At 67.6% G+C, this 57,671-nt stretch carries 39 protein-coding genes and 2 tRNA genes (1 of these 41 running past the window's edge); 18 read left to right on the top strand and 23 right to left on the bottom strand.

Translation table 11 applies throughout. The features are described 5' to 3' along the window. Nucleotides 1-287, bottom strand: partial view of a hypothetical protein gene (locus GOAMR_RS07380; protein WP_005184894.1) — the 5' portion only. It extends 31 nt beyond the left edge of the window; 287 of the gene's 318 nt are visible here — the first part of the coding sequence; it begins with the start codon at nucleotides 285-287; the stop codon falls past the left edge of the window. Between the two features lie 36 nt (nucleotides 288-323). Beyond that, complete coding sequence (locus GOAMR_RS07375; protein WP_005184892.1) at nucleotides 324-695, bottom strand: helix-turn-helix domain-containing protein; 372 nt, start codon at nucleotides 693-695, stop codon at nucleotides 324-326. 150 nt (nucleotides 696-845) lie between these two features. Here GOAMR_RS07375 and GOAMR_RS07370 point away from each other — a divergent pair, with 150 nt between their 5' ends. Further along, nucleotides 846-1,394, top strand: a complete 549-nt coding sequence (locus GOAMR_RS07370) for a PadR family transcriptional regulator (RefSeq protein ID WP_005184889.1) — start codon at nucleotides 846-848, stop codon at nucleotides 1,392-1,394. Between the two features lie 79 nt (nucleotides 1,395-1,473). Further along, nucleotides 1,474-3,534: an NADPH-dependent 2,4-dienoyl-CoA reductase gene (locus GOAMR_RS07365; RefSeq protein WP_005184886.1), complete on the top strand. Its 2,061-nt coding sequence runs from the start codon at nucleotides 1,474-1,476 to the stop codon at nucleotides 3,532-3,534. 173 nt (nucleotides 3,535-3,707) lie between these two features. Here the strand turns inward: GOAMR_RS07365 and cmrA are convergent, their stop codons facing one another. Next, nucleotides 3,708-4,511, bottom strand: a complete 804-nt coding sequence (gene cmrA, locus GOAMR_RS07360; protein ID WP_005184883.1) for a mycolate reductase — start codon at nucleotides 4,509-4,511, stop codon at nucleotides 3,708-3,710. Between the two features lie 28 nt (nucleotides 4,512-4,539). Further along, on the bottom strand, nucleotides 4,540-6,225 hold the full coding sequence (locus GOAMR_RS07355; RefSeq protein WP_005184881.1) for a helicase HerA-like domain-containing protein: 1,686 nt from the start codon (nucleotides 6,223-6,225) through the stop codon (nucleotides 4,540-4,542). A 141-nt stretch (nucleotides 6,226-6,366) separates the two neighbouring features. Here GOAMR_RS07355 and orn point away from each other — a divergent pair, with 141 nt between their 5' ends. Continuing rightward, nucleotides 6,367-6,963: an oligoribonuclease gene (orn, locus tag GOAMR_RS07350; RefSeq protein WP_005184878.1), complete on the top strand. Its 597-nt coding sequence runs from the start codon at nucleotides 6,367-6,369 to the stop codon at nucleotides 6,961-6,963. Between the two features lie 103 nt (nucleotides 6,964-7,066). Continuing rightward, nucleotides 7,067-7,139 (top strand) — tRNA-His (locus tag GOAMR_RS07345). A gap of 69 nt (nucleotides 7,140-7,208) precedes the next feature. On the opposite strand, the gene GOAMR_RS07340 is transcribed toward GOAMR_RS07345, so the two are convergent. From GOAMR_RS07340 to GOAMR_RS07330, 3 genes are all read right to left on the bottom strand, one after another. Further along, nucleotides 7,209-8,789 (bottom strand): AMP-binding protein, encoded by a 1,581-nt coding sequence (locus GOAMR_RS07340; protein WP_005184875.1) that lies wholly within the window; start codon nucleotides 8,787-8,789, stop codon nucleotides 7,209-7,211. Nucleotides 8,790-8,876: 87 nt separating this feature from the next. Next, a complete protein-coding gene (locus GOAMR_RS07335) occupies nucleotides 8,877-10,940 on the bottom strand; it encodes a tetratricopeptide repeat-containing protein (RefSeq protein ID WP_040514652.1) in 2,064 nt (687 codons plus the stop codon). After that, nucleotides 10,922-11,884 carry an SGNH hydrolase domain-containing protein gene (locus tag GOAMR_RS07330; RefSeq protein WP_138943633.1) on the bottom strand — a complete coding sequence of 321 codons (963 nt, stop codon included), beginning with the start codon at nucleotides 11,882-11,884 and terminating at the stop codon, nucleotides 10,922-10,924. The genes GOAMR_RS07335 and GOAMR_RS07330 overlap by 19 nt, the downstream gene beginning before the upstream one ends. A gap of 359 nt (nucleotides 11,885-12,243) precedes the next feature. Between GOAMR_RS07330 and GOAMR_RS07325 the strand changes: the two genes are divergently transcribed. Beyond that, the gene (locus GOAMR_RS07325) at nucleotides 12,244-12,594 is read left to right on the top strand and encodes a YciI family protein (protein ID WP_005184871.1); all 351 of its coding nucleotides are present in this window, start codon (nucleotides 12,244-12,246) and stop codon (nucleotides 12,592-12,594) included. 5 nt (nucleotides 12,595-12,599) lie between these two features. Continuing rightward, nucleotides 12,600-13,904: an RNA polymerase sigma factor gene (locus GOAMR_RS07320; protein ID WP_005184869.1), complete on the top strand. Its 1,305-nt coding sequence runs from the start codon at nucleotides 12,600-12,602 to the stop codon at nucleotides 13,902-13,904. Nucleotides 13,905-13,968: 64 nt separating this feature from the next. On the opposite strand, the gene GOAMR_RS07315 is transcribed toward GOAMR_RS07320, so the two are convergent. From GOAMR_RS07315 to GOAMR_RS07300, 4 genes are all read right to left on the bottom strand, one after another. Beyond that, nucleotides 13,969-15,423 carry a wax ester/triacylglycerol synthase domain-containing protein gene (locus GOAMR_RS07315; RefSeq protein WP_005184867.1) on the bottom strand — a complete coding sequence of 485 codons (1,455 nt, stop codon included), beginning with the start codon at nucleotides 15,421-15,423 and terminating at the stop codon, nucleotides 13,969-13,971. After that, nucleotides 15,416-16,903 (bottom strand): HAD-IB family hydrolase, encoded by a 1,488-nt coding sequence (locus GOAMR_RS07310; protein ID WP_005184865.1) that lies wholly within the window; start codon nucleotides 16,901-16,903, stop codon nucleotides 15,416-15,418. The genes GOAMR_RS07315 and GOAMR_RS07310 overlap by 8 nt, the downstream gene beginning before the upstream one ends. Further along, nucleotides 16,900-19,152 carry a glycerol-3-phosphate 1-O-acyltransferase gene (locus tag GOAMR_RS07305; protein ID WP_005184858.1) on the bottom strand — a complete coding sequence of 751 codons (2,253 nt, stop codon included), beginning with the start codon at nucleotides 19,150-19,152 and terminating at the stop codon, nucleotides 16,900-16,902. Before GOAMR_RS07305 ends, GOAMR_RS07310 begins: the two co-directional genes overlap by 4 nt. A gap of 119 nt (nucleotides 19,153-19,271) precedes the next feature. Beyond that, nucleotides 19,272-19,664 carry a YchJ family protein gene (locus GOAMR_RS07300; RefSeq protein ID WP_040514648.1) on the bottom strand — a complete coding sequence of 131 codons (393 nt, stop codon included), beginning with the start codon at nucleotides 19,662-19,664 and terminating at the stop codon, nucleotides 19,272-19,274. Between the two features lie 170 nt (nucleotides 19,665-19,834). Between GOAMR_RS07300 and GOAMR_RS07295 the strand changes: the two genes are divergently transcribed. Both GOAMR_RS07295 and GOAMR_RS07290 read left to right on the top strand, forming a co-directional pair. Further along, nucleotides 19,835-21,298, top strand: a complete 1,464-nt coding sequence (locus tag GOAMR_RS07295) for a flavin monoamine oxidase family protein (protein ID WP_040514647.1) — start codon at nucleotides 19,835-19,837, stop codon at nucleotides 21,296-21,298. A 59-nt stretch (nucleotides 21,299-21,357) separates the two neighbouring features. After that, nucleotides 21,358-23,385 carry a neutral/alkaline ceramidase gene (locus tag GOAMR_RS07290; protein WP_005184848.1) on the top strand — a complete coding sequence of 676 codons (2,028 nt, stop codon included), beginning with the start codon at nucleotides 21,358-21,360 and terminating at the stop codon, nucleotides 23,383-23,385. 83 nt (nucleotides 23,386-23,468) lie between these two features. Here GOAMR_RS07290 and GOAMR_RS07285 read toward each other — a convergent pair whose 3' ends face one another. Next, nucleotides 23,469-24,695, bottom strand: coding sequence for a L,D-transpeptidase (locus tag GOAMR_RS07285; RefSeq protein WP_083836881.1), 1,227 nt, complete (start codon nucleotides 24,693-24,695; stop codon nucleotides 23,469-23,471). Between the two features lie 551 nt (nucleotides 24,696-25,246). Then, entirely contained in the window at nucleotides 25,247-26,536 is a 1,290-nt protein-coding gene (locus tag GOAMR_RS07280) for a polysaccharide deacetylase family protein (RefSeq protein WP_005184840.1), read from the bottom strand. Between the two features lie 323 nt (nucleotides 26,537-26,859). On the opposite strand from GOAMR_RS07280, the gene GOAMR_RS07275 reads away from it, so the two are divergent. The 4 genes from GOAMR_RS07275 to GOAMR_RS07260 all read left to right on the top strand — a co-directional run bounded on the left by GOAMR_RS07275 (nucleotide 26,860) and on the right by GOAMR_RS07260 (nucleotide 32,480). Beyond that, entirely contained in the window at nucleotides 26,860-27,096 is a 237-nt protein-coding gene (locus tag GOAMR_RS07275; RefSeq protein WP_005184838.1) for a helix-turn-helix transcriptional regulator, read from the top strand. 34 nt (nucleotides 27,097-27,130) lie between these two features. Further along, nucleotides 27,131-30,208, top strand: coding sequence for a hypothetical protein (locus GOAMR_RS25325; RefSeq protein WP_005184836.1), 3,078 nt, complete (start codon nucleotides 27,131-27,133; stop codon nucleotides 30,206-30,208). 94 nt (nucleotides 30,209-30,302) lie between these two features. Beyond that, a complete protein-coding gene (locus tag GOAMR_RS07265; protein WP_005184833.1) occupies nucleotides 30,303-30,602 on the top strand; it encodes a hypothetical protein in 300 nt (99 codons plus the stop codon). Between the two features lie 318 nt (nucleotides 30,603-30,920). Beyond that, nucleotides 30,921-32,480 carry a plasmid recombination protein gene (locus GOAMR_RS07260; RefSeq protein WP_005184832.1) on the top strand — a complete coding sequence of 520 codons (1,560 nt, stop codon included), beginning with the start codon at nucleotides 30,921-30,923 and terminating at the stop codon, nucleotides 32,478-32,480. Between the two features lie 80 nt (nucleotides 32,481-32,560). Here the strand turns inward: GOAMR_RS07260 and GOAMR_RS07255 are convergent, their stop codons facing one another. The 5 genes from GOAMR_RS07255 to GOAMR_RS07235 form a co-directional block, all read right to left on the bottom strand. After that, nucleotides 32,561-33,451, bottom strand: coding sequence for a restriction system modified-DNA reader domain-containing protein (locus GOAMR_RS07255; RefSeq protein WP_005184829.1), 891 nt, complete (start codon nucleotides 33,449-33,451; stop codon nucleotides 32,561-32,563). After that, nucleotides 33,448-34,587 (bottom strand): GmrSD restriction endonuclease domain-containing protein, encoded by a 1,140-nt coding sequence (locus tag GOAMR_RS07250; protein ID WP_005184826.1) that lies wholly within the window; start codon nucleotides 34,585-34,587, stop codon nucleotides 33,448-33,450. The genes GOAMR_RS07255 and GOAMR_RS07250 overlap by 4 nt, the downstream gene beginning before the upstream one ends. Next, on the bottom strand, nucleotides 34,587-35,696 hold the full coding sequence (locus GOAMR_RS07245; protein WP_005184825.1) for an adenine-specific methyltransferase EcoRI family protein: 1,110 nt from the start codon (nucleotides 35,694-35,696) through the stop codon (nucleotides 34,587-34,589). Before GOAMR_RS07245 ends, GOAMR_RS07250 begins: the two co-directional genes overlap by 1 nt. A 264-nt stretch (nucleotides 35,697-35,960) precedes the next feature. Continuing rightward, nucleotides 35,961-36,033, bottom strand: a tRNA-Lys gene (locus GOAMR_RS07240). Between the two features lie 108 nt (nucleotides 36,034-36,141). After that, a complete protein-coding gene (locus GOAMR_RS07235) occupies nucleotides 36,142-36,360 on the bottom strand; it encodes a DUF3618 domain-containing protein (protein ID WP_005184822.1) in 219 nt (72 codons plus the stop codon). 157 nt (nucleotides 36,361-36,517) lie between these two features. Between GOAMR_RS07235 and bcp the strand changes: the two genes are divergently transcribed. Together bcp and GOAMR_RS07225 are read left to right on the top strand one after the other, a co-directional pair. Continuing rightward, the gene (gene bcp / locus GOAMR_RS07230) at nucleotides 36,518-36,991 is read left to right on the top strand and encodes a thioredoxin-dependent thiol peroxidase (protein WP_040514642.1); all 474 of its coding nucleotides are present in this window, start codon (nucleotides 36,518-36,520) and stop codon (nucleotides 36,989-36,991) included. Between the two features lie 12 nt (nucleotides 36,992-37,003). Further along, nucleotides 37,004-37,633, top strand: a complete 630-nt coding sequence (locus tag GOAMR_RS07225; protein WP_005184810.1) for a TetR/AcrR family transcriptional regulator — start codon at nucleotides 37,004-37,006, stop codon at nucleotides 37,631-37,633. Between the two features lie 114 nt (nucleotides 37,634-37,747). Here GOAMR_RS07225 and acpS read toward each other — a convergent pair whose 3' ends face one another. Then, complete coding sequence (gene acpS, locus GOAMR_RS07220) at nucleotides 37,748-38,155, bottom strand: holo-ACP synthase AcpS (protein ID WP_005184807.1); 408 nt, start codon at nucleotides 38,153-38,155, stop codon at nucleotides 37,748-37,750. Further along, on the bottom strand, nucleotides 38,152-47,379 hold the full coding sequence (locus GOAMR_RS07215; RefSeq protein ID WP_005184805.1) for a type I polyketide synthase: 9,228 nt from the start codon (nucleotides 47,377-47,379) through the stop codon (nucleotides 38,152-38,154). The genes acpS and GOAMR_RS07215 overlap by 4 nt, the downstream gene beginning before the upstream one ends. A 515-nt stretch (nucleotides 47,380-47,894) precedes the next feature. Here GOAMR_RS07215 and GOAMR_RS07210 point away from each other — a divergent pair. Next, nucleotides 47,895-48,683, top strand: coding sequence for an SIR2 family NAD-dependent protein deacylase (locus GOAMR_RS07210; RefSeq protein ID WP_005184803.1), 789 nt, complete (start codon nucleotides 47,895-47,897; stop codon nucleotides 48,681-48,683). A gap of 83 nt (nucleotides 48,684-48,766) precedes the next feature. Here GOAMR_RS07210 and GOAMR_RS07205 read toward each other — a convergent pair whose 3' ends face one another. Both GOAMR_RS07205 and GOAMR_RS07200 read right to left on the bottom strand, forming a co-directional pair. Further along, nucleotides 48,767-49,105, bottom strand: a complete 339-nt coding sequence (locus tag GOAMR_RS07205) for a rhodanese-like domain-containing protein (protein ID WP_040514641.1) — start codon at nucleotides 49,103-49,105, stop codon at nucleotides 48,767-48,769. Nucleotides 49,106-49,296: 191 nt separating this feature from the next. Beyond that, on the bottom strand, nucleotides 49,297-51,132 hold the full coding sequence (locus tag GOAMR_RS07200; protein ID WP_050942620.1) for a DEAD/DEAH box helicase: 1,836 nt from the start codon (nucleotides 51,130-51,132) through the stop codon (nucleotides 49,297-49,299). Between the two features lie 219 nt (nucleotides 51,133-51,351). On the opposite strand from GOAMR_RS07200, the gene GOAMR_RS07195 reads away from it, so the two are divergent. Both GOAMR_RS07195 and GOAMR_RS07190 read left to right on the top strand, forming a co-directional pair. Continuing rightward, the gene (locus GOAMR_RS07195) at nucleotides 51,352-53,136 is read left to right on the top strand and encodes an AMP-dependent synthetase/ligase (protein WP_005184797.1); all 1,785 of its coding nucleotides are present in this window, start codon (nucleotides 51,352-51,354) and stop codon (nucleotides 53,134-53,136) included. A gap of 169 nt (nucleotides 53,137-53,305) precedes the next feature. After that, nucleotides 53,306-54,532 (top strand): trans-sulfuration enzyme family protein, encoded by a 1,227-nt coding sequence (locus GOAMR_RS07190; RefSeq protein WP_040514640.1) that lies wholly within the window; start codon nucleotides 53,306-53,308, stop codon nucleotides 54,530-54,532. Between the two features lie 102 nt (nucleotides 54,533-54,634). Here GOAMR_RS07190 and GOAMR_RS07185 read toward each other — a convergent pair whose 3' ends face one another. Further along, a complete protein-coding gene (locus tag GOAMR_RS07185; protein ID WP_005184793.1) occupies nucleotides 54,635-56,143 on the bottom strand; it encodes a DUF7782 domain-containing protein in 1,509 nt (502 codons plus the stop codon). A 121-nt stretch (nucleotides 56,144-56,264) separates the two neighbouring features. Here GOAMR_RS07185 and GOAMR_RS07180 point away from each other — a divergent pair, with 121 nt between their 5' ends. Continuing rightward, complete coding sequence (locus tag GOAMR_RS07180) at nucleotides 56,265-57,572, top strand: outer membrane protein assembly factor BamB family protein (RefSeq protein ID WP_005184790.1); 1,308 nt, start codon at nucleotides 56,265-56,267, stop codon at nucleotides 57,570-57,572. Nucleotides 57,573-57,671: the final 99 nt, after the last annotated feature.

Raw genomic sequence — 57,671 nt, 5'->3', positions numbered from 1 at the left:
GAGGTGTCGGACAGACCAGCACCCGCCGCCCGGTCGATGACAGAAAGGGTCAGATCGCGCTGTGCTTGCAGAAATCGTTGCGCCACTTGGAAGTTAGCCTCTATGACTTCCTGCGCGGTCGGCAATCCTGGCAGGGTCGGGAACTTCCCGTCGAGATCGCTGAGAGCGAAACCCGGCGGGACGAGTTTGACCTCGTCATCCAGGGTGGGCAGCGCCTCCTTGATGTGGCGCAACGCCGTGATCCACTGATTGGTCAGCTGATTGGTGAGTTCGAAATAGTCGGACATGCCTGGGCCTCGCTTGTCTGATCCGCCGGCGTATCCCTAGCCCTCTTCGACCATCGATTTGTACAGCTGCGTGAGCGCCTGACGCTGACTCTCCTTGAGCCGCTTATCCTTGGCGATCGCGTTGATCACCGCATCCTTGTCGTCACCGGTGATGGCATTGGGCAGCCAGGTCGCCATCCGAATGAGCGCTTCGGGAGCGAGGTTGAGGCCCTTGGCGAGATCAGTGAGCACCTGCGCCGACGGCAGTGCGGAAGCCACATTCTTCCCCTTCTCCAACTGACTGACGTACGAGTCGGACACATCCGCCGCACGGGCAAGGGTCCGCACCGACACCTGGGCGATCTCTCTCTGCGCCTGAATAAACCGGCCGATATCGATCAACGCCTCGCCGTCGAATGGGTTGGTCACCGCACCTCCTCCCGGCACCCGAAGGTCCGTGAGTCGTAGTTGAGTTCAAGTTCAACAATAGTGTGCCCCACATCACAAGTATAAGCAAATATGGCTCCGGCGCTATGTGTGTAGTTGCATAGTGCAAAGGTGCACAGGTACGTTGTGCCTATGGCACTCGAACACGCGATCATGGTGTCGCTGGCCGAACGTCCAGGCACCGGATACGAGATCGGCCGCCAGTTCGACAGGTCGATCGGGCACTTCTGGTCGGCCACCCACCAGCAGATCTACCGCACGCTCAAGAAGTTGCACTCCGACGGATCCGTCGCCTTCGAGGCGGTGCCACAGGACGGTCGGCCGGACAAGAAGGTGTACACACTCTCGGCCAAGGGCCGCGAGGCACTGGCCAAGTGGGCGATCAGCCCCACCCCCGTCGCCCCGCTGCGCAGCGACCTTGGCGTCAAGCTCCGCGCCGCCGAATTCGGCGACCTCGCCGCCATCATCGGCGAGATGAAGAAGCACCGCGACGAACACGTCGCGCTGCTGTCGCTGTTCACCGGATTCGAGGCCGACTATTACCCCAGCCCCGAGACCCTGACCGGCCGCAAGCTGCACCAGTACCTGGTGCTCCGCGGCGGAATCCGCAACGAGCAGGGGATGGTCGAGTGGTGCGACGAGGTCATCGCCGCACTCGAACGCGAACTCTCCCAAGGCTGATCCCCCACAACCGATCTCCCGGCTGACGTCGACAGCCAGGCCATCGCCCAGGTAAACCCATCGCACGAAAGGCGGAGCCATGACAGCCCCCACGACTCCCAACCCGCATTACCCGAAGCTCTTCGAACCGCTGACCATCGGCGGGCTGACCCTGCCCAACCGGATCGTCATGGGTTCGATGCACACGGGCCTCGAAGACCGGCTCTGGGATACCGACAAGCTCGGCGCGTACTACGCCGAACGTGCGCGTGGCGGCGCCGGGCTCATCATCACCGGCGGGTTCGGTGTGTCCCGCACCGGTCTACTGGTGCCCTTCGCGGGCAAGATCACCAACCGGATCGACGTCGAGCGGCACCGCCGCATCACCCGCGCCGTCCACCAGGCCGACGGTCTCGTCGCGATGCAGCTCATCCACGCCGGCCGCTACGGATACACCCCGTTCAAGGTGGCCCCGGGCAAAGATCCCTCACCCATCCACCCGTTCAAGCACATCCGGATGAACGAGCGCATGATCTGGCACGTCATCCGCACCTTCGGTCAGGCCGCCGAGCTCGCCCGCCGGGCGGGCTACGACGCCGTCGAGATCATGGGCGGTGAGGGCTACCTGATCAACCAGTTCCTGTGTGATCACACGAACGACCGCACCGACCAATGGGGCGGCTCCACCGAGAACCGGCAGCGTTTCCTCGTCGAGATCATCAAGGAGATCCGCCGGCAGGTGCCCCGGGACTTCCCGGTCATCCTGCGTCAGTCCATCGCCGACTTCGTCCGCAAAGGCCAGACCTGGGATGAGGTGGCCGAAATGGCCCGCAAGGCCGAGGAGTACGGCGTCGACGCGATCAACACCGATATCGGCTGGCACGAGGCGCAGGTGCCCACGATCGTCACCTCCGTACCTCGGGCGGCCTTCGTGAAGTACACCGAACGGCTCCGCGACGTCGTCAGCATCCCGTTGATCGCCAGCAACCGCATCAACACCCCTGAGGTGGCCGAGGAGATCCTCGTACGCGGCAAGGTCGACGCCATCTCGATGGCCCGGCCCATGCTCGCCGACCCGGAACTGCCCAACAAGGCCAAGGCGGGTCACGCCGACGAGATCAACACCTGCATCGCCTGCAACCAGGCGTGCCTCGACCACGCGTTCGTCGGGAAGAAGGTGTCGTGCCTGCTCAACCCGCGGGCCGGCCGCGAAACCACCCTGACCCTCGGCCCCACGCGGCGGGCGCAACGGATCGCGGTGATCGGTGCCGGACCGGCGGGTCTGTCGGCGGCGGTGTCCGCCGCACAGCGCGGCCACACGGTCGACCTGTTCGAGGCCGGCCCGGCGATCGGCGGCCAGTTCTCGATCGCCGCACGGATTCCCGGCAAGGAGGAGTTCAGCGAGACTGTCCGCTACTACACGCGGCAGCTCGACCTGCAGGACGTCACGGTCCACCTGAACACGCGGGTGACCGCCGAGGAGATCATCGAGCAGCGGTTCGATCACGTCATCATCGCCACCGGCGTCACCCCGCGCCGCCCCGACATCCCCGGCGTCGACCACCCGATGGTCATGTCGTACGCCGACGCCGTGCTCGGCCACCGCGAGGTGGGCAAGCGCGTCGCGGTGATCGGTGCGGGCGGCATCGGTTTCGACGTCACCGAATTCCTCACCGTCGACGAGTCCCCCACCCTGAACCTCAAGGAATGGGAACAGGAATGGGGTGTCAGCGAGGACCTGTCGCGGCCCGGTTTCGTCACCAAACCCCGCCCGCTGCCGGCCACCCGCGAGGTGTACCTCGTGCAGCGCAAGAGCGGCAGGCAGGGCAAGGGCCTGGGCAAGACGTCGGGTTGGGTGCACCGGGCCGGCGTCAAGATGAAGGGCGTGGAACAGATCTCGGGCGCCACCTACGACCGCATCGATGACGCCGGTCTGCACCTGAGCTTCCGCGACGAGGAGGGAAACATCACCGACACCCGCATCCTCGAGGTGGACAACGTGGTGATCTGCGCCGGCCAGGAGTCGGTGCGGGATCTGGTCGATCCGCTGACCGTCGCCGGGGTGCGCACCCACATCGTCGGCGGCGCCGACGTGGCCGCCGAGCTCGACGCCAAGCGCGCCATCCGGCAGGGCACCGAGGTGGCCGCCGGCATCAACTGACAATCATCACCTCGCTGTTGAGGTGCGAGGTCGCCCGCCGGTTGAGGTGCGAGGTCGCCCGCCGGTTGAGGTGCGAGCTTGCGAGCCTCGAAACCCGGTGAGATGACTTTATCGTGTCACCAGGTTTCGAGGCTCGTCGCTTGCGCTCCTCACACCTCAACCATCTGGAGTCGCTACGCGTCGCCGAGCTTGCGGTAGAAGCCGCCGACGATGGGTGCGGTGAGGACACGCGGACTGTATCCTCCGGCCACCGACATACCCTTCGACAGGATCCCGGGGACCACTCGCATCTTGTTGCGGCCCAACGCATCCAGGCTCATCTGCGCCACCGCGGCCGAGTTGTGCCACAGGAAGTCCGGCACCAGCTTGTCGACGATCGACTGGTCCTCGGGAGCAGGCGTGTGCGTGCGCACCGGCCCCGGGGCCAGCAGGGTGACGTGCACGCCCTGCCCCGCCACCTCACCGCGCAGCGACTCGCTGAACGTGTTGACGAAGGCCTTGGAGGCGGCGTAGGTGGCGTTGTTGGGAATCGGCATATTCCCGGCGGCCGACCCGACCATCAGGATGCCGCCCGATCCCCGCTCCACCATCTGCGGCAGTACCGCCAGCGTCAGGTCGTGCACCGCGGTCACATTCAGCCGCACCTGCGCACGTTCGTACTCGGCGTCGAGTTCGCTGACCGGCCCGAACGTGGCGATGCCCGCGTTGTTGCACAGGATAGAGATCTCGCGTCCGGCCAACTCAGCGGCCAGCACCTCCACCGCCTCGGGGACCGACAGGTCCACGGCCCGGATCTCGACAGCCACGGTCTCCGAACGTAGCTCCGCCGCAAGCTCTTCGAGCAGTTCACCGCGACGTGCGACGACAATCAGGGAATGCCCGCGCGCCGCCAGCGCGCGGGCCAGTTCCCTGCCGATTCCGGACGAGGCGCCGGTGACGACGGCACGGGCGGACGAGGACGGTGCTGGGATGGCCATTCGGACATCGTAAACGCCGCGCGTGTGGCTACCTTCGACGCTTGCGCCCGGTCCCGAAGATCGCGCGGCTGAATTCGCGGCCCGCGGCCGATGCGGCCGAGCGCAGGAAGCTCTGCATCGGCTTGCTGGTGAGCACCTCGGTCACCACGCTCTTCTCCTCCGGCTCCTTGCGGGAGGTCTTCTTCGCCGGGGCGGGTGCGGGCGCCGGAGCCTGGGCGGGCTCCGGCGGCGGTGCCGCCTTCGCCGTGAGGCGCTCATACGCCGAGTCGCGGTCGATGGCCTGCCCGTACTTGGCGTACAGCGGGCTCGCCGTGGCGGCGGCCCTGATGCCCTCGTCGCCCACCGCGTCCATCGACGAGCGCGGCGCCCGGATCATCGTCCACGCCACCGGAGTCGGTGCGCCCTTCTCCGACAGCACCGTCACGATCGCCTCGCCGGTGCCGAGCGAGGTGAGCGCCTCGTCGATCTTGTACACGTCCGACACCGGATACGTCTTGACCGTGGTCTTGAGCGCCTTCTGGTCGTCGGGGGTGAACGCGCGCAGCGCGTGCTGGATGCGCGCACCGAGCTGCGAACGCACCGAGTCCGGGATGTCGGTGGGCAGCTGCGAGCAGAAGAACACGCCGACGCCCTTGGAGCGGATCAGCTTGACCGTCTGCACCACCTGCTCGACGAAGGCCTTCGACGCGTCGCTGAACAGCAGGTGCGACTCATCGAAGATGAACACCAGCTTGGGCTTGTCGATGTCGCCGACCTCGGGCAGGAACTCGAACAGGTCGGCCAGGATCCACATCAGGAAGGTGGAGAACAGTGCCGGGCGCGCGGCCTGATCGCCGAGTTCGAAGAGGGTGATGACGCCGTGGCCGTCGGCGCTGAGCCGGATCAGGTCGGCGGGCTCGATCTCCGGCTCGCCGAAAAACGTGTCGCCGCCGTCGTGTTCGAGGTTGGTGAGGGAGCGCAGGATCACGCCCGCGGTCTGCGTCGACACCCCGCCGATGGCCTTGAGTTCGGGCTTGCCCTCGTCACTGGTCAGGTAGGCGATGACCGACCGCAGGTCCTTGAGGTCGAGCAGCGGCAGGCCCTTCTGGTCGGCCCAGTGGAAGATCAGCCCTAGCGTCGATTCCTGGGTGGCGTTGAGGCCGAGCACCTTGCTGAGCAGGATCGGGCCGAACGAGGTGATGGTGGCCCGGATGGGCACGCCGATCCCGTCACCGCCGAGCGAGACGAACTCGACCGGGTTCTGCAGGGGTGCCCAGTCGTCACCGGTCTGCTGGGCGCGCTGCACGATACGGTCGTTGGATACCCCGGGCTGCGACAGGCCGGACAGATCACCCTTGATGTCGGCCATCACCACGGGAACACCGTTGGCACTGAGCTGTTCGGCGATCGCCTGCAGGGTCTTGGTCTTGCCGGTACCGGTGGCACCGGCGATGATGCCGTGCCGGTTCATCATCGCCAGCGGGATCCGCACCTTGGCGGCCGGATCGACCGTGCCGTCGACCATCACCGTTCCCAGCTCCAGAGCCGCACCCTTGAACGCGTAGCCTTCGGCGATCGTCTGGGCCGGACCGCTCGTGGTCGGGGCTGCCGACTCCGCCGCGGGCGCCTCCTGGGCGGGAGCTTCCTGGGCCGGGGCCTCCGGTGCCGGGGCGGCGGATGCGGCGTCGGGCGATTCGCCTGCCGGGGTGGGTGTGGCCTCGTTGGGATCGGTCACCGGTCGGTCCTCTCATCGGCGGATGCGGTGTTCACAGACCTCACGATGGTAAGCCGAACCGCAGCGATCGTCGCGGAGCGGGCGCTGCCCGTGTTGATCGGGGTTTGGCCGCGCCCGGATGGTCACGGCTAAGGTCGACGTGTGCAGGACAAACTCGTATGGATCGACTGTGAGATGACCGGGCTGCGCCTCGAATCGGACAAACTGATCGAGATCGCGGCCCTCGTCACCGACGGCGACCTCAACATTCTCGGCGACGGTGTCGACGTCGTCATCCACGCCTCCGACGAGGATCTGGCGGGTATGCCGGATGTCGTGACCAAGATGCACGCCGCGTCGGGCCTGACCGACGAGGTGCGCACGTCGACGGTGACGATCGAGGAGGCCCAGGAGCAGGTACTCGCCTATCTGCGCAAATACACCACCACCGGCGCGGTCCCGCTGGCGGGCAATTCGATCGCCACCGACCGCGGTTTCATCGCCCGCGACATGCCCGAACTCGACGCGCACCTGCACTACCGGATGGTCGATGTCAGTTCCATCAAGGAGCTATGCCGGCGCTGGTATCCGCGGATCTATTTCGGCCAACCGGAGAAGGGGCTGGCGCACCGGGCGCTGGCCGACATCCTTGAGTCGATCCAGGAGCTGCGCTACTACCGCGCCGCCGCCTTCGTCCCGCAGCCCGGCCCCGAAGCCGAGCAGCTCGCCGAGATCGTGAAAGCGCTCGGACCTGCGTAAACACCCACCCAGGTAACCGATTGGCTTTTTTGCCGGGGCACCCGCTAGAGTATGTTCCTGGCTCTGGAACCCGGCGCACAAGCCCTGGTTTCCGACGCCGATGGTGAGTGTAGTTCAGTTGGTAGAGCACCAGGTTGTGATCCTGGCTGTCGCGGGTTCGAGTCCCGTCACTCACCCCGAGGAAAACAATCCCTCACCTGCGAACATGCAGGTGAGGGATTGTTTGTTTCTGCGCCCACCGGTAATCAGATCCGCACCGCAGTGACCGCGCGGACCAGTTCACGGCGTAGCAGCTTGCCTGCGGGGTTCCGGGGGATGGCGTCCACGCAGCGGATGTCGTCGATCCGCTTGTACGGCGCGACCTGCTCCCGGAACCAGTCGCCGAGCACGCGGGCGTCGAAATCCGTTCCAGGTACGACGAACGCCACGGGGTGTTCCTCGCCGGCGATCCCACCGCGAACCACGGCGGCGTCGATGACCGACGGGTGGGAGCACAGGATGGTCTCCAGTTCCACCGGAGACACCTGGAATCCCCTGACCTTGATGAGGTCCTTGATACGGTCGGTAACCCAGACCTGGCCGTCGGAGTCGATGCGACCGAGGTCGCCGGTGTGCACCCACCCGTCGCGGTCGACGGTTGCGGCGGTGGCTGTGTGGTTGCCGTGATAACCGGCCATGGCCTGGGGACCGCGTACGAGCAGTTCGCCGGTCGCACCGGCGCCGAGGTCGCCACCGGTCTCGGGATCGATGACGCGCAGCTCGGTGTTCGGGAGCAGCCGGCCGACGGATCCGTACCGCGGGCGGTGCCCGGCCCGGTCCGTGGTGGCACCCGCGGCGAGCTCGGTCATCCCCCAGCCCTGGCCGACGACGTCGACGTGCGGATGCCGCCGGGCGACGGCACACTGCATCCGCCCGGACATCGGCGCACCACCGAATGCGATCAGCCGGACACCGCCGAGTTCGGGGCCGTGCGCGAGTAGCGGCGCGAGCATCGGTGGCACCACGAGCATCGTGACCCCGTGCTCGATGATCGAGGAGAAGAATCGGTCAGGCACGAACCTGGCCACGGTGACAACGGTGCCACCGACGCTCAGCGGCAGCAGCATTGTCAGGACCGAACCCATGATGTGCCCGAACGGTGGGAGCGCAAGCACCACATCATCGCAGGTGGGGCGCATGGTCGCGGTGAACTGGCGCAGCGCGGTGACCAGACCGTCGTGCCGGAGGCACACGCCTTTTGGCAGGCCGGTGGTGCCGCTCGAGTACGGCACCATCGCGATCGCGGACTCGACGATGGCGCCGGTATCGGCGGACGCACCCGAGTGGGTGATGAGGTCATCGAGTCCGGTTGTGCCCCTGGGGTATCCGCCTGTGTCACCGACAGGTTCACCCATCATGATCACATCGCCCACGCCGGTCTCCGCGGCGAGTGCCGCCGCCCGGGCCGCGAACGGGGCCCAGCACACCAGCACACGCGTGCCCGAGTCCACGAGGTGATAGCGGACCTCGGGGTCCGTGGCGAGCGGGCTGATACCGGTCACGGTGCAGCCGGCGGCCATCGCGCCGATCGACACAGCCGGCCACGGCGCGATGTTGGGCGCCCAGATCGCCACCACATCGCCGCAGGCGTACCCACGATCGGCGAACCAGGCGCCGATCCGGTCGATGTGATGGGCCAGTTGTCCGTAGGTGAGCCGCTGCCCGGTGGCGCCGTCCATGACGGCCGGTCGCGTGGGGTGGTCGCGACAGGCGTCGAGTACGACCTCGACCAGGTTGGTGCCGCCGATCTCCACGTCTGGCAGATCGCTGCGAAAGGTGGTTGTCATGATGAGCCTCCTCGGGTCGGTCCGCCCACCATGGACCGGAAGGGTGCTCACTCACCAGACCAGATTCTGCTCACCGTGCCGCCGGGATCAGTCCGGTCCGTAGACGTCCCAGTTCCAGAGCTGCTCGATCACGAGATCGACGCCCACGGCGAGGTGACGCCGGTACGTCGAGAACGCCATCCCGAGCACCTCGGCCGCCGCCTCCTGGCTGACCGCGCCATGCAGGTAGGTCCGTGCCACGGCTCGCCGGGCGCGTTCGGTGCGCGGGTCCTCAGGCAGCCCGCCGAATGCGGCGTGGACGGTTCGGGCGAGCGCCGCACCGTCGCCGGTACCGCAGTGATCATGCACCACCCGTGACCGGGTGAGCGGGTTCTGCGCCAGCCTGTCCGGACGCGCCAGATCACGCAACGCCGCACGTGCCGCCGACTCGAACGTCTCCCGATCGAGCGCCACATACTCGGGATCCGGTGAATGGTCTTGCGGCACTGGACTTCCGGTTTCCAAGAGTTCCATGCGATCGAGCCACGCGGCGGGGGAAACCTCGCGCCAGTCATGCACGAACAGGTGGTGCCGGACACCGCCCACCACGACGTCCACGCCTACGGGACGGAAATCGATGTAGCTCATCATCGGCGCCCAGGCGTCTTTGTCGCGCAGCACAATGTAATCGAGTGTCAGGCGTTCGGTGAGCAGCCAGTGGCGGGTGTGGCGGCACGAGAGCACGTTGAACGTCGGCGACATCGCCTGCCCGGCGGCCGCATCGTCGAAGAATCGTGTGATGCCGACAACATCACCCCGGCGCCGGGGCCGAGCACGTGCCGCATGTGCCCAGACCGCCGCGATCACGGGATCGGCTGCCAGATCGGCCGGATCAGGACCGTCGAACACCAAGAGTCCGATCACGCCGAGAATCTCTCCGGTGGACGCTCGTACTACGTCGAACGAGTCCGGCCGGCGCTTGAGCCAGTAAGCCAGGCAGTCTGCGGCTTGCGGACTGTCGTGGCGCCGCACGATCTCAGCGAGGGCAGGCTCGTCACCGGCGGCCTTCGGTGACGCGTGTGCGGAGTCGAATCTCGCCCAATCCCAGTAGTCGCTCAACAACGAACTCGTCCGGTGCAGGTAGATGAAGTCCTTTATGCCGCGATCGGGTGCGCGGCGCAGCCGTTCGGGATCGAGCAGATACGAGCGGATCGCCCGATTCGTGGCCACGTATCGATCCGGATCCCGGCGCAGGTCGGCCTCCAGAACGTCGCGCACGAGGTCGTGCGCGCACACGCCATCGTCGATCCGATCGACGAACGGCTGGTTCTCCAGCCAGCCGAACACCTCCTCTGCGGCGTCGCCCACGACGTTGCGGATCAAGCTGAGGTTGGCGACCCGAGCCAGCGCGATTATGTCCAACGCGCGGCGGTACCCGGCGCCGGGCACCTCGTCGATGATCCGGCTGAGCAGGGTGCCCAACAGATCTGGAACCCCGGCCAATCCCGCGGGAAGCTCGCCGCGGCCCGCGCCGGCCAGATACTGGACGAGGAGTGCCAGCGCCAGCGGATGCCCGCCCGACAGCCGGATCGCCTCCGGCCACAGTGACACATCCACGGCGCGCCGGCCGAGGAATTCGCCGGCCTCGTCCGGCGACAACGAGCGCAGAGGCATCAGATCAAGAGCCACCGACAGCATCGGGTCGGTGCGCCACCGCGCACTCGGTGGTCGGCGACCGGCCACAACCACGATCGACCCCGGTGCGAGCGTGGAGAGCACCTCCTCACCCAGCCAGTGCTCCAGTGTCTCGGCGCGCTCGATCGAATCGATCAGCAGCACCGGCCGCTCACCGGCGCCTCCGTGGCGCAGCGCCACCTCGCCGAGCGTCACCCGCGGCTGGTCCGCAGAGCGGAGATCAATAGCCGAAGTGCTCCGGCCGCACGCCGTCGCCTCCGCCTCGAAGAGATCGAGCAGCACCGTTTTACCGATGCCACCGGGTCCGAAGACCCAGATGATGCGCGATAACCGATCGGTGAGCACTGCGCGAAAACGCTCGAGTTCGGTGACCCGCCCGACGAACCCGGCGCGGCTGCGCTTACCGATCTCCTCGGCCATGGTCGCGGGTATTGATCCCGCCGAATCGTCGGACCCGGTCAAGGGCGTGTCGGCCACCAGCGCAATGCCAGGGCCATCCGGATCCCGAGTTCGTCGGTGAGGCTGCGGATGTAGCTGGCGCTGAGGTGGTGCCAGTCCTTGTAGACGATGATGTTGCCGACGATCGCCGGGCAGAACGTGGCCGTGCAGATACCTCGTGTGAGGTCGATCTGGTGCAGCCGGGGCCGGGACACGGCCATCGGCGCCGCCGGGTCGGTCGGTGACAGCACCCGGGCCCGCGGGGTACCACACGTTTGGGCGTTGCCGCCCTTCTGCAGGCAGATCGGGGTGTCGAGGGTTCGGCCGTTCGGGTACTTGGGCCACGGTGAATCACGCACACCCACCACCGGGATGCCTGCACGCAGGAACTTGTCGTAGACGTTGATGTAGTCCGGCGGCGTCCAGTCGCCGGTACCGCCGTCGCGGGGCCGGGTCGTGGTTGTGAAGACAGCACTGGGCTTGTCCTTGATGATTCTGGCCCACACCCGCCGATTCCAGTCGGCGCACTGCGGGTACGGTTTGCCCACCACTGTCGGTTTCGGGTCCGTCGACAGCGGGCAGCCCATCTTGAGATATGTGGTGACCTTGAAACCGTGCCGCTTGCCGAGGATGTTCAGCGCGGTGATCCACATTTCGGCGTGCGATCCGCCGGCCAGCGCCACGGTCCGGCGGGCCCGGAGATCACCGTAGCGGCCGACGTGGATGGCGGGGTCCTTGAAGTCGCTCATGAAGCCGTCGGTGGAGGTCTCGGGGAAGTCCTTGAACACCGCGAACGCATTGGGCTGCGCCGGACGGGGGATGACCGGTACCCCATACAGCAACGTCCGGGCGCCCGGATACTCGACCGGATTGAGGGCCGCGGTGGTGACAGTGACATCGTCGGCGCCGACGTCCGCGGGCTGCTTTGCCGATTCGGTACCGATCCACACGGCCGCGGTGGTGATCATCAGGACGGAGGTCACACCGGACACGCACCGCGCCCACACCCGTCCTCGGGGCCTTCGCGCGCGATCGTCGCCCGTCGGCCACCCGCCGTCTTGTGTTCTCTTCGATCGTGCTCTGGTTCGTGCTGCCATCGGGTCACCGACCTCGGGATTGACTCCGGCTAGACCTACCACGGTGCAAGGTGCCAAATAGTATACCGACTACGAACAAACCGGACAACGTAGCCGTTTGGGCCGCACATTGACAGACGTTGCTGTCGGGTTCGGAATCCAGAACCGACAGCAATGTTTGGCAACGTTGTCGATTTCACCGGGCGCCGTTCGTCAACATGGTGTCGGGCCACCCGGGTTCGGCTGCACGACCTACGGAGGAATCGATGAAATACGCACTGCTGTTGATGGGTCACTCGAACGATCCGAATTGCGGCGAGGATGGTGGCGCCGGCCCCGAGGAATTCTTCGCCTTCGACAAGGAGATCACCGATGCGGGGGTGGTGGTGTCCTCGTTCGCCCTCGAAGATCCCGAGAACGGCGCCGTCGTCTATTCCGGCACGAACGGTGAGCGGGTGGTGGCGTCGTCAGGGCCGTTCGCCGAGGTGCAGGAGTTCGTCGGCGGGGCCTACATCATCGAGGTGGCGAACGTCGACGAGGCCATCGAATGGGCACGACGCAGCCCGGCGTCAGCGCCCGGCGGTCATGTGGAGATCCGGCCCCTCGCACCGTACTGATCGTCGTGTCCGAGAACGAGCAGCCAGGTCCGGCGGCCTTCGACGAGGTCCGCCGGGCATTGGCCGCCGTCGACCGCGATACCCGCACTCGACTGCTGGCCACCCTCGCACGGCGATTCGGCGACCTCGACCTCGCCGAGGACGCTCTGCAGGAGGCGCTGGCGCAGGCCGTCAGCACCTGGCCGGCCACCGGTGTGCCCCAAATACCCGAGGCGTGGCTCACCATCACCGCCACCCGAAAGGCCCTCGACGTCATCCGGCGGGAGAACACGCTCGCCCAGAAGCTCGCCCAATTGCATATAGAGACTGATCGCGCTCCCCTGGCGTCGTCGTACGCCGATCCGGCCGAAACGCTGTCGGACGGGACAACGATCCCCGACGACCGGCTGGCCATGATCTTCGCCTGCGCGCATCCGGTCCTGCGCGCCGAAGACCGGGTCGCACTGATGTTGCGGTTCGTAGCAGGTCTGAGCGTGGACGAGGTGGCGCATGCGCTGCTCGTCCCGAAGACGACGATGCAGCAACGAATCGTGCGGGCCAAGAAGCGGGTCGCAACTTTGGGCGTGCCCTTCGGCGTACCACCGCCCGACGCGGTACCGGAGCGGCTGGCCGGTGCCCTTCGCGTGGTGTATCTGCTGTATTCGGAAGGGTTTTCCCGCTCGACCGGCTCCACCCACATCCGCGACGATCTCACCGAGGAGGCGATCAGGCTTGCCCGGCTACTACACCGGCTGCTGCCCGGGCGAGCTGAGGTCACCGGACTGCTTGCGCTGCTGGTACTGACCGAGGCCCGGCGCCGCGCGCGCGTCGATGACGCCGGTGCGCCCATCCCGTTGGCCGACCAGGACCGTTCACTCTGGGATGCGGCGCTGATCGCCGAGGGGACTTTGCTCGCCGAGGCCGCGGCGGCCGCACCTGATGCCGCCGGGTATGCGATCCAGGCCGCCATCGCGGCGGTACACGCCGAGGCCGGAACATTCGACGCGACGGACTGGGCACAGATCGCAGTGCTCTACCGACTGCTCGAAGCCCACGACGACGGCCCCGTCGTCCGTCTCGGCAGGGCGGTCGCCGTCGGCCGCGCCTACGGTCCCGCGAAAGGACTGCGGCTCCTCGAAGGCCTGTCCGGCGACGCCGCGCTGTCCCGGTACCGCCCGTACCACGTCGCGCTCGCGCTGACCCGCACCGAACTCGGCGATGCCCGGAGAGCCGCCGATGATTACCGGCGCGCCCTCGCGCTGCCGGGCAACGCCGCCGAAGACGCGTTCCTCGCCGACTCCCTGCCACACGACGACCTCTGCCCGGAGTAGCGCACCGACCAGCGGAAAACCTTGCTGTCGGTTCTGGAAGCCGGAACCGACAGCAACGTTTACCTCAGGTGAAGCGGGTCATCCGGCCGGAGGTGTCGGACAAGGCCAGCACCTCATTGAAGCCGTCAACAACGGACTCGGCGAACAGTTCGGGGTCGGTGACGGCGGCTGCGTCGTAGTTGACCCCGATGCACGACGTGCCGTTGTAGGTGACCATCGTGGCCATGATCGCGCAGCCGGGCAGCGGGCCGAAGGCGAACATCCGCTCCACCTTGGCCCCGGCCACATACGATTCCCAGTCGATGCCGCCGACGTTGCTGGCCTGCAGGTCGTTCTGGGTGGTCGCCCCGCTCAACTGGCCGACGATCTGGCCGGGCAGCCACGCCAGCATCGGGCCGACGTCGTTGAACGCGTTGACCGCGGGCTCGTTGCGGGCGGCGCGGATCTGCTCGCGGACGGTGAGCACCCGCTCGAAGGAGTCGTCGATGCCGGTGGGTCCGGCGAGGCGCCCGATCGACACCCGGGTCTGGTGCGGGTTGTCGGGGTCGCGCACGACGATCGGCACGGCGACGGGAATCGCGTCCACCGGGCGGTCGAGGCGCTGATGGTAGAGCCGCAGACCGCTGATCAGACCCCCGAGGTACACCTCGTCGATCGTGGCGCGGATCTCGGCACTCGCCGCCTCCACGGCTGCGAACGGCACCTCGAAGGCGGTGAACCGCCACGACAGGCTCCGCTCGGCGAGCAGCGGCGACCCCGGCGGGCTGATCAGCCCGGCCACCCTCGGCACCGAACGACCGAACCGCAGCACTTGACTCAGCGCCTTGCGCGGATCGGTCAGCGCCATCGCACCCTTGATCGCCAGGTCGACGCGGTGGGGTGCGCGCTGTACCTCGTGGGAGAGCTGCCGCAGCAGGATGTCGAGGGCGCCGGTGGCCTCGGGTGTGGGGGCCGGCGGTTGCGGTTTGCCCGGCACCGGGTCGCGTTGCCGCGAATGCAGTTGCGCGAGAATGGCGATCGATGACATGCCACCGGTGAGTGCCTGATGCGCCTTGAGGAAGTAGGCGCCCTTGCCGTTGGGCAGCCCGTCGATCAGGTACACCTCCCACGGGGAGCGTTCCGGGTCGAGAGCGGTCATCGCCAGCTGTTCGCAGGTGGTGAGCAGCTCGCGAATCGAGCCGTCGCCCGCGAGCCGGAGCCTGCGCACGTGGTAGTGCAGATCGAACTCGGGGTCGACCACCCAGCTCGGGATGCCCGCTCCCAGAGGGGAATCCACCACCCGTTGCCGCAGCCGTGGCAGCATCCGGCTGCCCCACTCGTGGGCGGCGACCAGCCGATCCCAGTCGGGCACGCAGTCGTAGATCTCCAGCATGCTGAGCGTGCCCCGGTGGTGGCGGTCCGAGTCGCCGCGCCAGAGCACCGCATCCACCGGGCTCATCTGGCCGTCGGTGCCGAAGTTCAGCGGCCGGTCGTGGTCGGACAGTTGCGAATACGGTCCTGTCGACGTCTGCTCACTCATCGAACACCCCTGAAGTCCTCGTCAGTCGGCCGTCGTCGAAGGCCTCCACCGGCCAGTCGGCGAGGGCCTTCACGAACAGCTGCCGCACCTCGTCGGCATGCTCCCCCACCGTCTCGGCCGTCCACGACGACGTGTCCACGGGTGGCAGCACCCGCACCTCGACGGTGCCGGGTTTGATGAGTTGGTCTCCGCGCCACATCAATTCACCACTGTTGCGCAGCACGATGGGCACCACCGGCACCTGCGCCTGCATCGCGATGTGGAACGGGCCCTTCTTGAAATTACCCAAACGTGGTGTGGCCGAACGGGTTCCCTCCGGTGCGACAACCAGGCTGGCACCGTCCTCGCGGAGCTTGCGGACCGCCGGCTCCAGTTGCTCGATCGCCTTGCCCGCGTCGGCCCGGTCGATGAACACCAGACCGGCGGCGTCGAGGATGGGCCCGAGCACGGGAACCTGCTTGACCTCCTTCTTCGCCACCCCGGTGGCGTGGTTGCGGACCAGGTGCACCAGCACCGGCAGATCCAGCTTGGACTGGTGGTTGAACACGAACACGCACGGCCGCGCCGACGTCAGATAGTCCTCTCCGTCAAGCACTTTCACGCTCACCCCGGCCAGCGCCATACCGACGTCGGTGCCGGCGGAGGCGCCCGCCTGGATGGTGGCCTCACGGTCGCCGCGGACCAGGCCACCCAGCACACCCGCCACCGAGCCCGCCAGGAACGACCCGTAGAAGGCGCCGGTGCGCACCGCCATCTCCCACTTGTTGTGGCTGGGGTTGGTGATGTCGAGGATCGGCCAGCCGCGTTCGACGGCCACCGCCCGCAGGCCCTTCTGCGGGGAGATCGCGGCCGGGTGGCCGACCGATTCGAGGTACGGCACGTCCTCGTTGCCGTCGCTGTAGGCGAACGACGACTTCAGGTCGAGGTCGTACTCGTGCGCGAGCCGGCGGACGGCCGCCGCCTTGCCGGGTCCCCACAGTGGTCGGCCCAGGATCTCGCCGGTCACCACCCCGTCGATCACCTCGACATCGGTGGCGAGGGCGTGGTCGGCGTCGATCTCGCGGGCGATCGGTTCGATCTGGAATCGGGTGGCCGAGGAGGCGATGACGATGCGGTGCCCCATCTCGCGGTGCACCCGGAGCAGCTGCCACATCTGCGGCCGCAGTTTGGCGGCGGTCTCCTCCTTGAACAGCGTGGTGCCGAAGTCGAGCAGCTCGGCGTATGACTTGCCGGCGAAGGTCGGTTTGGTGGCGCGCAGCACCTCGGCGTAGTCCTGTTCCGACTCCACCCCGCGCAGGCCGATGAGCAGGAAGTCGAGTGCCTCGCCGAGACCGAACTCGAGGCTGCGCACCCGGGCGCGGGCGATGGCCACCGCGGAGAAACCCTCGATGAGAGTGCCGTCGTAGTCGAAGAACGCGCACACCTGCTTACCGGTGGGCGCCTGGCGAATCTCGCGGATCCGGTCCGCGATCGTCGTCACCGTCCTGCCGCCTCGTCCGCGGCCCGCCGCGCCTGCGCGAGCTCGATCTGGGCGATCCGGGTCAGGCGTGAGCGCATCTCCTCGACCTCGGCCAGCCACGCCTTGCGGCGTTCGGCGATGTCGCCGGTCTCCGACGGAGTGACCAGCCCACGGTTCTCGGCGAGCTGATAGGCCGCGTCGTACAGCTCGCGCGACACCGAATCCTTGCTCCGCACAACACCTTGCAGCACCAGCTGACGCCCCAGACCAAGACCCTCGATGAGGACGGTCTCCTTGTCGACCGAACCGTCGCCCGCGGTGACGAGCAGCTTGGCGACGACGAGCTGGGCGTCGAAGAACGGTTGCAGGGTGCGGCGGGCGAACAGCTCACCCGCGTGCCCGAGCAGGGTCTCGTGGATCCGCTCCGCGGTCGGCGGCTCGGTCCGCCAGTCGGGGGAGATCAGATCGAGCTCGGCGCCGAGCCGGTGCAGGAACTCCTCCTTGACCGGGAAGAAGAACTCGAATTTGAGCAGATCGCGGATCCGGAGCGCCTCGGCCTGACCGGCGGTCATGAACTCCTCGTCGCGCAGCGAGAACAGCCCGTCGTCGGCGGCGAGCAGCCCGAGTTCGACGATCGCACGGTCGACGAAGTGATGAATCGCGCCGTTGCGGTAGTAGGCGGCGATCGGATGGTTGTTCGGCGTGATCGACCACACCTGATCGGTGCCGCCGTCGTAGCGGGTCAGCACGCCCGCATCGGTGAGTTCACCCAGCGTGCTGAGCAATCCGAGGCCGCGGCAGGTGCTCGGGTCTGGCCCGGGCAGACCACGGCGGTCGATGTAGGACAGCAGCGGCGCGAGGATTCGCTCGATCTCGTCGGCGGTATAGGCCCGGTCCTCCGCGCCCAGGATCGCGAAGCCTGCCAGCGAGGTAGCGGAAATCGGTGTGGCCGAGTTGATCTCGTCCATCACCCGGAACGCGACCTTTTCCAGTTGCGCCTTGCCCTCCCCGGCGTCGGTCAGCGCCTGGCGCAACGAGAACGGCTCGCCGAACCGGACGCGGGCGTTGCCGAGGTATTCGCGCTGCTGCTTGGCGTAGCGCAACAGCCAGCCGAGGTCCTCGGGCCGTTTCTTGGCGCCCGCGGCCTCCGCGGCCATCGCCCCGATCTCGTGCAACTGGTCATAGACGATCGAGGTGGGCACCACCATCACATCAGCACCGTCGAGGTGGGCGACGGCGTCGGCCACGTAGGACAGCAGACCGAGCTTGGGCGGGCGGAGCTTCCCGGTGCGACTGCGGCCACCCTCGATGTACCAGACCAGGTTGAAGCGCTTCTCGACGATGAACGAGAGATACGAGCGCATCGCGAACTTGTACACCGGGTCGGTGCCGAACTTGCGCCGGATGAAGATGGTGCCCGCCCGGCGCGCGATCGCCGAGAGCGGCCACAGTTGCAGGTTGTCGCCGCCGAGGATCATGTTGGGCGGAAAGTCGTAGCGGCGCAACACTTCCGCCAGAACGAACGGGTCGACGTAAGAGCGGTGCGAGGGCAGGAACACCAGGCCGTGGGTCTTGTTCAGGGTGCGCAGGTGACCCATCGTGTCCAGATCCGCAGACACGGTCCAGGTACGTTCGTGCAATTGGCCGATGATCGAGGACAGCAGGTCGTCCATCAGGCGGCTCTGGGTGGCCACGAAGGTGCCCATCTTGTCGGTGGCCTCGCGGACCACCGCGGCCGCCGGGCGCCCCAGTTCGGCGGCGAGTTTGGCGGCGTTGGCCTGGAACCGGGCCGACGCCCCGATCTGCTCGGCCACCAGCCTCGGCACCTTGTAGCGGTCGCCCACCACCTGCCGTTCGGCGCGTTCGGCCGCCAACGCCGCCTGCACCCCGACGAAGGCGTCGAACGACTCACCCTCGGCCGTCTCCTCCCGGTAGCGGCCGTGAAGGTCCTCGATGGTGGCCGGTGCGCCCTGCACCACACGCACCCGGTCGGGTGACTTCTTGCGGATCATCTCCTGGCGGAACGCCGGTGGCTTACGCGGGTTGGACAGCGCCAGGACGTCGGCCACCGACACCCGCCGCTCGCCCTTGCGCACGGGCGGCAACCACACGACGCGGGCCGGAATCAGTTCGGTGCTTTCGTCGGTGGCGGCGAGGTCGATCTCGGAGAGAGTGCGCAACTGCGCATCGGGATGATTCACCGCGACCCATTCGGCCACCACCTGTCGCTCGCACGCGGTGCGTACGTCCGCCAGCACAATTGACGCCAACGCCAACCTCCCAGAGTTTGTGATGCATCGCACAGCCTAACCCAGCGGGGTCCACGCCCCTGGAACAACCGCAAGGCCGCATTCAAGACCGTGCAGTTCTCGCCACCCGGACATCTCGATCAGAGGGCATCGAGATACTTCCATTCCCCGTCGACCCGTTCGAAGCGGCTATGTTCGCGCAGCTTCGCCCGCTCGCCGTCGACACGGTAGTGCGCGGTGAACGTCACCTCACCGGTCTTCTCGAACGGCGTTCCCCCGCCGGCGGCGTGGATGTCGAGGCGGTACCAGTCGAGCGACTCGTCGAGGTCCAACTCTCGCGGCCTGGTCGCGGGATGCCAGCTGGCCAGGAGGTACGCGGCATCACCGACAGCGAATGCGGTGAACCGGGACCGCATCAGTGCCTGCGCGGTGGCCGCGCGGCGAGTGCCGGCCAGCAGCGGCCCACAGCACTCGCCGAACGACTCGCCGGAGGTGCAGGGGCAGCGGTCGGAGTCCGAAACAGTTCTGCTCATCGGTCGCCAATGGTAGAGCGCGCCACCGCACTCCGCCTGTGTCACGGAGTGTCCACTCCATACCGATTCGGCGGACTCGGCCGGACACGGAGGTCCGGTACCGATATCGTGTGCGCACCGGATGACGAACGCGACGGGGGTGTGTGGTGAGTGAGGCACGATCGCAGGGGATGTCGCGGCGTGGTTTCCTCGGCGGCACCCTCGCGGCAGCGGGCGTCGCGGCAGGGCTGAACACCTCGGGGACACCCCGGGCGATCGCCTCCCCCACTGCACGCACCTACGACGCGATCGTCGTCGGCGGTGGGTTGTCCGGGCTGGCTGCGGCCGCGTCGCTGCGGGCGGCGGGTGCCTCGGTGGTGGTGCTGGAGGCCAGATCCAGGCCCGGTGGCCGCGTGCACAACATCACCTCCCCCAAGCTCGGCGCCACCCTGGATGCCGGCGCCGAGTTCATCGGCCCCACACAGAATCACATTGCCGCGCTCGCCCGCGCACACGACGTGCGCACCATCGCCACCTACAACAAGGGCGACAGCGTGTTCTGGCACAGCGGAACAGCGCATCGGTTGTCCGCTGATCTGCCGCTCCCGCTGCATCCGGCCCTCGCCGAGGCAGGCCCGGCGCTGGCCCGCGCCACCGCCGACTCGCTCGCCGGTTTCCCGGTCGGCGAGCCGTGGAAGCATCCCAACGCGCGCTACCTCGACTCCATCACGTGGGCGCAGTACGTGAATCAGATCTCGCATTCCGACGTGGCGCGCAACATGACCGCCGTCGCGATGTCGGCGGCGCTGTCGGTCCGTCCGGACGAGGTGTCGGCGCTGTACTACCTCAACTACATCGCCGCCTCGGGTGACGAGAAGAACCCCGGCACCCTGGTGCGGCTGCTCAGCACCGACGGCGGCGCCCAGGAACGGCTGTTCGCCGGAGGTGCCGCGCTCATCCCGATCCGGATGGCGGCCGAACTCGGCGACCGGATCGTCTACAACGCCGCGGTCCGCACCATCGACACCACGTCCGGTCATGCGGTGGTGCACTCGGCGGCCGGCACGTTCACCGGGCATAAGGTGATCGTCGCGATGTCCCCGGCGATCTGCGGCCAGATCGACTTCCGCCCTGCGCTTCCCGCCGCCCGCCGGGCATTGCAGCGCGGGTACCGGATGGGCTCCATCGCCAAGTTCGCGGCGCTGTACAAGCGGCCGTTCTGGCGCGAGCAGGGGATGTCGGGGCAGGTGTACGGCAACGGCAGACCCATCGACGTCACCTTCGAGAGCCACACCGAGGGCAGGCACATCCTGATGGGTTTCATCTCCGCCGACGCGATGCGGCGCCTCGACCACGCCCCGGTCTCGCAACTGGCCCGCGAATGCGTCGCGAACTTCGTCGACTACTTCGGTCCACAGGCCCGTGACCCACTCGATTACGGGGTTTTCAAGTGGGATCTGGAACCGTGGTCGCGTGGTGGCCCGGTCGCGGTCAGCTCGCCGCGCACCCTCACCCGGTACGGTCATGCCCTGCGCGCCGGTGTGGGCCCGATCCATTGGGCGGGCACGGAGACCTCGGACTACTGGACCGGCTACATGGACGGTGCGGTACGTTCCGGAAAGCGCGCGGCCGGAGAAGTTATCGCCGCACTCTGACCCGACCGCACCACCAGACCACCCCGGCAGGCCGCTGCCGATGAAAGGATGCACAGCCCATGGATGTCAGCCGCAGAACGGTCATCGCGGGTACTGCAGCGGGCGCCGTCGCCGCCGGCGTGCTGTCGACCCTCGGGCAGGCAGCGCCCGCGGCCGCCGCATCCGACGGGTACCTGGTGGGCTGTGGCCGCGCCGACATGACCGGCGCGATCGCGGGCCAGGGAATGATGGGTTACTCGGACACCGAGCAGGTGGCCGAGGGGCTGCGGCAGCGGTGCTGGGCGCGCGCCTACGTGATCGTCGACGCGGCCACCGGCGAGCGGGTCGTCTTCGTCAACGCCGACATCGCGTGCATCTTCCAGTCCCACCACATGGGGTTGATGCCCCGGCTGCGCAAGCGTTTCGGCGGGCTGTACACCGAACGCAACGTGAACCTCAACGCCACCCACAATCACAACTCGTGCGGCGGCACCGCCTGGGATTTCGCCTACTCGCTGGCCGCCTTCGGGTTCAAGAAGAACTCGTACGAGGCGGAGGTCGAGGGCCTGTTTCAGGCGATCGTGCGAGCGCACGACAACCTTGCCCCCGGCACCGTCAGCATCGGCCGGGGCGAGCTGCACAACGCCAGTCGCAACCGCTCCCGGACCGCGTTCGAGCGGAACCCGAAGGCCGACCGGGCCCACTTCCCGGATGCGATCGATCCCCGGGTGACGGTGCTGCGGCTGCGGCAAGGTGGCCGGGACGTCGGCGCCATCACCTGGTTCCCCACGCACGGCACGTCGCTGACAGACGCCAACAAGCTGATCTCCGCCGACAACAAGGGCTACGCCAGCTACCTGTGGGAACAGGACGACCCAGGAATGGTCGCGTCATTCCCGCAGACCAATGCCGGCGACATGACGCCCAACCTGAATCTGATCAAGATGCATCCGTCGGGTCCCACCGACGACCACACCCGCAACTGCGAGATCATCGGCCGCCGCCAGTACGACGCCGGGCGCGGCGCGTTCTCGCGGGCGACGCCGATGAGCCGCGGCGGTGTCGACGCCGTGATCCGCTATGTGGACATGTCGAAGGTCCGGGTCAGCGGCGACTTCACCCCCGACGGCCGCCCGGCGTCGACGACGCCGGCGATGATGGGTGCGGCCGCCGCGGCCACCAGCACGGAGGACAACACCCGCTCGCAGCTGTCGTTCCTGCAGGAGGGCCTGAAGAATCCGCTGGTCCGGCGTTTCGGGGCCAAGAGCGAACCGTCGATCGCCCCGTGGATCAGGGACATGCAGTCCCCCAAGCTGGTCCTGTTCCCTCTCGGGCTGTTGCCGCCGTCGCCGTGGGTTCCGCACGTGGTGCCGCTGCAGATCATGCGGATCGGTCAGCTCGTGCTGGTGGCGGTGCCCGCCGAGTCGACGATCGTGGCCGGGCTGCGGCTGCGCACGGTGGTGGCCGACGCGCTGCGGGTATCCGTCGACGACGTGCTGGTGCAGGGCTACTCCAACGCCTATACCCAATACGTCACCACTCCCGAGGAGTACGACGCCCAGCAGTACGAGGGTGGTGAGACCATGTACGGCCGCTACACGCTGCCCGCCTACCTGCAGGAGTTCCATGAGCTCGGCTCGGCAATGCGGTCGGGGCGCGACCTCGGTCGCGGTCCCGCGCCTCTGGACAAGTCGGGCTTCCAGCCGGACCTGCTGCCGCCGGTGCCCGCCGACCGGCCCGTCGCCGGCCGCCGGTTCGGGCAGGTACTGACCGCACCCAAGGCCGCCTACCGTCCGGGTCAGACGGCCACGGCACGTTTTGTGGGCGCCCACCCGAACAACGATCTCCACACCGGCGGTACCTACCTGGACGTGCAGAAGGCCGACGGTGACAGCTGGACGACGATCGCCGACGACAACGACTGGTCGACGACGCTGCGCTGGTCCCGTCCCGCAGGCAGTCCCGACACGTCGGTGGTCACCATCGACTGGACGATCCCGAAGGGTGCCGCGGGCCGCTACCGGATCCGCTACCACGGCGACTCGCGCGCCGCGTCGGGAAAGCTGACCGCGTTCACTGGTACTACCGGCACGTTCACCGTTCGCTGAGAAGAACAATCCTGAGACGAACAATGCGGTGGATCAGGGCCGGATATCGGCCCCGATCCACCGCATTGTTCAGGCGGGTACGGTCAGGCGTTGCCCTTGGACCAATGACTCCACGGGATGTTCCAGTCACCGAGTCCGTCGGTGCCCGGCAGCGTGCCGCCCTTGGTGTTGCGAACCTCCACCGGATCACCGCGCAAGGTGGTGTCCATCACCCATTTCGCGTTCTCGGGGCTGAGGTTGAGGCAGCCGTGGCTGGTGTTGGTGTTGCCCTGCGCCCACACCGACCAGGGAGCCGAGTGGAAGAAGATGCCGCTGTAGGACATGCGCGTGGCGTAGTCGACGGGGGTGCGGTAGCCCTCGGCGGAGTTGACCGGGACACCATACGTCGACGAGTCCATCACGATCTTGTCGTGCTTGTCGGCGACGATGTAGATGCCGTTATCGGTGTAGTCACCGTCCTTGCCCATCGATGTCGGCATCGTCTTGATCACTTCGCCGTTCTTACGGAACGTGACCATCTTGGTGTTGTCGTCGGCGGAGATGAGCATCTCGCGGCCGATGGTGAAGTTGGTGCTGACGTTCTCCTGCCCGAACAGTCCGTCGCCCAGGTTGACGCCGTAGGTGTTCACCTTGACCGATACCGTGGTGCCGGGCTTCCAGTACTTCTCCGGGCGCCACCGCACCTCAGAGTCGGAGATCCAGTAGAACGCGCCCTCGACCTTCGGGGTGCTGGTGATCCGGATGGCGTTCTGCGCGGCCTTGCGGTTGGGGATGCTCTCGTCGAACTTGATGGCCACCGGCTGGGCGACGCCCACCGTTTCGCCACGGCTCGGCGTCAGGTACGCCTGCGTCACATTGTTGGGGGCGCTGGTGGTGAACGAAACGCTCTTGCTGCTGATGCCGCCGACACCGACCGCATCGGCTTCGATGGTGTAGGTCTTGCTGTAGCCGAGTGGTTCGGCGATCGTCCACACACCGTTGACGAGCTTGCCCTTGACAGGTGATCCGTCGGCCTTGTCGATACGCACCTTGGTGACGGCGCCTTCGGTGGCCTTGACGCTGATCGGGGTTCCGGGCGAGACACCCACCGACTGATCGGTCAGAGCCTTGGCGTGAGCGCCTTCCATCACCTCGATACCGGGTTTGAGCATGTCATCGAAGAGGCTCGAACTCGACACCGTGCCGGGGTATTTCGGGTCATCCGAACACCCCGTCACGGCCATCGCGAGTGCGGCACCCACAGTGACCAACACCACGCCGGACCGTCGCCCTGCGCCGCCAATCCGCTTCCCGGAACGACCGAAGCTCATGTACCACTCCAACCTTTGCACTCCGCCACCACAGCCGTCGCCGACCCGCCTGCCGCTTCGACCTGTGGTTTCACCGAAAAATGCACCGTCGACGCGAATGCGGACGATGACTCGCTCATTGTACGAGACTTTCGCCCATGGCCTTTCATCGATGTGATTCGTCCGCCGGCGACCGGCGTTACAGAGTGCGGCCCACAACACGCGCCCGATGACCTCGGCGGCCGCCTGTGGGGCGAGTTCGGGTGCGACCGCCGGCGCTGTCCGCGTCGTCGGCCTCGGGGACGAGCGGTCGCGGTCGACCATACCGTGAACGCAGACGCCCCTCGAACGAAGCAGCCCCTCACCAGTCGTTCCAGGTGAGGGGCTGCTTCGTTGTGCGCCATCAGGGACTCGAACCCCGAACCCGCTGAGTTTGATCCACCTGCTTGATGGGTCCCTGGTTGGACCACCATTACGCTGGTAAAACCGTCCTTTTAGCTACACAGCCTGTCCCGCGGCGTCCCGCTGGATACCCGCTTTGTCCCGGCATTAGAGAGTAGATAAGAGAGTATCTACTCTCCATTGCTTTCCTCGCTCTCGACGTCGCCAGCAGCGGTGTGTGCACCGTCGGTCTCGTCGCGGCGTGCGCGGCGCTCTCGCGCCGCGGTCACCATCGGCGACAGGTCCATCTGTTCGGCGATGTAGTGGGCCTCGTTGACTGATTCGCTGTGTCCGAACCAGTCGGCGCGCACGTGCGGCGGCAGCCAGTAGTAGATGCTGTTGAGCGTCGTCCGCCACCCGTGGCTGCGCACATCGTGCTCCAGCTCGGTTATCCCCAACGTTTCGGCCATCTCGGTGTAGAAGCGCTCGATCGCCCGCGTGCAGTTGCGGCGATCCCACAGCCCAGTGGGATCGGCGGGCGAACCGAACAGGTAGGCGCCTTCCGGCGTAACGTCGCGCCGCTGGCGGATTCTGCTGGCGGTGCGGTCATCGAGGATGGTGAACGTCTTCGGCCGCCTGTTGCGGGCCTCCCCGCCTTTGAGCTTGTGCCGAGGGACGAAGACGTTCAGACCGCCGCCCCGGTTGTCGATGACCTCGTGGGGCTCGATCTGTCGGGCGCTGCCCAGCCTAATCCCTGTTGTCATCTGCAGCAGTGTCAGGTCGATGACGGCTTGCCGCTTGTCGGTCGATGTGTCGCGGCTGCGTGGCTTGCGGGGTTCGGTCGACGGGTCGATCCCGAGGAGGTGGGTCAGCAGGCGGTCGTAGTCGGCCTCGCTGAGCGCGACGTCGTTGGCGGGCTTGGCGGTGGTCTTAACCTCGCCGTACTCGATGTCGGCCCCGAACAGGGGCGATTGCGCGATGATCCGGCTCCTGACCATCCGCCCGTAGACCCAGCGGCTCAACACGTTTCGGGCGGTGCGCCCGGATTCGGCGCCGTGCTTGGCCGCGATGCCCTCGATGATCCGGACGGCGGTGTCGGGGTTGCTGGCTTCGTTGATCGTGATTGCGCCGGCCTGGGCGCTGATGTTCGCTAGGGCGCGGTAGTACACCGGCTTCGAGGACTCGGCCAGTCGGGTCGATTTCTCGATCGCCGGGCGCGAGACGCCGTCGATGTAGGCGCTCAGCTTGCTCGCCTTGGTCCATGGCCCCGTTGCGGCCAGGCCTGCTCGCAGCTCTGCCGCCTTGGCGAGGGCCTTTGCGCGGGCCTCGCCTTTGGTCTTGCCCTGGTGGCGGTGAGGCACCGACTTGCTGCCGTCGTAAGGCCACCACCGCCAGCGAATCATCCACACGTCGCCGTGCTTCTTGGGCTCGACCTCGGCGATCGAGTCGTCTCCGGGCTTGTGCTGCACCGTTTTAGCCATGATTAGAGAGTAGCTCCGGACTCGGACACGAACTGGGGTTCTAGTTGCCAGGGATCGGCCGGGACAGGTAGGGTTTGTTTTAGGCGGACTAAAGACCCGCTGGTGAGAGGTTCTCGCGGCCTCACTGAATAGCTCCAGGGCGTCCATCCCGTAGCTGCGTACCGGTGACGGTGCAACGCGGAGCTGGTAACTGGTCGACGGTGGGGCAGCCTAGCTGCGGAAGTCCCCGCCTGGATGAACACGCGGTGCACATGACGCACCGAAAGCGCGGGGTGTGACTCCTGGAAGTACGGCACAACTGTGCCCTGCTGCCAGGAGTCTTTGTGTCTTCAGTGACGCTCCCGAAGGACCGGTACCTTCTGAAAACCGCCGAGTTCGCCAAAGCGATCGGCTCCTCCCCCAAAACCGTCCGGAACTGGCGTCTTGCCGGTCTCGGACCCCGCCCCACGCGCCTGTCGGCCAGCGACGTGCGGTACACGCCCGAGGACATCGAGGCGTGGGTCCGCGCTGTCAAGAAGGCTGGCTCGGTCCAGGCCGTCCCGTTCGGCGGTGCCAAGTGATCCTCGCTGCCGGTTATGAGGCGGTCGATGTCTGATGACCGCAAGCGAAAGCCCCGGAGCCAATGACTCCGGGGCCTCCGAGATTGCTACGTCTCGCTCCGATCATGCGGTCCCCGCGGCGGGTACCGCTACTGACGTCGTTCTTGACCGCCCGGACGTCGACATTCTGGAGGTCGACAGCTGGTCGGTCCGGGAGCTTCAGGACGCCGACGCGGGCGGTTCGGGAGCCCCGTTTCTGGTCCTGTCCAAGAGGGTGCCGCGAGTGGGTGAATTGGCCCCGGATTTGGAGCAGATTTCAAATCTGCTCCAAAAAAGTGCCGCAAAACCGCAGGTCAGCGATAGGGGTCATAAGCGCCCATGGGAGAGCAACAGTGACCCCGACCCCGTCGGGGCCTCCGAGGCCTCTACCGGGGGCCACGCGGGCGCCTCGCTGGCATTCGGCGACCTGCCGACGATTCGAGCCGCCGGAACCGGCATGGCGGCGATTCCGGTGTCGTTCGACACCGAGTTCGTCCAGACTGCCGACGGGCGCAGGGTGCTCGTCAGCTACCAGTTCGCGACGCCGGACCCGGTCGACCCGTCGGCGATGGTGCTGGTGGTGTTCCTGCCGCTGTCGCGGGTGCGCCTGCGGCTGACGACGGCGCTGCGGGAGGTCTGGCGCGAGGCTGGGCTGTGGCGGCACCGGCTGGCCGGTTCCGTGGGCGCCGACGGTCTGGACGTGCGCGGGTTCGCCAGGCCCGGGGACGAGGATCTCGACGGGCGGGCACGGTCCCGCGCTCGCCGGAATCGCTTGTACCGCACGCATTCGGTGCCGCTGAACCTTCGCTGCCACTTCGGCAAGGCCGACATGACGGTGTTCCGCCGGGTGCAGCCGGACCCGCTCAAGTCACTCACCAGTGCGGCCGGTGGTCTGGTCACCCTGCAACCGTTCCGGGTGTGCGCCTCCGACGAGTCTCGCCGGTACCTGTATCCGTTCAGCGTCAGCGTCTCGGACACGATGTGCCACGCGCCGGCCGGGTCGAAGACGCTCGACGCTCTGGGCGCTGCGTGCGGCCAGCCCAAGGTCGTCCTGCCCGACGGTGTCATCGAGCGCATGGACCTGCTCCGCCGCGACGACTTGATCCTGTTCCTGCGCTACAGCGCCAACGATCCGGTGGTGGTGCATGAGTACCTCGAACGTCTCTACGGAGTCGATGTGCGGCCGCCGGTCACCCTGTCGGGCGGAGCGGCTAACGCCTTCAAGGCCTCCGTGCAGCGCTACTGGAACATCGGGAGCGATGAGGTGTTCTCGCTCAGATTCGGCGGGTTGGTCAAGCGTGATCCCGAGGTCAGGGCGGGCGAGGACGACCGTTCGTACTACGAGAAGCGCGGCAAGATCCCTGTCGACGGTGCTGCCCGGGCGGTGATCGACGCCTGCGCCAACGGCTATCACGGTGGCCTGAACATGTGCCCGATGCCTGGCTACCGAGAAGCCGAGACGTTCGACTTCGACCTTCAGGGCGCGTATCCGACCGCGATGTCGCTGGTGCGCGACGTCGACTGGGCTCACGCGGACGGTGTGATCGCTGAGGTGATCACCAACCGCGAGTTGACGCTCGACGATGTGCCGGGCCCGATGACTCCCTTCGTGGGGTGGGTCGAGTTCGAGTTCGGGCGAGACGTGGTCTACCCGTGCCTGCCGATCTTCACCGACGGTTCGCCGATGTACGTGCGCACGTCGGCGGGCCGACCGGGCGCGCAGGTGATGGGTCCAGAGGTCTACCTCGCGCTCAAGCTGGGTGCTCGCGTGCACTGCCAGATCGGCTACCGGTTGCGGCCGCTGTCGATGCCCGACGGCTCGCCGTCGCACGCGCTGCGGGCCGGGGTGGTGCAGATGGTCAAGGACCGGGCCGCGGTCAAGGCCGCGTTCGGCAAGAAGTCCCTGGAGGAGCTGGCCATCAAGACGATGGCCAACTCCACCTACGGCAAGACCGCGCAGGACGTCGCGCAGCAGAACGCTTGGGACGCCTATGAGCAGAAGATGGACGCGGTCGGCGGCTCGGCCATCACCTCGCCGTACCACGCGGCGATGACGACGAGCTTCGTTCGGGCCGAGCTGCTGGCGGCCGCCAACCAGCTTCACGCGTCGGGCTTCCAGTTCTTCTCGGTGACGACCGACGGCTTCATCAGCGACGCCGACCTCGAAACCGTCGTGGGCCTGGACCTGTACGGGCTGGCCGCGATGGCCGCCGACGCTCGCGCCCTGATCGCGGACGGGGACCGCTCGATCTGGGAGGTCAAGCATCGCCAGCGCTCGTTCCTGAACGTGACCACCCGCGGCAACGTCGCTCTCAACGACGACGGGGTGCTCGCCAAGAACAGTTTCAAGACTCCGGTGGAAGTTCTCAAGGCCGGTGTCGAGCGCCAGCACTTCTTCGACCTGGTGATCTCGCGGACGCGGCGGGTGCCGAACCCCGTGAAGGTGTTCCCGAGCTTTCGGGAGCTGTCCTACGACGACGGTCGCCGGGTGGACTTCATCGCGTCGGTCAACGACAGGGAACTGTCGATGGACTACGACTGCAAGCGTCAGCCCGACTTCGCCACCATGCGGGCGGCGCACCCGCTCGATTCGAACGGAGCCGCCCACGAGGTCGCGACGTTCGACACGACGGCGTGGGAGACCATCGACGACTGCCTGCGCGGCCGCGAGGTCGCAAAGAACCAGGCCGACGCCGGAGGCTGCCTGCGGACCGTGGCCGAGTGGCGCGAGTGGGAGCTGCGCCGGGCCCACGGCGCGGGAAGGCGGATCGCTGATCCGCATCGCTCGGTGCTGCTGTCGATCCTGATCGGGCACCGGCAGGGCGTGCTCGGCTTCGACGTGCCGGGCCTGGCCGCGTCAGCCGGGACCGTCAAGGCGCGGTTGGCGTGGCTCTCTGGCTGGGGGCTGGGCGTGGCCAAAGAGTCCGACTGGAAGAACGCCCGGCGCCCGGACCGGCTCGGGCAGATGCTCGCGCCGTCGGCGTGCGAGCCGTTCCTGTCGGCGATCCGTAGCGCGGCCCCTGGGAGCGTGCCGTGGGATCTGACCACCGAGTCCGAGGGCGGGGGTGATGAGGGCGCTGAACGCGCCTGCTGAACCACGCGAGCGCCTTTGAAGCGCAGTCCCGAAACACATCCCGGCCGCTACCGAGACTCGGTCCGGCCGACAGCAACGAACAGGAGTACGAACCATGCCGAACTACGAAGACTTCGACAAGGCCATCGCCGCGGCCCGCACCGCCAAACGCAAGGCGATCGCGGCCGACAACCAGAAGGCCGGGCGCAATCTCGCCGCCATCGCTCAGCGGTGCCCGGAGCTGACCGCTTCGGGCCTCGTGGAGGTGCTCGGGTGCGGCGATGAGCCGGTCTCGCGTCTGGTCGAGGCGCTGCTGGCCAAGGGCGTCGTCGATGAGGTGGTCCGGGGCCTCGCCGCGGCCGCCGCCCCGGCCCCTGTCGGCGGCGCGGTCGCCGACTTCGGTCAGCACCACTGACGGTCCTCCCCTGACGACCGTCCCCGGAGCGCCGAACAGGCTAGCTCCGGGGGCGTCGTCGTCTCTGGCAGGGCCTGCCTGGACACGAGCGAGCGAGTGTTCTGGCCGGCCCTGCTCCCAGGCGTAGCCTGGGGCTGGCCCTCCGCAGGAGACCACGTTCAGGAGCGAGCGAAGCGAGCGGATGAACATAGTGGGTTATGCTTAACGGGTAAGCCTGGTGGGCGGGACGGTGGTGTGGGCGGCGAAGCAGGGCCCCGCGCCACCGTCCAGGGCCCCGCCGGGATTGGCCGTTAAGCAACCGACCGAAGGGCGGTTCCCGTGTCGCAGTGGAGCACGTCCTACCGGTGGGAGTCCCGGGCGCGGGTCGATGTCGACAAGGCCCGCGGCAAGGGCCGCGACAAGCGACCGGCGATCGGCCCCATGCTGTCGCACGCGCTGCGTTCGGTGGAACGGCGCGAGGGCATCGAGCACGTGCACAGCAATGAGCGGATCGACGACGCCCGGACCGACGACAACGTGGTGTGGCTGCCCGACGGGGCCGGTGGGCTGCGGCTCGCTGGGCCCGGCGACTCGATCGCCGCTGTCGAGGACTGGATCGAGGAGCGCGTCGGGCTGGCCGTGCACACCAAGACGATGAAGGACGGCACGGTCAAGCCGGTCGCGGTCCGCAAGGACGCGACGGTGTGCCTGGAGGTCATCCTCCAGCTCGATCCCGAGTACACCGGCAAGGTCGTCGACATGACGGCCGAACAGAAGGCAGACGTCCGGGAGAAGCTGCACGCGATGGTCCGCGAAGTTCAACGGGTCACCGGCGCCGACAACACCGTCGCCGTTGCCGAGCACTGGGACGAGGACCATCCGCACATCCACATGTTCTTGGTGCCGTTGTCGGAAGACTTCAAACTCGTCGGCGCGAGGATCATGGGCGAGTCTAAACAGGCCTACGCCGCCCGCCACGACGAGATGCGCACGGTGCTGCTCGCCGAGGGTTACGACGCCACGTTCGAGCGGGTCGACGCCGGGCGCGGCCACGAGCCGGTGCGAGTGTTCAAGGCTAGGCGCGACCGCGAGAAGGCCGAGCGCGAACTGGCCGATCGCAACGCCGCCGAGAAGGCGCGGTTGCACTTTGATCGTCAGGAGCTGGAAGCTGCCCGCGAGGAGCTGGCAGAAGCCGTCCGCGAGAACGCTGAGCACGAGGACCGCGTGGACCACAAGGGCGTCATTGTGGACCAGCGCGAGAAGGAGGTCTCGGCAGCGTGGGGTCAGATCAACGCTAAGAGCGCCGAACTCGACCGTGACCGCGAACAGGTGAACGCCGACCAGCAGGCTGCGACGCAGGCGCTCGCAGAGGCCAAGACGGCCCGAGAGGACGCTCAAGCGACGTTAGCGCGTCAGCAGGCTGCTGAGGCGGCTCTGCGAGCCCGTCTTGCCGAGGAAGAGGAGCAGGCCCGCCGCGACGCCGACGACCGGGTGGCCGAATACGAACGGCGGCAGATGGCCGCTGTCGATGAGCGTGTCGATGTCGAAGTCGCCCGGACCGTCGCACCGCTACGCGCCGAGGCCGAAGCCGCTAAGAAGGCCGGGTTCGAGGAGGGGCTCGAACTGGCCCGCGCCGCGCTGAAGGGGAAGCTGGACGAGATGCAGGCTCGGTACGCGGTGAAGTACACCGACCTCGCTGAGTGGCAGAAGAACATCACCGCGTTGTTCAAGTCGACGCCCCGGGATAAGTGGAGTCCGGGAATGCAGATGGGGTGGAAGAAGTTCCGAACCGCCGAAGAGGCGCGGACGCACCCGACGGCCGTCGAGGCATTCACCCGAGGGGCCGCCTCACGCTTGGGGACGCCGCCGCGCCCCGGGAGCGAAGGACCTGACTATTGACGATGCGCCAATCAACGATTCGTCCCGTATTCGGCTCTGCCCGTTCATTCATCTCCTGCCGCGTGCGGCCGGTTGGGTCGCTACGACTGTTCCGGGGACGTGTATTGGTCGCGTAGGGAGTCCAGCACGGGCCCCGTCGGACTGCCGATGTGCCAAGTGGTCCATCCGTTCGAGGACAGGACGTGCGCTGTCTCTTCGCGGGCGTTGTTGAGCGCGGTCTGTGCGGCCGTGCTCACCGAGTTGTAGGCGACGCCGTCGACCACGATTTCGCCCTGCGTGGACACGGTGCCCGTTGCCGCGGTGCCGCCCTGATTCAGGTGCAGTTCGGTGCCCGCGCTGATCAGTCCTGCGGCCACGAGCTCGGGTAGCTTGGCCTTCTTTCTTTGCCGGCGTCTACGGACAGCAGGCGTTGCCGGTTGGGAGACGGAATCTGCGATCGGTTCCTCGGCTATCTCGTCATCCTCTGGTAGATCTGCGGGCTTATGCACGTCGAGCCCGGCTAGGCGCGCCGCTGACAAGATCGAACCGAGCAGCTCGTCGAGCGATAGCTCCATGTGCCGTGGCAGGGTGTCGTCTCGGTCCTCCTTGCCCCGGTGGACGGTGATTCCCGGGATCGCGGCTAGCTCAGCGGCAAGTCGACCTTCGAGGTAGCCGACGTCCGCACTGGTGAATCCGTGGGAGGTGTCACGCTTAACCACCAAAGCGCGCTGCCAGTCGATCTGCGGGTCGCTGTTGTGCGTACTGATCCGGCCTCGGAGCTTGACCGACTTGCCGACATAGACGATGCCTGAGCCGTCGGTGGTCATCAGGACGTAAACACCTGGCACGTTCCAGTCATCGGCCGGGAGGTTCTGCCAGTCTCGGCGGTGGAAGTAGCCGACCCGCAGGGCATGGGTGGTGAAGTCGGCGACGACCGGTGCGGTAGCCGCGGCAGGAATCTGGACATTGACGGCCACGACTTGGGCGCTCACAGATCGCCCTTAGATCGGTTGCAGCCGATGCAGAGCATCTGACCGTTTTCGGCTTCAGTTTTGCCGCCCTTGGACCACGGCACGATGTGGTCGGCGTCCATCTGGCTGATGTCGAAGACCTGCTGGCCGTCGTCGTTGCCGACGGTCTTGCACTTGGTGCCGTTGGCACAGCGTCCACCCTGCCGCTCGTACATCTCGAGCCGCTGGTCGTCGTCGAACTGGCGCAAGCTCAGGTGCTTGGGGTCGCGGGTCAGGACGTACTGGTAGATGCCGCGGTTGTTGCCGACCTCCTTGTCCTGGATCAGTGCAGCGATCTCGGTCTCCAGCGCGTCGGTGTCGAACTGCTGCTGACCGTACTGGTCGTACAGCGGACCCCACGGCTGCCCCTTCATCAGGGCTCGATACTTGGGGAAGGTGTCTTCGACCCAGTAGATGACGGTGCGGAAGTACGACCACAGCTCATTGGCGTTCTGGTCGTGCTGGTGTTTGGCCATGTACTGCTTGTGGTGGTCGAGCCCGTCGCGGGCGGCGATCCACTTCAGCGCCGTCTCTAGGTACTTCTGGCGGATAGGCTCGCCGACGAGGTATTTCTCGCCCAACCCATAGGCCGCGCCGCCGGTCTTGGAGAAGATCGACTTTGCGTGGGTCAGCCAGGGGCCGTAGTAGGTGGCGTTGAGCAGCTCCTGGTCTTCGAGCTTCTCCCCGGCGATGTTGATGGTTCGGAACCAGTCGAGCTTCTCGGAGTCCTCGCCCTTGCAGCGGTAGACGAGTAGCTCGTAGTCGAGGAACTTCTTCTGCTCGTCGGGAGTGAGGTTCGGGAAGCCCTTGAGGTTTCCGTTCACTTCGACCGAGAAGTCACCGTTGGCGTACTGGCTCAGCGACACTGTGCGTTGCTGACCGTCGAGGATCTCGAACGTGCCGTCCTCGTTCTCGACCCAGTAGAAGACGTTGAGCGGGAAGCCTTTGAAGATGGTGTCGATCACCGCGTCGCGCTGCTTCTGCTTGTAGACGAACTCGCGCTGGTACGGAGGTCTGATGTTGAGTCGGCCGCCATAACCGAAGACACCGCCCTCACCGTCGTCGGTGTAGCCGTCAACGACTTCGCGGATCGTGACCGGGTGCAGTTCGATGTCCATCAGGCGTCTCCGATCCGCTTGACCAGAATGCGCTCGTAAACACCGGTGTATCTGCCGTCTCCAATGGGCAGGAACAGCTTGCCCGTCCCGCCGACGATCCTTCCGTCCTTCGCGTACGCCTCGGGCTCGGCATAATTCCTCATCGGCTCGGCGTCGCGGGTGCTGATGCCGACGATCTGAAACTGATCGGGGCTGTACTTGTCGAGGAAGGTGATCGGAACGCCCATGACCCCGTCGTAGTCGAACGGGATCTCGGCCACCTTGGCGACTTCGATGGCGGGGTAGTTGACATAGGTCGGGTACTCGTCAGCTTTGAAGCGCTTGTAGAGCGTCAACGGCTCATGGCGCTTGGTGGTGTCGAGGTTGGTGTACCAGTAGATCCGGCCCATGCTCAGGTACTTGACGCCGTCGACGATCTTGGTGCGCGACGCGGTGGCGATCTCGTAGTCCATCGGCACACGGAACCACTTCGTGCCACCGTTGTCGTAGCCGAACCAGAGCTTGTTCTCGGTGACGTACGGGAAGATCTCGGAGTGCTTGGCGTGGTTCTGGTCGCCCAGGACCAGGAACTTCTTGCCGTGCGCGATGAGCTGGTGGATGTACTCCTTGAACAGCGAGAACGGCGGATTCGTCACCACGATGTCCGCCTCATCGAGGAGCGCCTCCACCTCCTTGCTGCGGAAGTCACCGTCGCCGGAGAGCGGGGTCACCGCGTTGGCGTCGTGACGCAGCAGGTGCTCGACGTCGAGCAGGTCAATGGCGCCATCGTCGTTGAGATCGACCACCTCAGTTATCTCGACCTTGTAGGCGGTCTTAGTGGGCTCAGCGTCGCGCATGCCGGCAGCTTCGAAGAGCGGGAGCTGCGAGCCGGCGATCGGCGAGCCGACGAACGAGGTCGCGATGAGTTTCTTGAGCTTCAGGTGGTTGAAGTTCATCGCGAAGTACTTGAAGAAGTTCGACTCGTAGGGGTCGTCGCAGTTGCACAGCACGACCTTGCCCTCGAACTGCGGCCGGTAGTGCCGCAGCTCTTTTTCGATGTCGACCGTGCTGGTGTACCACTCGTCCCGTTTTGCCGACTGCGCCTTGCTCAGCGTCGCGTTTCCTGCCATCGTCCCTGCTCCGTTGCTGTTCCCCGATCCGGTCTAACGGTAGTCGAGAGGTGTGACGGGGTGAGGGACACGGTGCCTATCGGTGCGGGTCGATCGATCGAGAACTGGGTCAAGTGAGGTGTGTGCTGCAAGAGCATGGATAGAACACTGTCCCGGCCGTGCCTCTGAGCGTCCTAGAACGAGGGATTGGAGAGTAGATTAGAGAGTATCCGCGGAAATGAAAAAGCCCCTCACCGCCGTTTCCGCTGGTGAGGGGCTTTTCAGTGCGCCATCAGGGACTCGAACCCCGAACCCGCTGATTAAGAGTCAGCTGCTCTGCCAATTGAGCTAATGGCGCTCGGCCTGCGCTGTGGGGCGCTTGGCCTTGCGAGAAGAAACCTTACATGGAGGTCTGCGGAAAAGTGAAATCGTATCGCTGACCTGTGGTTTCGTCTGTTTTCGGCACCTAGGTGACGATCTTTCGGACGATCACGATGCTCACCACGACACCGGCCCCGATGAGGGTGTACTTGACCGCGGGCGAGTTGAGCGCGGCGATCGCGCGGGTTTTGGCGTCGTCGGCCAGCCGTTGCGGGTTGGCACGCACCGCGAGGGCGTCGAGGGTCTTGGCCAAGTCTTCGCGTGCCGCCGCGATCTCTTGCTCAATGCGTTCGGTATCCGCCACGTCGTCATCCTCCAGGCGCTGCTAGGTGCAGTACACAGTGCAGTAATAGGTCACACTGCAGACTACGGTATCGACCGGCTCACCAAGGGTTGCGCGCCGGACACGACCCGAGCACTCGCTCGCATCCGCCGGCGAGCGCATGCATTAGCCTGCCTGTATGGCTGAAACGACACGGTTGGCGCCCGGCGACAAGGCGCCCGCCTTCACTCTCCTCGACGCCGAGGAGAACCCGGTCTCGTTGTCCGACTACGCCGGACGCAAGGTGATCGTCTACTTCTACCCCGCCGCGATGACCCCCGGCTGCACCAAGCAGGCCTGCGACTTCCGCGACAACCTGGCCGAACTGAACGAGGCGGGCATCGCCGTCATCGGCATCTCCCCCGACAAACCGGCCAAACTCGCCAAGTTCGTCGATCGCGACGCCCTCACGTTCCCGCAGCTCAGCGACCCGGAGAAGAAGGTCCTCACCGAGTGGGGCGCGTTCGGCGAGAAGATGATGTACGGCAAGGTGGTCAACGGAGTCATCCGCTCGACGTTCCTCGTCGACGAGAACGGCGACATCGAGGTGGCCCAGTACAACGTGCGCGCCACCGGGCACGTCGCCAAGCTGCGGCGCGACCTGTCGGTCTGACCCGTAGCGGAAATGCCCGACACCGAGCTGCTCGTTCCCCGTAAACGTCCCACGCAGGAACGCAGCAAGCGCAAGTTTCAGGCGATGCTCGGCGCCGCCCGCGAGTTGCTGATCGAGGTCGGTATCGAGTCGCTGACGTGTGAGGAGATCGCCGTCCGTGCCGAGGTCCCGATCGGCACGCTGTACCAGTACTTCGCCAACAAGTACGTGATCGTGTGCGAACTCGACCGGCAGGACACGGTGGCCGTCCGTGAGGAACTGTCCGCGTTCGCCGGTGAGGTGCCGTCGCTGGAGTGGCCGCACCTGCTGGAGAAGTTCCTCGATCACCTGGCGGCGTTGTGGCGCAACGATCCGTCGCGGCGGGCAGTGTGGCTGGCGGTGCAGTCGACGCCGTCGACACGGCTGACCGCCACCCAGAACGAGCGGCTGCTCGCCGAACTCGTCGCCCGAGCCCTGGCCCCGCTGACGCCGTCGCAGCGGGGCCGGCGCGAGATGATGTCGCAGGTGCTGGTGCACACGACCTACTCGCTGCTGAGCCTGTCGGTGCAGGACGTGACCCATCACGAGGAGATCGTCGCCGAACTCAAGCGGATGCTGGCCGGCTACCTGCTGCTGGAGGAGTCCACGGCAGACGACGACTGACCCGCTGCTGCTGGTTGAGGTGCGAGGAGCGCAAGCGACGAGCCTCGAAACCTGGTGCGGGAACAATGTCGCCTCACCGGGTTTCGAGGCTCGGTCGCCGGGCTACCTCACACCTCAACCAGCGGCAGGAGGTGCCGATTCCAGGATGGCGACAGCGGCGGCGGTGTCGCCGTCGTGCGTGAGCGAGACGTGGACAACTGTGTCGCGCAACAGGTCCGCGATCTCACCGCCGAGCCGGATGGCCGGGCGGCCCCAATTGTCGGTGACCACCTCGATGTCGCTGTGCCGGATCAGCGGCAACAGCGGCTTGCGGCCGTACCGGCTCACCGACCAGGCCTTGATCACCGCCTCCTTGGCCGCCCAGCGGGCCGCCAGATGCAGGGCATCGTCGCCGGTTCCGGCGCCCGAGTCGCGTCGCTCCCGGGTGGTGAACCGGTCACCGAAGGTGGTGCCCGCCTGGGCCAGTTGCTCCCTGAAGGCGGGGATCGACACGAGGTCGATCCCCACGCCCAATACACTCATCGCACAGACCCTACGCCGTAGTCGCCCGACACACTCAGACGTACCGAATCATCCAGCAGCAGTGCGGATTCGGCGTCGTGCTCGTCCTGGTCGGCGTCGAAGCGACGGCCCGAGGGACGGGTGTAGGCGGCCTCGCCACCACACATGGCCTCCAGCAGGCGCTGGTTGCCCAGCCGCTCCCGCTCGGCAGCCCGGTCGCGGTACTCGCCGGCGGCGCCCGGATCCAGGGTCGCCACGAAGGCTTCCGGATGGACCACGGCGATGAGTCCGGAGACGTGACCGAAGCCGAGGCTGGTGAGCAGACCGGCCTTGAGCGGGAACCGCTCACCGAGCTGCAGAGTCTCGCGCGCCCACACCAGGTGCGGGTACTCCTGCATCTTCTCGTCGACGCAGTCGAGGCTGCGGTTGGGCGGGATCACCCCGTCGCGCAGCACCTGGCACAGCCCTATCAACTGGAAGGCCGCCGCGCCGCCCTTGGCGTGACCGGTCAGCGACTTCTGCGACACCACGAACAGCGGTGCGCCCTCACTGCGGCCGATCGCCGACGCGAGCCGCTCGTGCAGTTCGGACTCGTTCGGGTCGTTGGCGCGGGTGGAGGTGTCGTGCTTGGAGATCACCGCCACCTCGTCGGCGCTCACCCCGAGCGTGGCCAGCGCACCGGCCAGCGGCGAGGTCAGCCCGCCGCGGGCGGCACCGAGGGCACCGAGACCCGGGGCCGGGATGGAGGTGTGCACGCCGTCGCCGAAGCTCTGCGCCCACGCCACCACACCGAGGACCGGCAGGCCCATCTGCGCGGCCACGTCACCGCGTGCCAGCAGGATCGTGCCGCCGCCCTGCGATTCGACGAACCCGCCGCGGCGCCGGTCGTTGGCGCGGGAGTAGCGGCGTTCGTCGATACCGCGCGCGGCCATCTTGGCCGACTCGGCGGTGGCGGACATGTCACCGAAGCCGACGATCCCCTCGATGCCGAGGTCGTCGAAGCCGCCGGCGACCGCGAACAGCGCCTTGCCGAGACGGATCTTGTCGACGCCCTCCTCCACCGACACGGCGGCGGTGGCACACGCGGCAACAGGGTGGATCATCGCGCCATAGCTGCCGATGTAGGACTGCACGACGTGCGCGGCGACGATGTTCGGCAGCGCCTCCTGCAGGATGTCGTTGGCCTTGGCCTCGCCGAGGATGGTGTTGATGTACAGCTCGCGCATCGATGTCATGCCGCCCATGCCGGTGCCCTGGGTGTTGGCCACCAGGCCGGGATGCACCCAGCGCATCAGCTCGGCGGGCGTGAAGCCCGACGACAGGAACGCGTCGACGGTGGCGACGAGGTTCCACAGCGCGACCCGGTCGATGGATTCGGCCATGTCGGGGGTGACGCCCCAGCGAGTCGGGTCGAAACCGGTCGGGATCTGCCCGCCCACGGTGCGGGTGAGCTCGAACTGCCGCGGCACCCGGATCTCGGTGCCGGCCAGGCGGGTGACCTGCCATTCGCCGGATTCCTCGTCCAGCACCACCCGGGTCTTGTCGGGGGCGGTGACGGCGAAGGCACGGGCCTCGGCCTCCGAACCCACCGAGAAGGTGAGGTCCTCGTCGAGGAACACCGAGGTGAGCAGCGGCGAGGTGTTGTCCACCATCGCGCCGTCGTCGGCGTAGCGGCGGATGCCGCAGCGGGCGACCACCTCGTCGTGGTAGCGGTCGGCGATATCGGATTCGGCGACGGCATCGCCGGTGGCGGTGTCGTACCAGCCCGGCTTGGGCGCACTGTCCCAATGGACCAGGCCGGTGTTCCAGGCCAGTTCGAGAACACCTGCGGCCGACAGCTTTTCGTCGACCTCCATCTCGAAACGGGTGCGCGCCGAGCCGTACGGGCCGAGTTCACCCGCACCGACGATGACCACCAGGTCCTCGGGCTTGGCCTCGATCGGCGCCCACTGCGGCCGCATGGATGCGCGGGCGCGGGCCGGCGCGGGCAGTGCCGCGACGGTATCCACGTCGGAATCGGTCTCATCGTCGGCCGACTCCGCCTCGGCGGCCTCGGCCTGGGCGGCCATGGCAAGCGCCTTGAGGTCGATGGCGTCGGGGTCGAGGCCGCCGGTGAAATCGGCGACGATCGGGGCGTCGGCGGCCTGTGCCCGCTGCTCGGGTGTGCACACGCTGAGCAGGTTGGCGGCCATCTCGGCGGTGCTCCAGGTCCGGACACCGGCCTCCTCGACGGCGTCGACCAGCGGATCGTTGTGACCCATCAGGCCGGTACCGCGGACCCAGCCGATGAGGGCGTGGGCGAGGGTGGTCCTGCGCTTCCAGGAGTCCTCGACGTTCCAGCGGGTCACCACCGCGTCGAGCGCGGCCTTGGCCTCACCGTAGGCACCGTCGCCGCCGAACATGCCGCGGTTGGGCGAGCCGGGCAGCACCACGTGCAGCCGGGCCGCGAGATCGTGGTCGGCGTTGATGTCGGAGAGGCCGGCGATCAGCCGCTCGACCGACCACAGCAGCACCTTCATCTCCAGCTCGGCGCGGGCGCCGGCGTCGGTGAGATCACCGGCCACCCGCGGCGCGGCGAACGGGAACAGCATCGTCGGCTTGAGCGCCGGCTTGACCACGGCGGTGGTGCTGCCGAGGTTCTCGGTCTGCTCCGAGCCGATCCACGACACCAGGTCGTCGACGTCGGTGTAGGAGCACATGTTCGCCGGCGCCACCCACAGGGCCGCGCCGCAGCGGGCGTGGGTGCGGTACAGCTCCTTGTAGAAACCGAGCCGGTCCGAATCCAGGCGCGAGGTGGTGGCGACGACGGTCGCACCACCGGCGAGCAGTCCGCCCACCACGGCCGCGGCGATCGAGCCCTTGCTGGCGCCGGTGACGACGGCGATCTGGCCGGCGTACGCACCGTCGGCCTGGTCGCGGGCGGCGTCGGCGATCCGGCCGTACACCTGGGCCTGCGGCTCGTTGCCTTCGGCCAGCGCTTTCTCGTGCCACCAGGTGGCGTGTTCGGCGACCACCTCGCCGGCTCCGGCGAACCGGTCGGCGACGTCGGTGTCGAGGTCGGTGGCGTCGGTCAGCCACAGCCGCACCAGGTCCTCGCGGCTGGTGGCCCAGCGGTCATCGACCAGCACCACCTTCTGCTCGTCGAAGGCGGGGGCGACGGTGCGGGCCCATTCGGAGCCGAGTTCGGCGCTGACCAGGGCGGCGATTGCCGCGTCCGGGTTCTCTTCGGCCTCGGGGGTGCCGGCGGTGTCGGCGAGGCCCAGTTTGGCCAGGACGGTCTGCGCGGCGGTCGCCAGCACACCGGAGCGGCCGGTGATCTGTTCGGCGAACTCGCCGAGCGCGGCGGCGTCGACCGTGGCCCCGCCACCGGCCTCGGAGGCGGGTTTGGCCACGGCGATGCCCTTGTCGGCACCGACGGCGGTGACGGCGCGGTCGATCAGGGCGTCGAGCGCGTCGGCACCGGCCGGCGGACCGTCGAGGAGGGCGCCGAGGTCACCACCGCGGACGCTGGCGCCCTCGCGGGTGCCCATCGCCAGGGCGACGACGGTGTGCAGTCCCCAGCCGGGGCCGAGCTGCCACACCTTCTCCACCCGGTCGGTGATGTAGGACTGGCGCTTGCCCAGCGGGCCCATCACCTTGCGGATCTGTTCGGCGACGGCGTCGGTGAGCACCGGGCCGAGCGGCCGGTAGCCGCGGGCCAGCGTCTGCACCGTCGACGACAGCGCCACCATGTCGGCCTCGGCGGCGCCGTCGATGGCGCCCAGGCCCAGCTCGCCGCCGATGTCGAGCAGCAGCTGGTTACGGCGTGAGGACACACCGTCGCACAGCGCCTCGATGGTGTCGGCGGCGCCGATCTGGTCGACGCCCATCTTGGTCCACATGGCGATCACGGCCTTGACCGCGTCCGCGGGACCGAAAGCGATGTCCTCGGGACGCGGGCCGCTGGACACCGGGGCCGGGACGGGCGCGGCGGCCGCCGGAGCGGGGGCGGATTCCGTTGCCTGAGCGACACTTTCGACGGGAACGTCGACGGGCTCGTCCTCTTCCGGTTCGACGCCCGCGTCCTGCGCCAGGATCACCGCGGTGTCGCGTTCGAGATTGAGGACCTCGGCGGTGGCCGCGGTGTAGTCGTCGAGCTTGAGGGTGTTGTTCGCCAGCCCCGCCAGGGTGGGCGCGCTCTTCACACCGATCTCAACGAACCGCTGGATGCCCAGACCGTCGCGCTCGCGGGGGGCGAACAGCAGTTCCTGGGTCTCGATCCAGCGCACCGGGCTGGCGAACTGCCAGGCCAGCAGCTCGATGAGCACGACGCGCACCAGTTCACCCGGGCGTGCGGCCCAGCTGTCCCAGTCGGCCAGCACCGCGTCGAGCGGGGCGGAGGGCACCAGGTCGGCGATCTCCTGGATGAACTCGCGGCGCAGCGAGAACAGGCACGGAACCAGGTTCGGGATGTAATGCCCGACAAGGATTTCCGGGTCGATGTGGGCAGGGAGCAGGTCATCGAGCTTGCTGCGGAACTCGGGCACACCGGCACGCAGCACCGTCGAGTGGAACGGCACATCGATGCCGGGAACCAGGATGAACGACCGCTTGCCACCGAATTCTGCGCGGCGGCGGTCGATCTCGGCTTCGAGGTGTTCCAGGCCCCGCACCGTGCCGGCAATCGCGTACTGCGAGCCGAGCAGGTTGAGGTTGACCACCTCGAGGAATTCACCGGTCTGCGCCGACATGTCGTTGACGAAGCCGGTGACGTCTGCGTCGGCGAGCCCGAACTGGCTCGGCCGGATCGCGGCCATCCGGTAGTCGCTGCGGCCCTTGCCATCTCGCGGAACGAGGTGATGCATGGCCTCACCGCGCTGGAACACCACCTCCAGGACCGCTTCGAGCGGCAGCACACCGGCGCAGGCGGCGAGCGCGTTGTACTCGCCCACCGAGTGGCCGCAGGTGATGGCACCGTCGACGAAACCTCCGGACTCCTTCAGTTCGGCGATCTGCGCGACACCGAGGGTCGCCATCGCGACCTGGGTGAACTGCGTCAGGTACAGCACTCCGTCGGGGTGGTTGTAGGTGGTGCCACCGGCCACGAGGGTGGTCGGGTTGTCCCGGACGACGGCCAGGATCGAGAAGCCGAGCGCGGCACGGGTGTGCTTGTCGGCACGGTCCCACACCTCGCGGGCGGCCTTTGACCGGGACCGGGCGTCCAGGCCCATCCCCTTGGACTGGATGCCCTGCCCCGGGAATGCGTACACAGTGCGCGGCGCGGCGAGCAGACCGGTCGCGTTCATCACCAGGTTGTCGCCGACCTTGGCGCTGACCTCGACCACCTCGCGGCCGGCGTCGAGCCCGACGCGGTCGACCCGCACGGTGATGGTGTCGCCGGTGCGGACCATACCCAGGTAGCGGGCGGTCCAGCCGAGCAGCGGCCGCGGCGAGGGCACCGGGTTCTTGGCGTCAGTGGCGGTCACCACCTGCTGGGCGGCGGCCGAGAGCCACATGCCGTGCACGATCGGGTCGCCGAGACCGGCGAGCTTGGCGGCGATGGCGTCGGTGTGGATGGGGTTGCGGTCACCGGACACCGCCGCGAAGCCGCCCATGTGGCCGGGGGCGGTGATGGTGGCCTGGCGCAGCAGTTTGCGGGTGGCCTGCTGCTCGTCGCCGGCGGCGCCGCCCGCGCGGGCGGGATCGGCGAGCTCGGCGGAGCCGAGGCGGCCCCGGATGGCGAAGCGTTCGGCCAGGTGCGCGACCGGCGTGCCGCCGTCGGTGATGTCGACGCTCACCTCGATGACCCGGCCCACCTCGGCGTCGTAGACGCCTTGCAGGGCCGCGGTCACCACCAGTTCGGCACTCACGGTCGGGATCTGGCCGGTGACCTCGATCGCGTGGTCGAGGTGCACGAGGTCGAGCAGACCCTCGACCACCGGGTCGCCGGCGTCGGTGCGGGCCGCGCCGATCACGCTGAACACCGACGGCCAGCAGGCGCCGACGAGGGTGTCGGGCACGGCGAAACCGAACGGCTGGATCGGCGTGGTCGGGGTCAGGTGCGCGGGCAGGGTGTAGCCGGTGACCGCGGCATGGTCGGCGACAGAATCGGGGTTCCAGGCGAAGGTGGTGGTGCTGACACCGCCGGTGACGTCGGCGAGGGAGCCGCCGGCCGCGACGGTGAGGATCGCGGTCATCGCCGACGCCGCGTCGTCGGCGCCGATCAGCGGGTTGCCGCCGTCGGCGATCGCCGCGGTCGCGTGGAACGGGATGCGGATGGTGGTGCCGGAGACGGGCACGACGAGATCGAAACGATGCTCCCCCGCACGTTCGAGCACGGCGCCGGTGGGTGCGTGTTCGGCGCGGTCGGGGTCGACGACGACCCAGCGGCCACGGTCGCCGATCACGGTGGCAGGGTTGGGAACGATCCGGCCGGCCCACTCGACGTCGTCGGCCTCCAGGATCGCGGCGACGGCGCCCTCACCGGAGATGACACCGGCGCGCTTGCGGCCGTCGACCGGGAAAGGCTGCCCGCCGGCGGCGGCCAGGTCGGCGGCGACCTGTGCCTCGAAACGGTCGAGCAGCTCGCCCACCGGCTCGTCGACGCGGGTGATGCCGGCCACGGCCACCGGACCGGGGATGATGCACACCTCGTCGGCCGCGTAGCGCGCGTCATGCGCCTGCCACAGGGAGTCGCTGCGCCACCAGCGCCGCACGTCCTTGTCGACGACCGGCACGAAGTTGACGGGCTTGCCGGGGGTGCGGCACAGCTCGAGGAAGAACGCCACATCGGCCGGGTGCAGGACGTCGGCCTCGGCCTCGGGGTACACACTGATCAGCGCATCGATGGCGGCGTGCGGGTCGTCGGTGCTCGCGATGTCGGCGAACATGGTGGGCACCTCACCGCGGTCGGCGGGCGCCATCCGGGCTTCGGTGCGCTGCAGCATGTCGACGAACCGGGTCTGCCAGGTGATGTCGGCCCAGGGCAGTTGATCGGAGCGACCATCCCCCACGGCGAGGGTGGCGTACCGGTCGAGCCACTGCCGGTAGGTCATCGCGGCTACGTCGCCGAAGTACGGCTTGGCGGTGTGCGAGAGCGCCTCGATGATCTCGTCGCGGCGCTCGGCCACGGCGTCGGCGTCACCGGCGACCTCGTCGAGCAGACGTCCGCAGCGGGAGGCGCCGTTGTCGACCTCATGAATGTCGGCGCCGAGCTGGCTGCGCCCGGATGCCATGCCCGCGGTGGCGTGCCCGGCACCGATCCATTCGTCGCACCCGACGGTGTCGACGAGGAGTTGCTTGACCTCGGGTGCGGTGGTGGCCTCCTTGGTGGCCATCGCCGCGGTGCCGATGAGGATGCCGTCGAGCGGCATCTTGGGGTAACCGAGATTCTCCGACCACACGCCGGTCAGATATTCGGCGGCCCGTTCGGGGGTGCCGATGCCACCGCCGACGCAGATCACCACGTTGGGGCGGGCGCGCAGTTCGCCGTAGGTGGCCAGCAGCAGGTCGTCGAGGTCCTCCCACGAGTGGTGGCCGCCGGCGCGGCCGCCCTCGATCTGCACGATGATCGGGTAAGCCGGGGCCTCGGCGGCGATGCGCACCACGGCGCGGATCTGCTCGACCGTGCCCGGCTTGAACGCGACATAGCGCAGACCGGCGTCGACGAACTCCTCGACCAGGGCGACGGCGTCCTCGAGTTCGGGGATACCCGCCGACACGATCACGCCGTCGAGCGGTGCGCCCTGCGCGCGTGCCTTCTGCACGATCCGCTTGCCGCCGAGCTGCAGTTTCCACAGGTACGGATCGAGGAACAGGGCGTTGAACTGTGCCTCACGGCCCGGCTCCAGCAGGTCGGTGAGGGTGGCGATGTTGCGGGCGAAGATCTCCTCGGTGACCTGTCCACCGCCGGCAAGCTCGGCCCAGTGGCCCGCGTTCGCGGCCGCCGCGACGATCGCGGGGTCGACGGTGGTCGGGGTCATACCGGCGAGCAGCATCGGCGACCGGCCGGTGAGCCGGGTGAAGGCGGTCTCCACGACGGTACGGCCGTCGGGCAGCTCCACCAGGATCGGGTCGAAGTGCGCCCACGGCGCCTCCACCTCGGGGATGCCCCCGGGGCTGAACAGGTTACGCTGCCCGACACGCAGCGCGGCCGGGATCAGGCCGACACCGCGGCCCCGGACCAGACCCGAGGTCAGGCGGGTGGCCAGATCGGACGGCCCGAGGTCGATGATCCAGCGGGAGCCGCCGGCGACCACCTCGTCAATGATCGAGACCCAGTCCACATGGTTGACCAGGACGTCGGCGGCCAGCCGGGAGGCGACGGTGCGGTCGATGCCGCATTCGTCGGCCCATTCGGCCACCATGTCGACGGCCTCGGCCAGCGACGGGTGGTGGAAGGCCAGCGTGACGGCCAGGTCGTCGAACTTGGGCGAGAACGGGGCGCCGCCGGTGAGCTTGCGCTTGCGCTTATCGGCCTCGGCGGCGGCGATCTGCTCGCAGCGCGCGCGCAGCGCCTTGAGGTGGCGGGGTGCGCCCGCGACGATGACGGCGGTACGGCCGTTGCGGATGGCGACCACAGGTTCGGCGCCCAGGTCGCGCTCCCTCAGCCCGGCCCGGTACTCGGCGAGGATCTCATCAACCCGTTCCGGGGTGGCGTTGCCGATCGCCATCATCGGGGTGCCGTCGGAGGTCGCGGCCAGTCCGCGGCGGCGGGCGACGATGGTGCCCGCGGCGCCGATCAGCTCGGCCAGCGCCAGCAGCACACCGGCGCCGACCCCGGCGCCGTCGTTGGCGATCGCCTCGGTGGCCAGCACGCCCTGCGAGTGGCCCACCACGGAGGTGGGTGGGATGGTGGTGGTGTCCAGACCTTGCTTGGCGAGGGCGTCGATGGCGGCGAGCTGGGCGAGCAGCACACCGGGCACCGACAGCGTCGCATCGGCGAGCGCTGCGTCCGAGGGCACCTCGTCGCCGGTGTCGTGCGCGCGGACCCAGGCGAGTGGATGGAAGCCGTCGGGGCGGGCGATCGCGAGCTTGCCGGCGACGGGGGCGATCAGCCGTTCCGCGGCGTCGACGTACTTGCCGATCCGGTATTCGAGGTCGGCGTCGACGACCAGTTCGGCGAGCGTCGGCAGCCACGGTGCGCCCTGGCCCCCGAAGCTGATGGCGTACGGTTCACCGGCGGCGATCTGGTCCATCAAGGTGCCGGAGGGACGGGAACCGGTGGCGGCTCCCAGCTGGCCGGTGCGGATGTGATCGACGGTCACGGATTCTCCTCATTCGGGGGCTGTGTCATCGGGTGTTGTGCGGGTCTGACGGGGCTCGCCCTGTTTCGGGCATGCCTCATCGCCTCGTGGCTTCTTCGCGGGGTTGTCGTGCCGGCCGCACCAGATCATCCTGAGCGCAGCAAATATCGACGAACTCATCAGTGCCGCAACGCTTTGCATAACCGACCCGGTATCGGTCAGCGCGCATCACCAAGGAACGTGCCACCCATCATGACATACAAAAGTGAGGGATTCCTCATGTTTTGGGGTGACCGACAGGTATACCGACCGGTATCCCCACGGGTAACCTTGCGCCCGCCGCCGCATGCCGGAAGCGGCCCCGTCGATCAACCCCGTCACCAGCGCAAACCCGCCCACCACGACACGCCGGCCCACCCCTCCAATTCCGTTATGCAATCGTTATGTGAAACAGTTCACTGAGCCGCTTCGCCGGCCGGGACTCGACCGGAAAACGAGTTCGCGGCGCCGGTCCACGGCACCGTAAGGTGCTCGACATGGCAACCGAATCCGTCACCCTCCCCGGCGACGTCATCGACCTTGTCCGCCAAGCGCACTGGATCACCGTGTTCTCCGGTGCGGGAATGTCCGCGGAAAGCGGAGTCCCCACCTTCCGCGACGCCCAGACCGGCCTCTGGGAACGCTTCGACCCGGCCGCGCTTGCCACTGTCGAGGCCTGGGACGATGACCCCGCCCTCGTGTGGGGCTGGTACCTGTGGCGGATGAAGCTGGTGGGCGACGCCCAGCCCAATCCTGGGCACCGCGCGATTGCCGGACTCGCCGATCACCGCACGGTGATGGTGGTGACCCAGAATGTGGACGATCTGCACGAACGCGCCGGCAGCGAGGTGATCAGCCACCTGCACGGCAGCCTGTTCGAGCCACGATGCTCGGTGTGCGCTGCGCCCTACCACGGCACCGGCACCCGGCTGCCGGCCGGTTTCGACATCGCCTCCTACACCGAACCGCCCCGCATCGACCCGCCCGCCTGCCACGAATGCCTGTCGCCGGTCCGCCCGGGCGTCGTCTGGTTCGGTGAACCACTCCCGCGCGACGCGTGGCAGCGGGCCGAGCACACCATCGCCGGCAGCGAACTCGTCCTGGTGGTCGGGACCAGTGGAATCGTCTATCCCGCAGCGGAACTGCCGGAGCGGGCGCTGGCAAACGGAACCCCCGTGATCGAGTTCAACATCGACGAGTCGGCGTTGAGCCCCTACGTCACGCTTTCTGTTCGCACGTCAGCGGCAGTGGGCCTGCCCGCCCTGCTCGACGCCGTGCGCGGCTGAGAACCAGACAAGCGAGGAGCGAACCGGCCACTGCCGGTTCGCTCCTCGCTTGTCGTATGAATCCCCGCCGCCGCGGGTTGGTGTCAGTTGGCCGTGCCGCTGCAAGACGACAGCGCGCCGTAGCCGCCGTCGACGTAGTGCACGTTGGTGTAACCCAGGTCGGCGATCTGCTCCGCGATCACCGGCGCCTGCGACCGGACCGACACCACAGCGATCTCTCGATCGTGGTCGGCGATCACCGGAAACCGGCCCGACGCCGTGTTGTTGAACGCGGTCCGGACGTCGGACGGGTCGACGACGACCGCTCCCGGGACACTGCCCTGATGCCGCATCACCTGCGGGCGCGCGTCGACGATGACCGCATCCCCGTGTTGGCTGTGTTCGACTGCTTCTTTGGCTGAAATCGCATTCACCACTGACACTGGTGACCTCACCCGCTTCTCATTCGTGTGCTCGCGTTGCGCCGGACTGTCCGCCGGCTCTGGCAGGTATGTCGGCGCACCGTTGCAAACCGTTACCGAGAAGTAATGCTACGCGGCGACTTCACTGATGTGACAGGCAAATTAAGCTCACAACACGGGGCATGATATGTGCGACAAACAGGTCCCGGACCTCAGCCCCGCGGCCGGCCCGCCACCTTCGGGTTGCCCCGCTTGCCCCACTGCTCGCCTCGCCTGCCGCCGTCACGGCCGTACCCGCGAGCGCCCTGACCAGCGCGTTTGGCGCCACCCCGGGCACGCGGGGGCCCCTGGTCGCGACGGATGTCGATCGGGTTCTTACCGATCCGGGTATGCCGCAGAGACGCCAGGGTTTCGGCGTCGAGATCGTCCGGAAGCTCAACGAGACTGAAGTCGTCGCGGATGGAAATGTTACCGAAATCACCCCGGGTGAGACCGCCCTCATTGGCGATCGCCCCGACGATCGCGCCCGGCGACACCCGATGGACGCGGCCGACGGCGATACGGTAAGTGGCGAAGTTGGCTCCCGGGCGGCGCGGCGCGCGCTCCCGGCGCTCGGGCCTATCGCCGCGTTCGCCGCGCTCGCCACGCTCGCGCTGCGGCGGGTCGGGCGCCATGAGGAAACCGCCGTCGCGGGTCTCGAGCGCGAGGGCGGCCGCGATGTCGGCCATCGTCACGTCGTTGTCGCGGGCGTAGTCCTCGATGAGCTTGCGGAACATGTCGAGATGTTCGGACCCGAGGTTCTCGGTGATCGACTCGGCGAACTTGGCCACACGCTGGGCGTTGACATCCTCGACGCTGGGCAGCCCGATCTCGGCGAGCGTGGACCGGGTGGCCTTCTCGATGGCGCGCAACAGGTGCCGCTCGCGCGGCGAGACGAACAACAGCGCGTTGCCCGAACGTCCGGCCCGGCCGGTGCGGCCGATCCGGTGCACGTACGACTCGGTGTCGTGCGGGATGTCGTAGTTGACCACGTGCGAGATCCGGTCGACGTCGAGGCCGCGGGCCGCCACATCGGTGGCCACGAGGATGTCGATGGTGCCGTTCTTGAGCTGGTTGATGGTGCGTTCGCGCTGCGCCTGCGCGAGGTCGCCGTTGATCGCCACCGCCGAGAATCCGCGCGAACGCAGCTTCTCGGCCAGTTCCTCGGTGGCCTGCTTGGTGCGGACGAACACGATCATCGCGTCGAACTGCTCGACCTCGAGGAAACGGGTCAGCGCGTCGAGCTTGCGCTGATGCGACACCTGCAGATAGCGCTGGGTGATATTGGAGGCGGTCTCGGTCTTGGCCTTGACCTTGATCTCCTCCGGATCGTTCAGGTACTGCTGCGCCAGCCGCGAGATGGCCTTGGGCATCGTCGCCGAGAACAACGCGACCTGCTTGGAGTCCGGGGTATCGGCGAGGATGCGCTCCACATCCTCGGCAAAGCCCATCGTGAGCATCTCGTCGGCCTCGTCGAGAACGAGGAACTCCAGTTCGGAGATATCGAGGGTACCGCGATCGAGATGGTCGATGACGCGCCCGGGTGTGCCGACGATGACCTGCGCGCCGCGCTTGAGTCCGTTGAGCTGGACCACATAGCTCTGCCCGCCATAGATGGGCAGTACCTTCACCTTGGGCATGTGGGCCGAGTACTTGCCGAACGCCTCGGCCACCTGCAGGGCGAGTTCACGGGTCGGCGCCAGGATCAGGGCCTGCGGTTTGCGGGCGGAGTCATCGAGCCGCGAAAGAATCGGGATGGCGAAGGCCGCGGTCTTGCCGGTTCCGGTCTGCGCCAGGCCCACCACATCGCGCCCCGACATGAGGACCGGGATGGTGGCCGCCTGGATCGGCGAGGGAGACTCATAGCCGACATCGGAGATGGCCTCGAGTACGCGGTCGTCGATACCCAGACCGTCGAAGCCTCCGGCACCGGGCTCGTCGGTGTTCCGGTTCGGCCGCTCGGTGGTCGTCTCGCCGGACGTTGATTCGGATTCGGATGCGGGTGTCATCACTGGCCAGTCTCGTTCATCGCTACTACTCTAGTGCGCCGCGGGCGGTCCAGAAGAATCGAACGACCATGATCACCCCGAACTCGTGTGATGGACCTCACCGGCCCTCCTGCTAGGCTCGATGCCATTCAACGCGGATGCAACGTACCATTCGCGGTCAGTTGTGCCTGAAATGCCCGTTTGGTCGCACCTTTCGTGCGGCCGATGACAAGGAGAGTTATGGATCAGTACTCCACCCCGTCGAACTTCACGGTCGACGAGAAGGCGACGACCGTGGACGCGCTGCTGCGCCACCGAGCGGAAACTCCCCATGCGACGCTGCTGCGCAAGCTGTCCGGCGGCACCTGGGTAGACGTTGACGCCAAGACCTTCGCCGACGAGGTGGACGCGGTCGCCAAGGGCATCATCGCCTCCGGCATCAACCCCGGCGACCGGGTGGCCCTGCTCTCCTCCACCCGCTACGAGTGGACGGTCATCGACTACGCCATCTGGCGAGCCGGAGCCGTCACCGTCGCCATCTACGACACCTCCTCGCCCGATCAGGTCCAGTGGATCCTGGAGGATTCCGGGACCAAGCTGCTGATCCTCGAGCTGGCCAAGCACCGCGCGCACCATCAGGAGGTGATCGCGGGGGCTCCGGCGCTCAACGAGACCCTGGTCATCGATGAGGGTGCGATCGCGACCCTCACCGAGCGCGGCGCGATCGTCGACGACGCCGAACTCGACACCCGCCACACCAACGCCGTGGCCTCCGACGCCGCCACCCTGATCTACACCTCGGGCACCACCGGACGGCCCAAGGGCGTCGCGCTTACCCACGCCAACCTGCTGTCCGAGAGCGCCGCCTGCGCTCAGGCCGTGGGTCCGGGCCTGGTCGAAGGCAACACCACGCTGCTGTTCCTCCCGCTGGCGCATGTGTTCGCCCGCGCCATCGAGGTCGGCTGCATCGAGAACAAGGTGATCCTCGGCCACACCAGCGACATCCCCAACCTCGTCGCCCACCTCGACAAGTTCAAGCCGCATTACGTGCTGTCGGTGCCGCGCGTGTTCGAGAAGGTCTACAACTCGGCCAAGCAGAAGGCGTACGACGGCGGCAAGGGCGGCATCTTCGAGAAGGCCTCGGCCGCGGCCGTCGAGTACAGCAAGTCCCTCGACGCCGGCGGTCCCGGTCTGCTTCTCAAGCTCAAGCACGCCCTGTTCGACAAGCTCGTGTACGGCAAGCTGCGTGCCGCCCTCGGCGGCAACTGTATCGGCGCGGTGTCGGGCGGTGCCCCGCTCGGCGATCGTCTCGGCCACTTCTTCCGCGGCGTCGGCATCCCGGTGTACGAGGCCTACGGCCTCACCGAGACCAGCGCAGGCATCATCGCCAACAGTGCCGCCGACCAGCACGTCGGCTCGGTGGGCCGGCCGGTGCCGGGATCCGCGGTGGCCATCGCCGCCGACGGGGAGATCCTGCTCAAGGGCCCGATGGTGTTCGGCGGCTACTGGCAGAACGACAAGGCCACATCCGAGTCGATCATCGACGGCTGGTTCCACACCGGTGACATCGGCAAGCTGGTCGACGGATTCCTCTATATCACCGGCCGCAAGAAGGAGATCATCGTCACCGCGGCCGGCAAGAACGTCTCCCCGGCCCAGCTCGAAGACACCATCCGGGCGCATCCGCTGGTGAGCCAGTGCCTGGTGGTGGGCGACAAGAAGCCGTTCATCGCGGCCCTGATCACCCTCGACCAGGAGGTCATCCCCGGCTGGCTCGAGCGCCACAACCTGGCGGCCGACACCCCGCTGAGCGCGCTGGCCACCAACGAGAAGATCCTCGCCGAGCTGCAGGAGGCGGTCGACTCCGCCAACAAGTCGGTGTCCAAGGCCGAGGCGATCAAGAAGTTCTCGGTGCTCGACACCGACTTCACCATCGAGACCGGTGAACTGACGCCCACGCTCAAGCTCAAGCGCAACATCATCCACGACTCGTACAAGGTTGCCATCGCCGACCTGTACACGTAGCCCTACCGACCGCGCCTCCAGCCGACCCCCTGCCGGTTGAGGCGCGAGCCTGCGAGCCTCGAAACCCGGTGAGACGACATCGTCAGCTCACCGGGTTTCGCGGCTCGGTCGCTGGGCGACCTCGCACCTCAACCACCGGGCGGGAGGGCCATGTCGTAGCGTCAACGGCATGAGCGCGCAGCACGGGGACAGCGGATTCGGCGATATGACCCTCAGCGTCCACGGCGGTAACGACACCGGCGGGCCGTCGATCCGCACGCCGATCACAATGGCCAACTCGTACCACCTGCCGCCCGAGCCGGAGAAGCTCGACTGGTCTGACCCGAACCATCTGATCTACACCCGCAACACAGGCGCCAATCAGGTTGCGCTGCAACGTAAGCTGGCGCTGATGGAGGGCGGGGAGGACGCGCTGGCGCTTGCCTCGGGGGTGGCGGCGCTGCACGCGGTGTACTTCACGTTCCTGGCCACCGGCGACCACATCATCGTCTCGGACACCACCTACGAGGCGACGTGGAAGCTGTGGACCCAGTTGCTGCCGCGCAAGTACGGCATCGAGGCCACTTTCGTCGACATCACCGACCTCGAGGCGGTACGCGCGGCGATCCGTCCGACCACCAAGATGATCACCGCGGAGGTGATCGCGAACCCCACGACGAAGGTCGCCGATGTGGCCGCGCTCGCGGGTATCGCGCACGAGGTCGGTGCGTTGCTGGTGATCGATTCGACGTTCACTCCCCCGCCGCTGTACCGGCCGCTGGCCGCCGGCGCCGACCTCGTGATCCATTCGCTGACCAAGTACATCAACGGACACGGGGACGCGATGGGTGGCGCGGTGATCGGCGCCGCCGAACTCGTATCGAAGGTGAAGGCGGAGGCGATGGTGGATGTGGGCGGGGTGATCTCGCCGTTCAACGCCTGGCTGATCTGCCGCGGGTCGATCACCTTGCCGCTGAGGCTGACTCAGCATCAGGCCACCGCACTGAGCCTGGCCCGGTTGCTGGAGTCCGATGACCGGATCGCCTACGTCGCCTATCCGGGCCTGGCTTCACATCCTCAACATGAGTTGGCCGCACGGCAGTTGGGCGGACGCGGGTTCGGCGGCATGATGGCGTTCGCGCTGCGCGGCGATCCGGCGACCCAGAATCGGTTCGTCTCTCACCTGCGGGTGATCACCTCGGCGGTGTCGCTGGGCCACGACGAGTCGCTGATCGTGCACGTCGGTACGGACGGCCCACGGGTTGCCGCCTACCCCGAGGGCTTCCGCGAATACGGCCACCTGCGCTTCTCGGTCGGCCTGGAGGATGCCGACGACCTGGCCGCTGACCTCCACCAGGCACTGGATAGGACTTTTGACGGCGAATCCACTTCTGCCGCAGCCATATTTGCTGGCTGAGGTGTGAGCTTGCGAGCCTCGAAACCCGGTGCGACGACAATGTCATCTCACGAGGTTTCGAAGCTTGTCGCCCGCGCTCCTCACACCTCAACCAGCGAGGGGTCACGGGGCCTGGCGCGCCTCGTAGAGGATGCCCCGGCCGATGGCTTCGCGGACGACAGGCAGGGCGGCCCCGGCGAGCGCATCGGTGTCGACACCGTGAAATCCCGCGAGCAACTCGATGAGGGTGCCCAGCGGTACGACACCTCGGCACCCGGCGAGCAGCGCCGTCGACACCTCGTCGACACCGAGGACCGCGGCCGGTCCGCCCAGTCGCCGCACCGACGCCCCGACCTGTTGCCACCCGTCGTCGCCGGGCAGCGACTGTTGTTCGAGCATCACCGGCGCGGTCGAGAGCCGTGCCGCCAGCAGGTCTGCGTCGGAGGTGTCGCGCAGGTAGGCGCGGCGGTCCAGGAATGCCTTCGCCTCGTATCCGGTGACCTCTTCGCCGGCCGCGGTGATCTCCTCGATGACCTGATCGGGTTCGCGTGTCTCGCCCGCACGATGCGCGCGAAGGGTGATGAGCCCCATGCCGATTCCCGCGATCTCCTCTCGGCGGAACCAGTCGAGCCAGTCCGCCCCCCTGCGGACGAGATCGTCGGTGTTCTCACCGGCATCCGAAAGCCAGAGGGACACATAGCTGATGGGGTCGGCCAGCTCCCGCTGCACCACCCAGGCGTCCAGGGCGGTGCCCGCCAGCCAGCCGCGCACCCGGGTCTCCCACGGTTCGTCTTCGCGGACAATCCAATTGGCGAGAATCTGGGCGGTTCCGCCGGGGTTGAGATGGTCGGCGAGCTCACCGATGAGCCGTTCGCAGACACTGTCGCCGGCCATGCCGGAGTCGCGGTAGATGTAGTCCTGCCCGCCCGAACCCACGACGAACGGCGGATTGGACACGATCAGGTCGAACCTCTCCCCCGCGACGGGTTCGAAGAGGCTGCCGCGGCGCAGATCCCACGACATCCCGTTGAGCCGGGCGGTGGCCGCCGCCAGCGCGAGGGCGCGCTCGTTGGTGTCGGTGGCGACGATCTGCGTACAGTGCGCGTCGAGGTGCAGCGCCTGGATTCCGCACCCGGTGCCCAGATCCAGTGCCCGGCCCACGGGTTCACGGATGACCGCCCGGGCCAGCGACACCGACGCGCCGCCGATGCCGAGGACGTGGTCATGTTCGACCGGGCCGGTGCGGGTCGCGGCGTCGAGGTCGGACACGACGAGGTAGTCGCGGGCGTCGTCGGCGTGGGGGCGGATGTCGAGCGCGGCGCGGGCGGTGTCACCGTCGACGGTGATGACCCCGCCCGCTACGAGCGCGTCGACACCGCAGCCGGGCAGCGCGGCGGCCACCTCGGTGACGGGCACGTCGACGGCGAGCAGCAACAGCCGGATCAGCGTCGCGAGCGGCGCCGGCCCGCCGTGGGCCGTGGCGTGCAGTGCGGGCCACCAGATCCCGCGGCCGAGCGCGTCGTTGACGTCGTCGCCGAGGAATGCGGCGACACCGGGTCCGGTGTAGCCGGCTGAACGCAGGTCCGCGCCGAGTGCGTCGATCAGGGCGGGGTCGTGCAGTGGGTGTGCCATAGCGACCAGTATCGGCCGGACCGGGCAGCGTGCGTCCCCGCGGGTGTCGATTGCCCGACGGACACCTCGGCCAGGGTCGCCCGCAGACCCTTAGCATCGCTACATGTCATCGGCGAGTCCCATGAGAGCACTGCTTCGCGGCGCCGTCCTGACCGTGACGGCACTGCTGGTGGCGACGACCGGGGCGTGCGGCGGCGACGACAGGCCGCCTCCCGAGAACCGGCAGCCCGACGTCATCGCACCCGATCCCCCGATCCGCTGGACGGTCAGCGCCCGTGACCTGTCGTCGACGAGCGTGACCTTCCAGGACGCCGACGAGAAATCCGCCCTGGTCACCGGCACGAAGGGGGTGCCGACGCTCATCGATGTCGCCACCGGGGCGCGGCGCTGGACCGGTGCACCGACGGCGGGTGACGCCAGCTGCGCGTTCTCGTCGACGCGGATCGCCTGCGCGGCGACCAAGTGGGCCACCAACAGCCCGGTGATCACGATCTACGACGCGGCCACCGGACGGACAACGTTCACCGCGCCGCTGTCCGGCTGGCACGCGGGATCGGTCCAGAATGCCGGAAACGGTTGGCTGGTCGAGACGTTCGTACGCCACATCAGCAAGAGCGCCTACACGCTGTTCAACCTCGACGGCACGATCCGGTGGACCAGATCGGGGGTGCGCGGCGCGTATGTGCGCTTGGCGTCGGGCCTGGTGACGTTTATCGAGGAGAGCAGCGCCGGACCGGACGGCGACGTGCACAGCGTGGTCCGGCTGTCCGACGGCCGGCGCATCGCCGGGCCGGGGACCAGGCTGCAGGCGCTGCCGGGCGGTTTCGCCCGCGGTGGTGACCGCGTGCGGTTGTTCGACGCCGCCGGAACGTCCCGGGGGACGCTGCCGACGGGCTGGAATCTGACCGCCGGCACGTGGGCGGGCTGGCCGCAGGCCCTGCCGCCGCGGGACTGCCCCGACCTGATCGGCGAGCGCCGGAAGTCGGGCCGGCACACCGACGTCGGGGTCTTCGACGCGGCGAGCGGATCGCTGCGCCTACAGCGCCCGTACACCGGCGCCCGCGACCCCAAATGTGTCGAGGGCGGGGTTCTCATGCTGTCCGAGGCCCGCGACGGCTACACCCGGGTCGAGGTGTTCGACCGGCTGACGGACCGGACCCGGTTCGCCACCGAGATCAAGTTCGTCGCCGGATCGCCCAGCGCCGAGGCCCAGTCCGGCACAGTGCTGTTCCTCGAATCGTTGCGGTTCAACCGCGGGCAGGCAGACGGGCTGACGGTGTTCGGCTACGGCATCGACCGCGACACCGGCACCACGCTGTGGCGCACCACAGACGACGTGGGCACCGCGGGGGGCTACCTGTTCGCCGCCGGCCCGCAACGCACCTATGTCTCACTGATCGACACCCGCAGGCAACGTGAGGACGTCTAGAGCGCACTCCTGTGGCACCATCGGCAACTTGATTCACACCAGTCCCACCGCGTGTGAATGTAACCCATGCCACTTGAGGCGACCCTCTTGGCATTTACT

The organism is Gordonia amarae NBRC 15530 (assembly GCF_000241345.1).
GTDB classification, from domain to species: domain Bacteria; phylum Actinomycetota; class Actinomycetes; order Mycobacteriales; family Mycobacteriaceae; genus Gordonia; species Gordonia amarae.
The sequence above is the reverse complement of the archived record's forward strand: the minus strand, read 5'-3'. Positions and strand labels throughout refer to the sequence as shown.

Coding starts and splice junctions, on each gene's coding strand:
- GOAMR_RS07370 (WP_005184889.1), top strand. CDS start 846: ATGGCACTCGAACACGCGATCATGGTGTCGCTGGCCGAACGTCCAGGC.
- GOAMR_RS07365 (WP_005184886.1), top strand. CDS start 1,474: ATGACAGCCCCCACGACTCCCAACCCGCATTACCCGAAGCTCTTCGAA.
- cmrA (WP_005184883.1), bottom strand. CDS start 4,511: ATGGCCATCCCAGCACCGTCCTCGTCCGCCCGTGCCGTCGTCACCGGC.
- GOAMR_RS07340 (WP_005184875.1), bottom strand. CDS start 8,789: ATGACAACCACCTTTCGCAGCGATCTGCCAGACGTGGAGATCGGCGGC.
- GOAMR_RS07325 (WP_005184871.1), top strand. CDS start 12,244: ATGAAATACGCACTGCTGTTGATGGGTCACTCGAACGATCCGAATTGC.
- GOAMR_RS07315 (WP_005184867.1), bottom strand. CDS start 15,423: ATGAGTGAGCAGACGTCGACAGGACCGTATTCGCAACTGTCCGACCAC.
- GOAMR_RS07300 (WP_040514648.1), bottom strand. CDS start 19,664: ATGAGCAGAACTGTTTCGGACTCCGACCGCTGCCCCTGCACCTCCGGC.
- GOAMR_RS07295 (WP_040514647.1), top strand. CDS start 19,835: ATGTCGCGGCGTGGTTTCCTCGGCGGCACCCTCGCGGCAGCGGGCGTC.
- GOAMR_RS07290 (WP_005184848.1), top strand. CDS start 21,358: ATGGATGTCAGCCGCAGAACGGTCATCGCGGGTACTGCAGCGGGCGCC.
- GOAMR_RS07285 (WP_083836881.1), bottom strand. CDS start 24,695: ATGAGCTTCGGTCGTTCCGGGAAGCGGATTGGCGGCGCAGGGCGACGG.
- GOAMR_RS07280 (WP_005184840.1), bottom strand. CDS start 26,536: ATGGCTAAAACGGTGCAGCACAAGCCCGGAGACGACTCGATCGCCGAG.
- GOAMR_RS25325 (WP_005184836.1), top strand. CDS start 27,131: ATGACCGCAAGCGAAAGCCCCGGAGCCAATGACTCCGGGGCCTCCGAG.
- GOAMR_RS07265 (WP_005184833.1), top strand. CDS start 30,303: ATGCCGAACTACGAAGACTTCGACAAGGCCATCGCCGCGGCCCGCACC.
- GOAMR_RS07250 (WP_005184826.1), bottom strand. CDS start 34,587: ATGGACATCGAACTGCACCCGGTCACGATCCGCGAAGTCGTTGACGGC.
- GOAMR_RS07245 (WP_005184825.1), bottom strand. CDS start 35,696: ATGGCAGGAAACGCGACGCTGAGCAAGGCGCAGTCGGCAAAACGGGAC.
- bcp (WP_040514642.1), top strand. CDS start 36,518: ATGGCTGAAACGACACGGTTGGCGCCCGGCGACAAGGCGCCCGCCTTC.
- GOAMR_RS07225 (WP_005184810.1), top strand. CDS start 37,004: ATGCCCGACACCGAGCTGCTCGTTCCCCGTAAACGTCCCACGCAGGAA.
- acpS (WP_005184807.1), bottom strand. CDS start 38,155: ATGAGTGTATTGGGCGTGGGGATCGACCTCGTGTCGATCCCCGCCTTC.
- GOAMR_RS07210 (WP_005184803.1), top strand. CDS start 47,895: ATGGCAACCGAATCCGTCACCCTCCCCGGCGACGTCATCGACCTTGTC.
- GOAMR_RS07200 (WP_050942620.1), bottom strand. CDS start 51,132: ATGACACCCGCATCCGAATCCGAATCAACGTCCGGCGAGACGACCACC.
- GOAMR_RS07195 (WP_005184797.1), top strand. CDS start 51,352: ATGGATCAGTACTCCACCCCGTCGAACTTCACGGTCGACGAGAAGGCG.
- GOAMR_RS07190 (WP_040514640.1), top strand. CDS start 53,306: ATGAGCGCGCAGCACGGGGACAGCGGATTCGGCGATATGACCCTCAGC.
- GOAMR_RS07185 (WP_005184793.1), bottom strand. CDS start 56,143: ATGGCACACCCACTGCACGACCCCGCCCTGATCGACGCACTCGGCGCG.
- GOAMR_RS07180 (WP_005184790.1), top strand. CDS start 56,265: ATGAGAGCACTGCTTCGCGGCGCCGTCCTGACCGTGACGGCACTGCTG.